The following is a 55,771-nucleotide window of genomic DNA, read 5'->3' as shown; positions in this document are numbered from 1 at the left end:
CGGCTGCGAAAACCTGTGCCTGACGCCGCGCCCAGATGTCGAAATCGCCCCCGGCGATCGAGTAGAGCATCAGGATGCCGACCGACGCCACCGCGACGATCAGCACCACAAGCTGCCAGTTGAGGTAAAGCACCTTCCGCAGCCCGGTCGGAACCTGTTTCAGCCGGTTGTCGTAAAAGGTCATGGCCGCCCCTTCATGCCTTTTCGGCCTTGGGTGCGGCGCCGGTGGTGGGGTCGCGCAACGACAGGTCTTTCAACATGCTTTCGATGCGGCCGCGCTGGCTGGCGGGATAGGCGTCCAGCGGAGGGATGCCGCCGGACAGCGCGTAAAGAATCACGTCGCGCCCGATGGGGGCCGCCGCCGCCGATCCGCCGCCGCCGTGTTCCACCACGACAGAGACCGCATAGCGCGGCGCCGCGGCCGGGGCAAAGCCCACGAACAGCGCATGGTCGCGCCGGTTCCACGGAAGCTGGTCGTTCGAGACCACGCCGCGCGCCCGCTCGGCCGCGGTGATGTTGCGCACCTGGCTGGTGCCGGTCTTGCCCGCCAGTGCCATCGACACATCCACGATGCGCGACGATTTCGCGGTGCCGCGTTCGCCGTTCACCACCTCGTCCATGCCCCTGCGGATTGCGGCCAGCGTCGATTCCGCGATGCCCAACGACGGGGCTTCGGGCACGGGAATCTCTTGCCCGTCGATCATCCGCACCAGCCGCGGCGCCACGGCGCGGCCGCTGGCGATGCGGGCGGTCATCACCGCCAGTTGCAGCGGCGAGGCCAGCACATAACCTTGCCCGATCGAGGCGTTGATCGTGTCGCCGATCCGCCATTCGGCCTTGTGGCGCTGCTGCTTCCAGGCCTTGTCGGGCATGTTGCCTTCGGTGATCGCGCTCATCGGCATGTCATGGCGGACGCCCAGACCCAGCCGGCGGCCCATTTCGGCGATCTTGTCGATGCCCACCTTCTGCGCGATGTCGTAATAGTAAACGTCGCAGCTTTCCGCGAAGGACCGGGTCAACGACACCGTGCCGTGCCCGCCCCTGCTCCAGCAGTGGAAGCGGCGGCCGCCGAACTCCAGATAGCCCGGGCAGCGCACGCGATAGTTCTCGTCAATCACGCCGGCTTCCAGCGCGGCCAGCGCGGTGACCATCTTGAAGGTCGATCCCGGCGGATAGGCGCCCGAGACGGTCTTGTTCGCCAGCGGCCGGTGGTCGTTTTCCATCAGCGCCTGATAATCGACATGGCTGATGCCGCGGACAAACAGGTTCGGGTCGAACGACGGCGACGAGACGCAGGCCACCACATCGCCATTCTGCACATCCATCACCACCACGGCGGCGCTTTCGATGCCCAGCCGGGCCTGGGTGAAGTTCTGCAGGTCGGCGTCGATGGTCAGGCGGATGTCGGCGCCCGGGTCGCCTTCATTGCGCTCAAGCTCGCGCATCACGCGGCCAACGGCGTTGACCTCGATCTTCTTGGTGCCGGCGGTGCCGCGCAGCGTGTCATCCATCCAGCGTTCCACGCCGATCTTGCCGATCTGGAACTTGGGCAGCCGCAACACCGGATCGGGATCTTCGCGTTCGGCCAGATCCCGTTCGGACACCGGGCCGACATAGCCCACCACATGGGCGAAATCCACGTCGCGGGGATAAAAGCGCGACTGGCCCACCTCGGGCAGAACGCCGGGCAGGGCGGGGGCATTGACCGCGATCTTGGAAAAATCGTCCCAGCTCAGCCGGTCGCGCACGATCACGGGCACATAGGCGGAATGGCGGACGACATCGTTCACCGTTTCTTCCAGCTCTTCCGGCGTCATGGGAATGATGCCGGCCAGCCGCCGCATCACCAGTTCCACATCGCCCGCCTGTTCGCGGGTGATCACCACGCGGTAATTCTGTTCGTTGCCGGCGATGATCTTGCCGTTCCGGTCCTGGATCAGGCCGCGGGTCGGCGGGATCAGGCGGATGCTGATGCGGTTCTCTTCGGCCAGCAGGCGGAATTCGTCGGCCTGATCGACCTGAAGATAGCGCATCCGCACGCCAAGTGCCGCCACCATGGCCGTCATCGCGCCGCCCAGCATCAGCGTGCGCCGCGTCAGGCTGCGGGCGATGTCTTCCTTGTCCTTGGGCGTGCGTCTCACAGCCGCCTCCCGTAATCGTCGATTTCGCCGGTGGCGGGCTTGCGCAGATCGAAGCTGAGCCGCGACAGCCCGACGACCAGCGGATAGGCCAGGATCGACCACAGGATCTGCACCAGCGCATGACCAAAGGGCGGTTGCGGCAGGAAAGACGCGGCAAAGGCAAAGCGATAGGCCAGCAGCATTGCCAGCATCAGCCCGGCCGCCAGCAACCATTCCACCACAAAGCTCAGCTCGCGCGTCAGCGCATTGCGCGAGCGGAGGAATTCGGTCGCCAGCACCATCAGCGCCGTCCACAGCCCCGGCGGGCGCATCAGGATCAGGTCTTCGGCCAGGGTGACGGCCACGATCATGCCCAGCGGCAGGTAATCCGGCCGGCGCATGACCCAGGCGAAGGTCAGGCACAGCATGAGGTCAGGCCCGGGCAAGGCGCCAGCGGTATTGCCCAGCGGCAAGAGCCGGATGAACAGCAACAGCAACGCCAGCGCCAGAAACAGCGCCCGATAGCCCCAGGGATCTGCCCGCAGAAGCCTATCCATTGGTTGCCGCTCCGGCCGGGGCGGCGGCATCGCCGCCTTCAGCATCGCCCGATCCGCCGGCATCCACATCGGCGCCGCTGCCAGCAGCGGGCGGGGCGGCCGCGGCCCCTTCGGCATCCACCTCGGGCAGCGGTGAAGACGGCAGCAGGGGCGGCGCCACCAGCCCGCCGGCATCGGTGATCGGTTCCAGATCGTGGCTGCGCAACACGCGCAGGAATTCCAGCCGCTGATAATCGGCGGCCAGCGAAACCCGTAGCCGCCGGTCTGTGCCCAGCACCACCTGCCCCACCAGAAGCCCGGCCGGGAACATGCCGCCATCGCCCGAGGTCACCACCCGGTCACCCGGTCGCACCTCATCGGCCTTTTCGATGAATTCCAGCGGGGGCAGCGGGCCGTTGTCGCCAGAGAGCAGCGCCTTCTGCCCCGAGGGCTGGATCGTGACCGGAATCCGGCTGTTGGTATCCGTCACCAGAATCACCCGCGCCGTGCGTGCGCCCACGCCCGAAATGCGGCCCACCAGACCGATGCCGTCCATGCAGGCCCAGCCGTCGCGGATGCCGTCGCGGGCGCCCACGTTCAGCAGCACCGATTGCCGGAACGGACTGCCGCTGTCGGCCAGCACCTGCCCGGTGACATGGGTCAGCTTCGGGTCAAGCCGCACCTGATTCAGGTCCAGAAGGCGGGCGTTCTGCTGTTCCAGTTGCAGCGCGGCCTCTTTCCAGGCCTTCATCTGCTGCAATTCGCGCTTCAGTTCCTGATTCTGCTCATAGATCCGGGTGTAGGATTCGAAATCCTCGATCATGCCGGTGGCCTTGGTCACCGGCAGCAGCGCCCATTCCAGATTGGGAACCACCGCATCGACCAGCGCCGTGCGGAACCGTTCCACCCGCGGGCTGTCGATCCGCCACAGCAGGAACAGGCCCAGCAGCACAACGACCAGGCCGCCCACCAGCAGACGGCGCAGCGGTCGATAATATTCTTCCGGAGATGTCCGGGTTCTGGCCAAACGCGCCTCGCCTTGCTGACCTGTCGCCCGGTTGCGATCAGGTGTCGTAGTCGATCACATGCCGAAGCTGCTTCTCATATTCCAGCGCCTTGCCGGTGCCGAGGGCAACACAATTCAGTGACTCGTTCGCCACGCTGATCGAAAGGCCGGTCTGTTCGCGCAAGGACAGGTCCAGATCGCCCAGAAGCGCCCCGCCGCCGGTCAGCATCACGCCGCGGTCCACGATGTCGGCGGCCAGGTCGGGCGGGGTGGCTTCCAGCGCCTGCATCACCGCATCGCAGATCTGCTGCACGGGTTCGGCCAGCGCCTCTGCCACCTGGGCCTGATTGATCTCGGTTTCCTTCGGCACGCCGTTCAGCAGGTCGCGGCCGCGGATCGTCATGCTGGCGCCGCGCCCGTCATCGGGCATCCGGGCCGTGCCGATGCTGGTCTTGATGCGTTCGGCCGTCGATTCCCCGATCAGCAGGTTCTGGTGACGGCGCAGGTAGCTGACGATCGCCTCATCCATGCGGTCACCGCCCACGCGGACGGACCGGGCATAGACGATGTCGCCCAGAGACAGAACCGCCACTTCGGTCGTGCCGCCGCCGATATCCACCACCATGTTGCCGGTGGGTTCGGTGATCGGCATCCCCGCCCCGATGGCTGCTGCAATCGGTTCGGCAATCAGACCGGCGCGTTTCGCCCCGGCCGACAGGACCGATTGCCGGATCGCGCGCTTTTCCACCGGCGTCGCGCCATGCGGCACGCAGACAATGATCTTGGGTTTGCTGAAGGTGGACCGCTTGTGAACCTTGCGGATGAAATGCTTGATCATTTCTTCCGCCGCCTCGAAGTCGGCGATCACGCCGTCGCGCATCGGGCGGATCGCCTCGATGGTGCCGGGGGTGCGGCCCAGCATCAGCTTGGCATCCTCGCCCACCGCCAGAACCTGCTTCTTGCCGTCCTTGACGTGATAGGCCACGACCGAAGGTTCGTTCAGCACGATCCCCTTGCCGCGGATGTAGACCAGCGTATTTGCGGTCCCGAGGTCGATCGCCATATCTGACGAGAATAGGCCGGGAAGAAGCGACATTCGGGTGTCCCCACGAGCAAGCAGAATTGTCCCGGCGACTCAGGGTCCGAGGCGGGCGCCTTCATATAAGGACCTGCGCCGATGAACGAAAGGCCTTGTAGCACGGGCACGGCGGCAGGCCGCACACTTTCGCGTAGGTGCAGGAATCGCATGTTGAATGGGGGTTGGCGCCTTACATTCTTGCCCGGAATTGACCTTCCGCGACATCTTGCCATTCTGGCCCGGCAGGATGCAGGGCGGGGGGCAGCATGGCGGGCGTGGCGGGACGGGTGGCTTTGGTCACGGGCGCAGGGGCGCCGGGGGGAATCGGCTTTGCCATCGGGCGGGCGCTGGCCGCGGCCGGGGCGCGTGTCTGTCTGACCGCAACCACGCCGCGCATCCATGACAGGGCCGCCGAAATCGGCGCGATGTCGCATATCGCGGACCTGACAGATCCGGCCCAGGTGGCCGCGCTGTTCGCCGCCGTCGAGGCCCGGCATGGCCCGGTCGAGGTGCTGGTGAACAATGCCGGCATGGTGCAATCGGGCCGGCGGGTGAAGCGGCAGGCGCTGGCCGGCTGGTCTGATGCCGACTGGGCGCATCACATGGCGCTGAACATCAACACCACCTTTCATTGCTGCCGTGCGGCCCTGCCGGGCATGGCGGCGCAAGGCTATGGCCGCATCGTCAACATCAGCAGCGTCACCGGGCCTGTCGTCGCCATAGACGGCAGTTCCGCCTATGCCACCGCCAAGGCCGCGATCACCGGCATGACCCGTTCGATCGCGCTGGAATATGGCCGGCAGGGCATCACCTGCAACGCGGTGCTGCCCGGCTGGATCGCCACCGACAGCTCCAGCCCCAAGGAAATCAGGGCCGGGCAGCGCACCCCGGCGGGCCGCCCCGGCACCCCTGTCGAAGTGGCCGCCTGCGCGCTGTTCCTGGCCAGCGAGGAGGCGTCCTATGTCACCGGCACCACGCTGGTGGTCGATGGCGGCAATACCCTGCAAGAGATGAAGGGCGCCTGATCCGCGCGCGCCTGCCGGGGATTGACCTGCCCGCGCGGCGGCTTCATCTGGGGGCCATCGCGCAGGCGTCCGGTTCCGGGCGGGCGCGCTTGCCCGGAAAGGCCGTTCATGCCCGCATCTTTCCCCTTCCTGCCCGGCGTTCCGGCCGAGGCCGTTCTTGCCGCCCTTGGCCGCGCGCCGGGGGGTGAACTGGCGTCTGGCAAGTTCGACAGCCCCGAGTCTTCGGCCGCGCTGGCCGCCAATGCCTTCGGCTGGTTTCTGGATCGGCCTGCCGCCCTGCCACCGCTGCCCGGCGTGCCGATGGGCCGGGTGGAAACGGTCGAGGTCGAGGCCGAGATGCCTTTCCCCTGGCGGGGCGGCCGCCATCCCTGGCTGGATGCGCTGCTTGTCACCCCCACAACGCTGGTTGGTGTCGAGGCCAAGCGTTATGAGCCGTTCCGCCCGCGCAAGGCGTCGGCCTTCTCCGAAGCGTTCGAGACCCGCGACTGGGGCGATGGCATGGCCCGCTTCACCGCCCTGCGCCACGCGCTGACCGAAGGGCGGCAGGTCTATCGTTGCCTGGATGCCGTCGAACTGGTGAAGAACGCCTATGGCCTGCGCACGCAGGGCACCAAGCGGGCGCGCGGGGCGGTGCTGGTCTATCTGCACGCCGCGCCGGCCACCTGGGCCAGCGGCAAGCCGGTGGACCCTGCCGCCATTGCCCGGCACGAGGCCGAAATCGCCGATTTTGCCCGCGCGGTGAAAGGGGATGCCGTCACCTTTGTTGCGCTGCGCTGGTCGGACCTGCTGAAGCACTGGGCGCGGACGCCCGATCTTGCCGCCCATGCCGCGGCGATTGCCGGGCGGTTCGGCAGCCTGTGACGGCGGCGCTGGCGCCGGTCAGTTGCCGGCGCCGTTCCTTTGCACGTCGTTCAGGATCTGGTCGGCCAGATCGTCTTCGGTCATGCCCGGCTTGTTGGGGTTCGAGCCGTCGAAATAGGGCACGTCCTCGGGCTGGACGAAATCATTGGGGTCATAGGGAACCGGCTCACCCGGCATTGCCCCCGGAACGCCCGTGACCGTGTTGCCGGGAATTTCCTTCGGCAGCGGCTTCGGCTCTGACCCTTCGCTGATGCGGGTCATCACCTCATGCCAGATTTCCGCCGGCAGCCCGCCGCCGGTGACACCGTTCAGCGGGGTGTTGTCGTCATACCCCAGCCAGACACCCACCACATAATCGGCGGTGAAGCCCACGAACCAGGCATCGCGGGCCGAGTTGGTGGTGCCGGTCTTGCCGGCGGCCTCATACCCGTTCAGCCGGGCGCGGGTGCCGGTGCCTTTCTCGATCACCTGTGTCATCATGTAGATCAACGCATGGGCCGCGGTTTCCGAGATCACCCGTTCCCCGATGCCGCCGCCCTGCCCGAACAGCGGCTCCTCCTCGCCCTGAAGTTTCAGTGCGCGCAGCCCGTAGGGCGTGACGGACGATCCGCCGTTCAGGATGCCGGCATAGGCGCCGGTCATCTCGATCAGGGTGGATTCGCTGGCGCCAAGGGCCAACGCCGGGCCATCGGCCAGATTCTGCGCCACGCCGAAATCGGTGGCGACCTTCTTCACCAGATCGCGCCCGACCAGTTCCTGAATCTTGACGGCGGGGATGTTGCGGCTTTCGGCCAGGGCCTGGGTCAGGGTGATCATGCCCTTGAACTTGCCGTCATAGTTCTTGGGGGAATAGACGCCCGAACCCGGCACATTGATCGACCACGGGCTGTCATCGACATAGTCGAGCGGGCTGTAGCCCAGATCCATGGCCACGGCATAGATGAAGGGCTTGAAGGCCGATCCGGTCTGCCGCAGGGCCTGGGTGGCCCGGTTGAAATCGCCTGCCTGTGGCAGATCGCGCCCGCCCACCATGGCGCGCACGGCGCCATCCGCGCTCATCACCACGATCGCGGCCTGCGCCTTCGACCCCGCCTTGACCTTGTTCTCGAAGACCCATTTCAGCGCCTCTTCGGCCTGAGACTGCATCTTCTGGTCCAGCGTGGTCTCCATGATCACGTCTTCGGTGGTGGTGCGGGCCAGATAGTCGGGGGTCGTCTCCATCACCCAGTCGGCAAAGAAGCCGCCGTTCTTCTGTGCCGCGGCCTTGGACAACTGGGCCGGATGGGCCAGCGCCTCGGCGGCCTCGGCCTTGGTCAGGTAGCTCTGTTCCTGCATCAGGCCGATCACCACGGCGGCCCGGTCACGCGCACGCTGCATGTTGCCGGTGGGCGCATAGGTCGAGGGCGCCTTGAGCAGCCCCGCCAGCATGGCCGCCTCGGCGGCGCTGACATCGGCGGCGGATTTGCCGAAATAGCGTTGGGCGGCGGCTTCAAACCCGCGGGCCCCCGCGCCCAGATAGGCGCGGTTGAAGTAGATCGTCAGGATGTCTTCCTTGGAATACTTCGCCTCCATCGCCATGGCGAAGGGCACTTCCTTGATCTTGCGCCACATGCCACCGGACCGGCAGTCCTTTTCGTATTCGGCTTCGGTCTTCCACTGCGCCGGGTCATAGGTCACGCCAAGGCAAAGCAGTTTCGCGACCTGCTGGGTGATGGTCGAGCCGCCGTTGCCTTCGAACGGGCCGCGGCCTTCCGACAGGTTGATGCGCACGGCGCTGGCGATGCCGCGCGGCGACACGCCGAAGTGCCAGTAGAACCGCTTGTCCTCGGTCGCGATCACCGCGTTGTGCAGATAGGGCGAGACGGTGCCGGCGGTGACCTGGCCGCCGAAGGTTTCGCCGCGCCAGGCAAAGACCTTGTTGTTGCGGTCCAGCAGCGTGACCGAGCCGCGGGCGCGCCCGTCAAGCAGGGCGTTCAGATCGGGCAGTTGCGAATAGAAATAGAAGACGATGCCGCCGTAGACCAGCACGCCCACGGCCGTCACCCGCCAGAGCACCGCCCAGATCATGCGCCACAGGAACAGCACCAGTCCCACGATCGGGCCATGGCGGCGGGGCTTGGGGGCGCGGGGCGCGCGTTTGGGCGCCGCGGATTTCTGCGCGGGCGCTGTCGTGCGCGAGGTATATCGTCTGTCCGCCACAAGGGGCCCTTTGCCCCTGCCACCCACTGCCATCGTGATACTGCCCGCCTTGATCGCGTGTTCGTTCTTGGGCGCCGAAGATAGCCGCCTTTTGCTGCGATGCGAAGAGATCGGCATGGCGATTCGCATCGCTTGAGCGATTAATTTCTGTGCATACGCCTGTTTTGCAGTCTTCAATTTGGGCGTTTGGCCCGGAAACGCGCGCCTGACCCCGGCCTTTCTCTGTTCCGGCCCGGCGAAAACCCGCCTCCTTTCGCAGGGGGCCCATTGCCCCGGGCCCGACGCAGGAAAGGGGAAGACCGTGAAACTCATCATGGCTGCAGTGAAGCCGTTCAAGCTGGACGAGGTGCGCGAGGCGCTGACCGCGATCGGCGTGCGCGGAATGATGGTGTCCGAGATCAAGGGGTTCGGCTCTCAGTCGGGCCACACGGAAATTTACCGCGGCGCGGAATACGCCGTGAACTTCGTGCCGAAGCTGCGGCTTGAGATCGTCGTTGCCGACGGGCTGGCCGATCAGGTGGTCGAGACGATCAGCAAGACCGCGCGCACCGGCAAGATCGGTGACGGCAAGATCTTCGTGATCGACGTGGAAAAGGCCGTGCGCGTGCGCACCGGCGAAACCGATGATGACGCGCTGTAAGCGTGCGGGGAAGAGGGAAGACGCTCACATGACCAATCTCAAGAGACTTGTCGGCCTTGCCGCCCTGCCAGCCGCGTTGCTGGCTGCGGCACCCGTCTGGGCGCAAGAGGCCACCACCGAAGTGACCGAGACCGTCACCGAAACCGTTGCGGAAGTGGTGCCCGTCATCGACAAGGGCGATGTCGCCTGGATGATGACCGCCACCGTCCTGGTGCTGTTCATGATCGTGCCGGGCCTGGCGCTGTTCTACGGCGGCCTTGTGCGCACCAAGAACATGCTCAGCGTGCTGATGCAGTGCACCCTGATCACCGCGGTGGTCATGGTGATCTGGGTTGTCTACGGCTATTCCTTTGCCTTTGGCGGCGGCACCTCGCCGTTCTGGGGGGGCACGGCCAAGCTGTTCCTGGCCGGGGTTTCGCCTGAAACCACTGCCACCACCTTCTCGGCCGGGTTCATCCTGCCGGAATATGTGTTCATTGCCTTCCAGATGACCTTTGCCGCCATCACCCCGGCGCTGATCGTCGGCGGCTTTGCCGAACGCATGAAGTTCAAGGCGGTTCTGCTGTTCATGATCCTCTGGGTCACCTTCTCGTACTTCCCGATCGCGCATATGGTCTGGGATGCCTCGGGCCTGGTGTACAACTGGAGCGCCATCGACTTTGCCGGCGGCACCGTGGTGCATATCAACGCCGGTGTGGCCGCTCTGGTCTGCGCGATCATGCTGGGCAAGCGGATCGGCTACGGCAAGGACAACATGGCACCGCATTCGATGACGCTGACCATGGTTGGCGCGGCCATGCTGTGGGTGGGCTGGTTCGGCTTCAACGCGGGTTCCAATCTGGAAGCCACGGCCGGGGCTACGCTGGCCCTGCTGAATACCTTTGTCGCCACCGCCGGCGCGATCTTGGGCTGGGTGCTGATCGAAGCGCTGACCCGTGGCAAGGCGTCCATGCTGGGGGCAGCCTCGGGCATGGTGGCCGGTCTTGTGGCCATCACCCCGGCCTGCGGCACCACCGGCCCGGTCGGCGCCATCGTGCTGGGCTTCGTCGCCTCGATCGTGTGCTACTTCTTCGTGACCACGGTCAAGCACAAGCTGGGCTATGACGACAGCCTGGACGTGTTCGGCGTGCATGGCGTGGGCGGCATCGTCGGCGCCATTGGCACCGGCATCCTCTGCGCTCCGTCGCTGGGCGGCACCGGCTTCCTGGTCGAAGCGGGCACCATGGGCGCCCAGGTCGCGGCCCAGGCCAAGGGCGTGGCCGTCACCATCGTCTGGTCGGCCGTCGTCTCGGTGATCGCGCTGCTGATCGTCAAGGTTCTGGTCGGCCTGCGCGTCAAGGAAGACGAAGAACGCGAAGGTCTGGACCTGACCTCGCATGGCGAACGCGCCTACAACTACTGAGGTCAACTGTCGGGCGGCTGGCCCCTCCTGCCGCCCGAAACGGAAAGGCCCGCGGGTTCCTTCCCCCGCGGGCCTTTTTCATTGGGTCGGTGGTGCAGGGATTACAGAACCTGCGCGATGGCGGCGGCCAGAACCGGCACGGTTTTCGCGTTCAGCCCGGCAATGTTGATGCGGCTGTCGCCGACCATGTAGATGCCATGCTGTTCGCGCAGCGTGGTGACCTGCGCTTCGGTCAGGCCCAGCCGGCTGAACATGCCGCGATGCCGGGCGACGAAATCGAAGCGGTCGCTGTTGGTGGCGCGGCGCAGCTCGTCGGCCAGTTGCTGGCGCAGGCCCAGCATGTTCTGGCGCACGTCTTCCAGTTCCGATTTCCACTCGGCCGTCAGGGCGGCATCTTCCAGGATCATCGTCACCAGACGGGCGCCGTGATCGGGCGGGAAGCTGTAGTTCTGCCGGTTCAGGTAGTTCAGGTTGCCCTGCACCACAGCCTTGCGGTCGGGGCTGGTCAGCGCGATCAGGATGCCGGTGCGTTCGCGATAGACGCCAAAGTTCTTGGAGCAGGAGGCGGCGATCAGCACTTCGGGGAAGGCGGCCGCCACCTTGCGCGTCGCCTCGGCATCGGCATCCAGCCCGTCGCCAAAGCCCTGATAGGCCAGGTCGACAAAGGGAATCGCGCCGCGCGCCTGCAGCACCGCGATCACCTGATCCCATTGCGCGGCATCCAGGTTCGCGCCGGTCGGGTTGTGGCAGCAGCCGTGCAGCAGCACCGCATCGCCAGCTGCAACGGTGCCCAGATCGGCCAGCAGACCGGCGAAATCGACCCCGCCGGTGGCGGCGTCGAAATAGCGGTATTCGGCAGACGGCATACCCAGGTATTTCACGATGGACGGATGGTTCGGCCAGGTCGGGTTGGACATCCAGACCTTGGCCTTGGGGTTCGCCATGCGGATCAGTTCCAGCGCCTGCCGGATGGCGCCGGTGCCGCCGGGCGTGGCGACCGAGGCGGCGCGGTCGGCATGGCCGTCGCCCAGGATCAGCCCGACCATGGCCGCGTTATAGGCCGGTTCGCCCGCCAGCGCGGTATAGGTCTTGGTCTTTTCGCTGTCCCACAGCTTTTTCTCGGCTGCCTTGACGGCGCGCATCACCGGGGTCAGGCCGGTGGGGTCTTTGTAGACGCCGACGCCAAGGTCGATCTTGGTGTCGCGCGGGTCTTCGCGGAACATCGCGATCAGTTGCAGGATCTTGTCCTGCGGTTGGGGATTCAGGGCTTCAAGCATCTTTCATCCTTTCCGGGCCGGCCCGGTTTCGACCGGCAGATCGTCATACATGCCCCATTCTGACCATGAGCCGTCATAGACGGCCCAGTCGCGGTGGCCCAGCCGTTCCAGCGCCAGCGCCAGAATCGAGGCGGTGACGCCCGAGCCGCAGGTGGTGATGGCGGGACGGCTCAGGTCAACGCCGGCGGCTTCGAACACGGCCTTCAGCGCGGCGCCCTGTTTCATGGTGCCATCGGGGTTGAGAACTTCGCCGAAGGGCACGTTCCTGGCGCCCGGAATATGGCCCGAACGCAGGCCGGGCCGGGGTTCAGGGACGCTGCCTTCAAACCGGGGGGCGCCCCGGGCGTCGATCACCTCGGCCAGGCCCAGCTTGGCGGCATGGGCAACCTGGGTCACGTCCTTCACCAGATGGTTCTGGCGGGCCACGGTGATGTGCCGGTCGCGCACCACGGGGGGCATGTCCTCGATCTCGCGCCCCTCGGCCCGCCATTTCGGCAGGCCGCCGTCCAGAACGGCGATGTCGGTCTTGCCCATCAGGCGGAAGGTCCACCAGACGCGGGCGGCGCTGAACAGGCCGGCCCCGTCATAGACCACGACCTGATGGCCATCGCCCACACCCATCGCGCGCATCCGGCTGATGAACTTTTCCGAAGGCGGCGCCATATGGGGCAGGCTGGACCGCTGGTCGGTGATTTCGTCGATGTCGAAGAAGCGCGCGCCGGGAATGTGGCCAGCGTCGTATTCGGCCTTGGGGTCGCGGCCCGCGTCGGGCATGTACCAGCTTGCATCCAGGATGCGCAGGTCCGGGTCGTTCAGATGTTGCGCCAGCCAGTCGGTCGAGACAAGCGTGCGGGGATCGTCCATCGGGGCGGGGATCAGCGGCATGGGGCGGCCTTGCGCGGGAAAGGGGTCTGCTGACCTATAGCCGCAGCACCGCCGGGTGCAAGCCTTCGCCGCGGGGTGCGGCAGTGCGGCGCCAGCAAAAGGCCCCGCGGCGGAACCGCGGGGCCTGTATCTTTCGGGCGCCGTCAAGCGCGCGGCGCGATCAGCCCTTGGCCATCGCCTTGCGGACAAAGCCGATGATCGCCATCAGCACGCCGCCGCCCACGCCGCCGCCGGCTACGCTTTGGACAATGGCGCCGATATCAAGGTTCGCCATATCGGCCGTCGCGCCACCAAGACCACCCGCACCCAGCATCTGCAGCAGGTAGCCACCGATGCCACCGCCCAGGATGCCGGCGAGCGAGTTGCCCAGCGTGCCGAGGCTGAGGTTCTTGAGTAGCGCACCAGCGGCGTTGCCGCCAAGTGCACCCGCGATGAGTTGAATGATGATTTCCATACTGCGCAACCTTTCCCTGTCCCGCCGGTTCTTCGGCAGGTTCCGCCCGGTACTCAAGCGCAAGGCGCCAGGTCCGGGCAGGGGGAATCCTGCCCTATCGTTCCCCGGACGGCAATAAACATGTGTGAAAAGTGCAAGAATTAGCGAAGCTGTGGCTTAGCCGCCCTGCTTGAGAAGGCGGGCCTTCTGCCGGTCCCAGTCACGCTTGGCGCTAGTTTCGCGCTTGTCGGCCAGCTTCTTGCCCTTGGCGATGCCCAGTTTCAGCTTCACCATGCCGCGTTCGTTGAAATACATTTTCAGCGGAACGATGGTCATGCCTTCGCGGGCCGTCGCATTCCACAGCCGCGACAGTTCCTTGCGGGACACCAGAAGTTTGCGGCGGCGGCGTTCTTCGTGGCCCCAGGTCTTGGCCTGCAGGTAGGGGGCGATGTAGCCGTTGATCAGCCACAGCTCGCCGCCTTCGACCGAGGCATAGCTTTCGCCGATGTTGGCGCCGCCCTGACGCAGGCTTTTCACCTCGGACCCTTGCAGGATTATGCCAGCCTCAAGGTCCGACTCGATATGATAATCGAAACGGGCGCGCCGGTTTTCGGCGATCAGCTTGGAATTGGGGTCTGATTTCTCGGCCATGGTCCGTTCCAGATAGGGGCGGCGGGCCGCGGAGTCCAGAAGGCAAGGTGCCGGAAGGTGCCCTGGCGGGCCGGTCAGGCGAAGCGGCGGCTGCGTTCGGCCAGGAACAGCGTCGCGGCGCGGGCGTGCAGTTCGGGAAAGGCCGTGTCGCCGCCGCGCAGGCCGGGGCACAGCAGCAGCAGGCCGGACTGCGCCCAGACCACCTCTTCCTCGGCGAAGATCGGGGTGACGACCTCAACCCGGCGCGGCGCGGTGGCGGTGCTGGCGCCGACGCAGGCGGTCAGCGCGGCGGCGGCAATGCGGGCATAGGGCGCGGCCATCAGGCCGACCGTATCCAGCAGAACGGATTGGCCGGGCATCAGCATGACATCGGAACAGGCGTCGAAATGACCGCCGGACAGGTGCACGACCGGCTCGCCGGGCAGCACCTCGCGCCGGTTCAGGGCAACGACGCGGCGCAGGCCACCGTCCAGCGTCTGAAGGCTGTCGCCGACCCGCAGCGATTGCACAGGCCGCCAGCCGGCGGCGGTTTCGATCAGTGTTCCGTCGATCAGGCCCTGGCCAAGCATGGCGGCTGCCGTGACCGGGGTGGCGGCAAAGCGGGTGACATCCTGCATGAACATGGGCGGTCTCCTTCAGGCTGATCCGGCTGTGAGGCCGGTGTTAAGGGTTTGGGCGGCCAGGGTGGCCATCTGCCCAAATCGCGCTTGGATCACGCCATTTTTGCGCCACAATATGGGCACTTTTCCGACATTGTTTGGCTTGGGGAAACGCCGGCCTGCGGACGGCCGGATCGTCCTGAAAGGCCGCTGCCGGTTACCGGCTGTTAGGCATGAAGCCCATAAAATTCAAAGTATTGTCAGGGCACGGCGCAGGTGAGTCCCGGCGGTCAGCGGCGGATGGTCAGCCCGATCAGGCCCGCGCCCACCACCAGCGCCGCCCCGATCAGGGTTTGCGCATCGGGACGTTCCCCGAACAGCAGCACCGCCAGGATCAGCGCGAAGACCAGCCGGGTATAGCGGAACGGGGTGACGGCCGCGACCTCGCCCGTGCGCATGGCGGCGGTCAGCGCATGATAACCGGCGATGCCGAAGGTGCAGGCGCCCAGCATCAGCGCAGCTTCGCGCCTGTCGGGCAGGCGGGCGCCGCCGGTCCAGCCCAGAATGACAAGGCCTGCGATGCCCAGCATGGCAAAGCCGATCACCCCAAGCTGCCGGTTCGATAGCCGCATCGGCGCGGCACGGGTTGCCAGATCGCGGCCGGCAAAGCCCAGCATCCCGGCCACGGCCAGCAGCGACAGCGCCGAGAACCCCGCCACGCCCGGCCGCAGGATGACAAGCACCCCGATCAGCCCCACCAGAACCGCCAGCCAGCGCAGCCAGCCGACCCGTTCGTGAAACAGGATCGCGGCGCCCGCGATCACCACCAGCGGCGTCGCCTGGAGGATGGCCGAAGTGGTGGACAGCGGCGTCAGCGCGATGGCCAGCGCATAGAACAGCCGCCCGCCGATTTCGAACCCCGAACGGATGAGCAGTGGCGGGGCCAGAAAGCCGCGCGGAAAGGCGGGTTCGCCCATGCGGCGGGCCATCAGGCCAAAGGTCAGGATGCCGGCGATGCCCATGACCACCATCACCTGCCCCACCGGCAGCGACCGGGCGGCGGCCTTGATGAACATGTCCTCGACGGCGAAACCCGCCATCGAAAGCGTCATCAGCATCGCGCCGCGAAGGTTGTCGGCGCGGGTCATGGGCGGATCACAGAACCCCGGCGTGGACCATGGCCGCACGGATGCGTGCCTTGGTGCCATCGGTCAGGCCCACCAGCGGCAGGCGCACGTCTTCGGTGCAGCGCCCCAGCAGGGACAGGCCGTATTTCGCGCCGGCAAGCCCCGGTTCCAGGAAGATCGCCTCATGCAGCGGCATCAGCAGATCCTGATACTTCAGCGCGGTGGCATAGTCGCCGCGCAGGGTGGCGGCCTGGAATTCGGCGCAGAGCCTGGGCGCCACATTCGCGGTCACGCTGATGCAGCCCACGCCGCCATGGGCGTTGAAGCCAAGCGCCGTGGCATCTTCGCCCGAAAGCTGCACGAAATCGGCCCCACAGGCGGCGCGCTGCTGGCTGACCCGCTCGATCTTGCCGGTGGCGTCCTTGACGCCCACGATCCGCGGCAGGGCAGCCAGCTTGCCCATGGTTTCGGGCGTCATGTCCACGACCGACCGGCCGGGAATGTTGTAGATCACGATCGGCAGGGTGCAGCAGTCATGCAGCGCGGTGAAATGCGCGATCAGCCCCGCCTGGGTGGGCTTGTTGTAATAGGGCGTCACCACCAGCGCCGCGTCGGCCCCCACCTTTTCGGCATGGCGGATCAGGCGGATGCCTTCCACCGTGTTGTTCGACCCGGCACCCGCGATCACCGGCACCCGGCCTGCGGCGAACGTCACCACGGCCTCGACCACGGCTTCATGTTCTTCATGCGTCAGGGTCGGGCTTTCGCCGGTGGTGCCCACCGGGACAAGGCCGGTCGAGCCCTGCTCGATCTGCCAGTCGACCAGTTTTTTCAGGGTGTCCATGTCCACTTCGCCGCCCTTGAAGGGCGTCACCAGGGCCGGGATCGACCCGCTCAACCTGTCGTGGCGCATCGCGCATCTCCTGAAAGCGGTCCGTCGCTGGCCGCGGTTGCAATCGGCCCTCCTTATCGCCGGACGAAAGGCTTGCCAAGCACCGCAGATGACGGGTTCGTGGGTTGTGGCGCGCTGCGCGCTCAGGCAATTTCCGGCCATGACGACATTCCTTCGCCTTGTGCTGCTTGCGGTCCTGCTGATCGCCCCGCCCGCCCGCGCCGATGAGGTGCAGGCGATGAAGACCGCGCTGTCGGTCGCCGCCACCGGAGACTGGGATGGCGCGCTGGCCGTTGCTCCGCAGGGGGTGGGGCGGGATGTGGTGGTCTGGCAATGGCTGCGCGCGGGCAAGGGACGGCTGGGCGATTATGAGTCGTTCCTGGAACGCCGTCCTGACTGGCCGGGGCTGCCGCTCTTGAAGGAAAAGGGCGAACAGGCGCTGGCATCCGAAACACCGGCGCGCGTGGTGGCCTATTTCGGGGCGGACAGCCCTGTCACCGGCGAAGGCGCGGTGGCGCTGGTGGAGGCACTGTGGGCGACCGGCGATATTGCCCGTGCCGAGACCGAGGCGATGCGCGCCTGGGCCGAACTGGACCTGACGCCGGAACATGAACAGATGCTGCTGGGTCTGGCGCCCGACGCCCTGGCGCGTTTGCATCAGGCGCGGCTGGACAACCTCCTCTGGTCCGGCAAAGGGCCGCAGGCCGAGCGGATGCTGCCGCTGGTATCCGAAGGCTGGCAGAAGCTGGCCCGCGCCCGGCTGGCGCTGCGGGCCGGCAAGCCGGGGGTGGATGCGCTGGTTGCCGCCGTGCCCGAGGATCTGAAGCAGAACCCCGGCCTGACCTATGAGCGGTTCCTGTGGCGGATGCGGCGCGACCAGTATGACGATGCGGCGGCGCTAATCATCGCCACCCCGCCCGAGGCGCTGGGTCGGCCTGCCATGTGGGCCGAACGCCGGGCGCTGCTGGCGCGCTGGCTGTTGCGGCAGGACCGCCCGGCCGAGGCCTACAAGGTGGCGGCGCAGCACGGGCTGACCGGAGGCGCGGCCTATGCCGATCTGGAGTTCCTTGCCGGGTTTGTCGCCCTGCGGCGGCTGGGCGATGGCGAAACCGCGTTGCGCCACTTTGGCCATCTCGGGGCCGAAGTCACCACGCCCATCAGCCTGGCCCGCGCCGCCTATTGGCAGGGCCGTGCGCTGGAGGTGCTGGGCAGGGATGAAGACGCTGAAACCGCGATGCAGGCGGCGGCCCGGCACCAGACGGCCTATTACGGCCTTCTGGCATCCGAAAAGCTGGGCCTGCCGCTGGACAAGCGGCTGATCGAAGATGCACCCGGCCCCCCCGGAAGCTGGCGGCAATCTGCCTTTGCCGGGTCTTCGGTGCTGGCGGCGGGGCGCCTGTTGCTGTCGGCGGGCGACCGCACGCTGGGCAAGCGGTTCCTGCTGCATCTGGGCGAAAGCCTGGACGATGCCGAACTGGCGCAACTGGCCGACATGGCGCTTGAGATGAACGAACCGCATGTCGCGTTGGTGATCGCCAAGGCGGCGGCCGAACGCGGGGTGATCCTGCCGCGCGCCTATTTCCCCGTGCCGGAGTTCGTGCCGGACGGGCTGAAGGTGTCGCGTGCGCTGGCGCTGGCGATTTCGCGGCGCGAAAGCGAATTCGATCCGGCGGCGCGATCCCATGCCGATGCGCGCGGGCTGATGCAGATCCTGCCAGGCACGGCAAAGCTGATGGCCAGGGAGCTGGGGGTCGAGTTCACGCCGGGCAAGCTGCTGACGGACCCGGCCTATAACGTGACGCTGGGTTCGGCCTATCTGGCGCATCTGATCGAGGAATTCGGCCCCTCGATCGCGCTGGTCGCCAGCGGCTACAACGCCGGGCCGGGGCGGCCCCGGCGCTGGGTCGATGATCTGGGCGATCCGCGACAGAAGTCCGTGGATGTGGTCGACTGGGTCGAGACCATCCCCTTTGCCGAAACCCGCACCTATGTGATGCGGGTGGTGGAAGGCGTGGTGATCTATCGCGCCAAGCTGAAGGGCAAGGCCGGGCCGGTGCGGCTGACGCCTGAACTGCGCGGCTAGGCCGGGCCGATCAGCCCGGCGCTGCGGGCGCCGGTCAGCAGGTCGGGGGCAAGGTGATGCGCCCAGCGGCCCTGGGACGGCAGGATGTCGGGCACCTGCACCACGGTGCAGCCGGCCCGCCAGGCGGCTTCGGCCCCGATCTCGCTGTCTTCGAACACCAGACAGCGGGCAGGGTCGCAGCCGAACAGGTTGGCGGCCAGCAGATAGGGGGCAGGGGCGGGCTTGGGTTCGGTGACATCATCGAACGTCACCACATGGTCGAAGAACCCGGTCAGCCCCGCCACCGCCAGCTTGTGATGCGCGCCCGCCCGCGCGGTTGAGGTGACAAGGGCGCGGCGGCGGCCCTCGGTTGCCTGCAGAAGCGGCATCACGCCGGGCTTCAGCGGCAGGCCGGCATTGACACCGGCATCAAACCCGGCGCCCCAGTCGTGGCGGATGGCGTCAAGATCGGCCTGCGGAAACCGGCTGCGGATGATCTGCGCCACGCTGGCCTGATCAAGGCCGATCAGCCCGTGCATGAAATCGGCATCGACCGTTACCCCGGCGGCCGCAAAGGCGGCGATGCCGGTCGAAAGCGCGATGCTTTCGGTGTCGATCAGGGTGCCGTCAAGATCGAAGAACAGCGCGTCGAACATTGGATTCCGCCGGATAGGCCGGCAGGGCGCGGGCCGGCCCGGGCGACATAGCGCATCACAGGTGCAGACGGAAGCGCCGGAACCCCTGCTCGGTCAGCCCCAGCAGTTCGGGGCGCAGATGCGCCACGTCGGACAGATGCGCCGCCGCGCCGGTTCCGCTGTCGAACAGCACGCTGGCCCCGGCCAGCGGCGCCAGCGACCAGCCGGCGCCCCTTGCCGGTTCAAGGGCCGGCCCGGCGGCAACAAAGGCGGCCAGCGCCTCGGTGCACAGGGTGCGGGGCAGGCGGATCTCGGTCCCCGGCCCGCCGTGCCCGCCCATGCGATAGCTGTTGGTCACCAGCACCAGCGGCATGGCGCGGGGGACCGGCTCGCCCGCAAGGCAAAGGTCGCGGATGCGGCTGCCGGGGCTGCGCGACAGGTCGATGCGGAAGGACAGCGCGGGCGCCAGTTCAAACTCGAACGGCGGGAAGGCGGGGTCGATCAGGGGCTGGTCGGCGCGGCCGGCCCGCAGGGTGCGGAACAGCCGGGCCGAGTGTTCGAGCCGGGCCAGAAGGTCGGCCCCGGTTGTCAGCACCGCGCGCAGGCTGTTGGGAAAGGGGTAAAGGTCGTGCACATGGCGCACCGACAGCGGGCCGGGCCGGATGTCGGTATAGTTCAGCGGCCCGCCCCGCCCGCCGCAGCGGAAAGGGGTAACGGTCGCCACCAGCGGCAGGGCGGCTTCGGGCCGGCCTGACAGCAGGCGCCGCACGGTGGCCTCTTTCGCCGCCGCGACCAGCCGCATCGCGGCGGTATCGGCCACATGGGCGAAATGGGTGGTCAGCGGCACCGTCGTCTGGCCCAGCCGCCGCCGCGTCCAGGCCAGCGCGGCGCGGTGATCGTCGCCGATGGCCGCCCGCAGCGGCGCCGCATGGCGCCGGATGGCCGGGGCCGACAGTCCGGCCACCACCTCGGACGCGCTGATCGCCCGGCCGATGCCGCCGGTTACCCGCCAGCCACGCGGACCATGGGTCAGCTCAAGGTCGATCATGCCCAGATGTGACCCGGAATGACCGGGCTGCACCGTTGGCGTGCCGCAGACCTGCCCGGCCTGGGCGTCGATCCGCGGATCGGCGATCCGCAGCGCGGCGGCTGGGCCGGGAGGGAAGACCTGATGGGTGTGCCCGGCGATCACGGCATCAACGCCGTCCAGCGCGGCAATCTCGGCCGCGACCTCGCCCGTCCTGGTGCCTTGCCCTGGCAGGGCCAGGCCGGAATGGACCAGGCAGATCACCACATCGGCGCCCTCTGCCCGCATCTTGGGCACCCAGTCCCGCGCGGCGGCCAGCATGGGCCGCACCCAGACCCGGCCCGACAGCCAGTCGCCGGCCCAGTCCAGCGTTTCCGGGGGCGTCAGGCCAAGCACGCCAATGCCGATGTCGTGCCCGGTGCCGCAGCGGTCGCGCAGGTGGCGGGTCAGCAGCACCCAGGGTGGCACCAATGTGCGGTCGGCGGGCGTGCCGGCCCCCGGCCGCAGCACAACGGTGGCCGAAACGGCCGGAAACCGGGCATCGGCCAGCGCCTGCGTCAGCCGTTCCAGCCCGTAATCGAATTCATGGTTGCCCAGCCCCACCGCATCATATCCCAGGGCATTGAAGGCAGTGATCGCGGGATGCGGCCGGTTGCGGTGCCGCCCCCGCGGGTGCGAGGCCATCTCGGTCAGGGCGGTGCCCTGCAGGAAATCGCCGTTGTCGAGCAGGATAGAGTTTGCCGCCCCCGCCCGCGCTTCGGCAATCAGCGCGGCGGTCTGCGCCAGCCCGGTGCCGAACAGGGGGCGGTTGGCGAAATAGTCGTAGGACATCAACTGCCCGTGCAGATCTGATGTCGCCAGCACCCGCAGGTCAATCTGGCAAGCCGGGGCCATCTGCAAGGGGCCGGAGGGTGGTTCGGGCTGCGGCCCGCCACCGCCATCGCTGGCGGCGCAAACAATTCTGGGGCCTTCGCAACGGAGTGCCTTTTTCATCTTCCGATTGCCAGCCTGGCAAGCGGATCTGACGGGAATTCGGTGCCCACGGGCGCACAAGTCCTTTCAGACGGCTATGTTGCGGCAACTGAGGCGCTGATTAAAACTCGTCTTATAGTTGTTTTATGGTCCGGCCAAGGGCAAGGGGCTCCGATGAATGCCGCCATGCCGGGCAGAGAGTGTTGCGCAGGTGCCGCGCCACCGTGGCGCGAAAGGCGCAATCTGGGGGCTTTAACGCCTGCGCGTGCCATGCGATCCAAGGCGCGGCAGCACGAAGGGGGCGCAGGCGATGCAGGATCAGGTCGGAATGGCCTTTGCCGGATCGGGGCTGGATCGCGCCCATGCGCTGCGGGGCGACGCTGCCGCCCTGGCCGATCTGGCGCGCGGCGGACGGGTGCTGCCGGTCTGGCGCGGCCGGCCGCTGTTCGGGCCTGGTGGCGCGGGCTGGCTGCCTGCGGGGCATCCGGTGCTGGCGGATGCGGCCGAAACGGTGTTCCTGGGTCTGCAGGACGGGCAGGGGCTGTTCGCCGCCGATGTTTCCGCGCGGGCGTTGGCCGACACCGCCGAGGGATCGGTTTTCGATGCGGGCGACCGGACCGACCCCGAAGCCCCGCCGCAGCATGTGTTCGGCGACCTGCGTCAGCGCATGGCCACGCTGGACGCGCGCGATGGCGAACTGGCCGCCACGGCACGGGCCTTGCTGGAATGGCACCGCGGCCACGGCTTCTGCGCCCGCTGCGGCAGTCGCAGCGTTGCGGCCCGGGGCGGCTGGCAGCGTCAATGCCCGGCCTGTGGCGTGGAACATTTCCCGCGCACCGATCCGGTGGTGATCATGCTGGTCACCCTTGGCAACCTTACGCTTCTGGGCCGCAGCCCCGGCTGGCCCGAGGGCATGTTCTCGTGCCTGGCGGGGTTCGTCGAACCCGGAGAGACCGTCGAGGCGGCGGTGCGCCGCGAGGTGGCCGAGGAAACCGGCGTGCGCTGTGGCGCCGTGCGCTATGTCGCCAGCCAGCCCTGGCCGTTTCCGGCGTCGCTGATGCTGGGCACCCGGGCCGAGGCGGAAAGCAGCGACCTGACGCTGGACCCGGCTGAAATCGAAGAGGCGCTCTGGATCAGCCGGGAAGAACTGCTGACGGTCTTCGCGGGCCATCATCCCCGCATCCGGGCGCCGCGTCGCGGCTCGATTGCGCATTATCTGCTTGCCAACTGGGTTGCAGACCGGCTGGATTAGTCTATCTCCGAATTGGCCCGGTCCTTGTGCCCGGGGCGAGGCGACGGGACGGAACATGCACTTTATCACGAAGCAGGATATCGAGGCCCCGCTGGACTTTGTCTATCGGACCCTCAACGAGTTTGATCAGTTTGAACGCATGGCCGCGCGCCGCGGTGCCGAGGTGGAGCGTATAGACCGGCTGCGTGTGCCCGGTCCCGGTGCGGCCTGGCGGCTGCGCTTTGCCTTCCGGGGCAAGCCCCGCCTGCTGACGATCCGGGTGGACGACCTGCAGGAAGACAGCCTGATGGTCTTCGGGCTGGAAAGCAACACACTGGACGGCAGCAGCCGGATCGACCTTGCGGCGCTGGCGCCGCGGCGGACGCGAATCACGATCCTGACGGAAATCCGGCCGCGCACCCTGGGCGCGCGGGTGATGCTGCAATCGGTGCGGCTGGCGCGGGGGCGGGTTCAGAAAAAGGTCGATGGGGCCAGCAGCAAGCTGGCCGCCATGATCGAGGAGCGCTGGCGTGCCGTCCAGCGCCGCGGATACTAATCGCGGGCGCGGTCGGCCGGATAGACGCCGATGATGCTGACTTCCTTCGAGAAGTAGCGCAGCTCCTCCAGCGCGCGGGCGGCAGGGGCATCGTCGGGATGACCTTCGATGTCGGCATAGAACTCGGTCGCGGTGAAGCTGCCACCGACCATGTAGCTTTCCAGCTTGGTCATGTTCACCCCATTGGTGGCGAAGCCGCCCAATGCCTTGTACAGCGCGGCCGGAATGTTGCGGACGCGGAAGGTGAAGGTGGTCATCATCCGCTCGGCCCGGCGGCTGTGGTCGGCGGTGCGGCTCATCACCAGGAAACGGGTGGTGTTGTTCTTCTGGTCCTCGATATGGCGGGCCAGCACGTCCAGCCCGTAGATCGAGGCGGCCAGTTCGCTGGCCAGCGCGGCGCGGGTCTTGTCGCCGGCTTCGGCCACTTCGCGGGCGGCGCGCGCGTTGTCAGAGCTGACCTTGCCCCGGATGCCATGCGCCTTCAGGAAGCCCGCGCATTGCGGCAGGATCACCACATGGCCATGCGCCTCGGTGATGTCCTCAACGCGGGCGCCGGGCACGCCCAGCAGGTTGACATGCACGCGGACAAAGGCTTCGTCCACGATATGCAGCCGCGCGCGGGGCAGCAGGCTGTGCACGTCCGCCACCCGGCCATAGGTCGAATTTTCAACCGCCAGCATCCCCAGATCGACCTCACCCGAGCGGGTCATGTCGACGACATCCTCGAAGGTGGTGCAGGGCACCGCTTCCATGTCGGGGCGGGCCTGCTGGCAGGCCTGATGCGAATAGGCGCCAAGTTCGCCCTGAAAGGCGATCCGGCCGGTGGTCTGGGCAGTCATCTCGGCTGGCTCCGCTGTCTTGCCTGTCTTGTGCCCGTCACTGGCCCCAACGGCCGGCGCCGTCAAGGTTTCGTGACGAAAGCACGGTGTCTGCGCGCACTACGGCTTGCATGAAGCGGGGGTTAGCGGATAGATACGCCGCGAATATCGGTTCTGGGAACGAGGCGACATGTTCGACACGATGACAATCACCAAGGCAGTCGGCGGAACTTGCGGTGCGCTTCTTGCCTTCCTGCTTCTGGGTTGGGCTTCTGACGGGCTTTACGCCATGAACACCGGCCACCATGGCGAAGGCGAGGCCAAGCAGGCCTATACCATCGACACCGGGTCCGCCCCTGCCGCCGAGACCGAGACCGCCGCCGCGGGCGCCGATTTCGCCACCCTTTTCGCATCGGCCGATCCGGCCGCGGGCGAAAAGGTGTTCGGCAAGTGCAAGGCCTGCCACAAGATCGACGGCAACAACGCGACCGGCCCGCATCTGGACGGCGTGGTTGACCGGCCCAAGGCCAGCGTCGCCGGCTTCACCTATTCCGCCGGCCTGCAGGCCATGTCGGGTGAAAGCTGGACGCCCGAGAACCTTGACCACTTCCTGACCGATCCCAAGGCATATGTCGCGGGCACCAAGATGGCCTTTGCCGGCCTGCCCAAGCCGCAGGATCGCGCCAATATCATCGCCTATCTGGCGACGCTGAAGTAATCCGGCGCCTTGCGCCGTGCAGGGGCCGTGCCGAAAGGCGCGGCCCTTGTCGTTTCCATCATTGTCTCTGTCACGGACGCATCACGAATTCGCGCCTTTTCCATCGACAAGGGCCGCTCTAGCATCTTGAATGACGACGGATTTCTGCGAGGGGTGGCACGGATGGCAGCAGCAGCAGTGGCAAGGACGGCTCAACCCGTTTGGGGTGCCTCAGGGTGGCTGTTTGCCGGGGCTCTGGCATTGACCATGGGCCTGACAGCCGGACATGCCCGCGGCGAGACGGTGATCACCTCGCACGGAATTTCCACCTTCGGCGATCTGGCCTTGCCGGCCGATTTCACCCATCTGCCCTACGTCAACCCCGATGCCCCCAAGGGCGGCGAGCTGAGCCAGTGGACCTTTGGCAGCTTTGACACGATGAACCCGTTTTCGGTGAAGGGCCGGGCCGCCATCGGGTCCAGCGTGATGCTGGAAACCATCCTGACCGGCACGGCGGATGAGATCGGCGCCAGCTACTGCCTGCTGTGCAGCACGATGGAATACCCCGAAGACCGGAGCTGGGTGATCTTCAACCTGCGCGACGATATCCGCTTTTCCGATGGAACGCCGCTGACGGCCGAGGATGTGGTGTTTTCCTATGAGCAGTTCCTGACCAAAGGCCTGCAGGATTTCCGCACCGTGTTCGCCGAACAGGTGCTGTCGGCCGAGGCGCTGGACCCGCATCGGGTGAAGTTCACCTTCCGGCCCGGAGTGCCCACGCGCGACCTGCCCGAATCCGTGGGCGGGCTGCCGGTGATGTCGAAGGCGCATTACCTTGCCAACAAGCTGGATCTGGAAGAGGCGTCGATGACGCCGTTCCTGGGGTCCGGCCCCTATGTGCCGGGCAAGATCGACATCGGCCGGTCGATCACCTATGTCCGCAACCCCGATTACTGGGGGCAGGATCTGCCCATCAACAAGGGCCAGAACAATTTCGACGTGCTGCGCTATGAATACTTCTCGGACCCGAATTCGGCCTTCGAGGGGTTCAAGGCAGGGGCCTATGCCTTCCGGCAGGAAAACTCGTCCAAGCAATGGGCCGAGCAATACAATTTCCCCCGCATCGCCGACGGCACGGTGATCAAGGCCGAATTGCCCTCGGGGGCCAAGGCGCAGGGGCAGGCCTTCATGTTCAACCTGCGCCGCGAGAAATGGCAGGATCCGCGGGTGCGTCAGGCGATCAGCCTGATGTTCAACTTCGAATGGTCGAACCAGACGCTGTTCTACGGCCTTTATGACCGGGTGAATTCGGTCTGGGAAAACACCTGGATGGAGGCGGAAGGCACGCCTTCGCCGGAAGAGGCGGCGGTGTTGCAGCCGCTGGTGGATCAGGGGCTTCTGCCCGCCACCATCCTGACCGAGCCGGCGGTCATGGCGCCGGTGTCGAACCCCGACCGCCAGCTTGACCGCCGCAACCTGCGCGCCGCCTCGGCCCTGCTGGACGAGGCGGGCTGGATCGCCGGAGATGACGGCAAGCGCCGAAACGCCAAGGGCGAATTGCTGACGATCGAGTTCCTGAACGACAACCCCACCTTCGACCGGGTGATCCAGCCCTTTGTCGAGAACCTGATCGCGTTGGGTGTGGACGCCAGCCTGAACACCATCGACCAGGCACAATTCGAAAACCGGACCCGCAACCCTTCGTATGACTTTGACATCATCACGGGAAATGCACGTTCGCAGTACTTTTCAGGGGCGGAACTGAAACAGTTCTACGGCTCGGCCACGGCGGATGTTTCGGTCTTCAACATCATGGGGCTGAAGTCGCCAGCGGTGGACAAGCTGATCGAGGTGGTCATGGCGTCAAAGACCAAGGATGAACTGACCATCGCCACCAAGGCGCTGGACCGCGTGCTGCGCGCCGAAGGGTTCTGGGTGCCGCAATGGTTTAACGCAAAGGACTGGGTGGCCTATTACGACATGTATGAACACCCCGATCCTCTGCCCCCCTATGCGCTGGGCGTCACCAGTTTCTGGTGGTACAACGCCGAAAAGGGCGAGGCGCTGAAAGCCAGGCGCGTCTTCCAATAAAACAACAGACCAACGGGCAGGGACTTGGGCGCCTATATCCTCCGACGCTTGCTGCTGGTGATCCCGACGCTGTTCGGGATCATGCTTATCAACTTCGCGCTGACCAATGTCGTTCCCGGCGGCCCGCTTGACCAGATCGAGGCGCGGCTGGAAGGCGACGGCGATTCCATCAAGGCGCTGAGCGGCGGCGGAGATGCGCAGAAGGACGCCGGCGGCGGCGGGCAGGGGCAGGGGGCCGAGGGCGGCTATATCGGTGCCCGCGGCCTGTCACCCGAGTTTCGCGCCAAACTTGAGGTGCAGTTCGGCTTTGCCCGCATCGTCTGTGACCCGGGCTATACCGGCACCCCCACCGTCAAGGCGCCCGAATGCCACAAGGAAATGATCCCGTTCTGGGAACGCTTCGGCATCATGATGTGGCGCTATCTGCAGTTCGACTTTGGCGAAAGCTACTTCCGCAACATCAGCGTGGTTGATCTGGTGGTGGAAAAGATGCCGGTTTCAATCACGCTGGGCCTGTGGTCCACGCTGATCGCCTATCTGATCTCCATCCCGCTTGGCATCCGCAAGGCGGTGCGCGACGGGTCGCGGTTCGATACCTGGTCGTCGGGCATCATCATCGCGGCCTATGCCATTCCGGGCTTTCTGTTCGCCATCCTGCTGATGGTGCTGTTTGCGGGCGGGTCTTACTGGCAGATCTTCCCGCTGCGCGGCCTGACTTCGGACGGCTGGCAGACGTTCAGCCTGTGGCACAAGATCACCGACTACCTTTGGCACATCGCCCTGCCGGTGACGGCGCAACTGATTTCCAGCTTTGCCACGCTGACGCTGCTGACCAAGAACAGCTTTCTGGACGAGATCAAGAAACACTATGTGATGACCGCCCGCGCCAAGGGCCTGTCGGAAAGCCGCGTGCTGTATGGCCATGTCTTCCGCAATGCGATGCTGATCGTGATCGCCGGGTTCCCCAGCCTGTTCCTGGGCGTGTTCTTCGGGTCGTCCCTGATCATCGAGATGATCTTCTCGCTGGACGGTCTGGGCCAGCTTGGCTTCAAGTCGGCGGTCGAGCGGGACTATGCGGTGATGTTCGGCACGCTCTTCGCCTTTGGCCTGATCGGGCTGGTGGTCGGCATCCTGTCCGACCTGATGTATGTCTTCGTCGATCCGCGGATCGACTTTGAAAAACGGGCGGGGTGAGCCATGGCCCTGTCGCCCCTGAACCAGCGCCGCTGGCGCAACTTCAAGGCCAACCGCCGGGCGTTGTGGTCGCTGATCCTGTTCCTGATCCTGTACGGCCTGTCGCTGTGCGCCGAGCTGCTGGCCAATGACCGACCGTTGCTGGTGAAGTATCAGGACGGTTATTACACACCTTTCCTGAAGTTCTATTCCGAACAGACCTTCGGCGGCGACCTGCGGACCGAGGCCAACTATACCACGCCCGAGGTGCGCTGTCTGATCGTTACCGGCGGGTCGCTGGATTGCTGGGATGACCCGGAAGGCATTGCGCTTGAGGCCGAGACGAAGGGCACCGCGTTGGGCCAGCCGGTGCAGAAGGGCTGGGTGCTGTGGCCGCCCATTCCCTACAGCTACAACACCATCGTCAACACCGGCGGCACCGCCCCCGGCGCGCCCAGCGAACAGAACTGGCTGGGAACCGACGATACCAGCCGCGATGTGCTGGCGCGGGTGATCTACGGCTTCCGCCTGTCGGTCACCTTTGCGCTGATCGTGACGGCGCTGAACGCCGTTCTGGGTATCGCCGCGGGCGCGGTGCAGGGCTATTTCGGCGGCCGCACCGACCTGATCTTCCAGCGCATCATCGAACTTTGGGGATCGGTCCCCTCGATCTATGTCATCATCATCCTGACGGCGGTCTGGGCCAAATCCTTCTGGCTGATGGTCGGGCTGATGGTGCTGTTCGGCTGGACGGCGCTGGTCGGTGTGGTGCGGGCCGAATTCCTGCGCGCGCGCAACTTTGAATATGTCCGCGCCGCCAAGGCCCTGGGCGTGCCCGACTGGCAGATCATGTTCCGCCACATGTTGCCCAACGCCATGGTGGCGACGCTGACCATGATGCCCTTCCTTGTGACGGGCGCCATCGGATCGCTGGCCATGCTGGATTATCTGGGCTTCGGCCTGCCGTCCTCGGCCCCCTCGCTGGGGCAGTTGTCGCGGCAGGCGCAACAGAACCTGCAGGCGCCGCATCTGGCCTGGGTGTCGTTCTTCACCTTTGCCACCATGCTGACGCTGCTGATCTTCATCTTTGAAGGCGTGCGCGATGCCTTCGATCCGCGGAAGACCTTTCGATGACCCTGCTGGATGTCCGTGACCTGAAGGTCAGCTTTTCGCAGGATGGCCGCATCATCCCGGCGGTCAAGGGGGTCAGCTTCAGCGTTGCCAAGGGCGAAACCGTGGCGCTGGTCGGCGAAAGCGGATCGGGGAAATCCGTCACCGCCCTGTCAACGGTGCGGCTTCTGTCCGACAATGCCACCGTATCGGGGCAGGTGCTGTGGCAGGGCCGTGACATGCTGGGCCTGCCCGAAGCCGAGTTGCGGCATGTTCGCGGCAACGACATCAGCTTCATCTTCCAGGAGCCGATGACCAGCCTGAACCCGCTGCACACGATCGAACGGCAGATCGGGGAAAGTCTTGCCCTGCATCAGGGCCTGACCGGCGACAGGGCGCGGGCGCGGATTCTGGACCTGTTGCAGAAGGTGGGTATCCGCGATGCCGAAAGCCGGCTGTCGGCCTATCCGCATCAGTTGTCGGGGGGGCAGCGGCAGCGGGTGATGATCGCCATGGCGCTGGCCAACGGCCCGGAACTTCTGGTGGCCGACGAACCCACAACCGCGCTGGACGTGACCATTCAGGCGCAGATCCTTGACCTGCTGGCCGACCTGAAGCGCAGCGAGGGGTTGAGCCTGCTGTTCATCACTCATGACCTGACCATCGTGCGCCGCATCGCCGACCGGGTCTGCGTGATGCAGGGCGGCGAGATCGTCGAACAGGGGCCAGCGGCAACGGTCTTTGCCGACCCCCAGCACCCCTATACCCGCAAGCTGCTGGCGGCCGAGGCGAAGGGCGTGCCCGATCCGGTGCCCGCCGGCGCGCCCGAGGTGGTGCGGACCGAACATCTGCGGGTCTGGTTCCCGATCCAGAAGGGTTTTCTGCGCAAGACGGTTGGCCATGTGAAGGCGGTGAACGACGCCAGCCTGTCTGTTCGGGCCGGCGAAACGCTTGGCATCGTGGGCGAAAGCGGCTCGGGCAAGACGACGCTGGCGCTGGCGATCCTGCGGCTGATCGGTTCGCAGGGGAAAGTGCTTTTTCTGGGCCGTGACATCGGTCGCCTGGACGAGACCTGGGACGAGGCCGAGGCCCGCCGCGCCCGCGACCCGGACAGCGACCTGATCAGCGAAGCGAGTGATGCCGCTCTGGCGGCCTTCTTCGGCTCAAAAGGGCGCGCGGCGGTACGGGCCATGCGGCGGCACATGCAGGTGGTGTTCCAGGACCCGTTCGGCAGCCTTTCGCCCCGGATGACCGTGGAACAGATCATCGCCGAAGGCCTGGGCGTCCATGGTGTTGATCCCCGCCGCAACCGGACCGAGATGGTGGCCGAGATCATGACCGAAGTCGGTCTCGACCCGGCGTCGATGGGGCGCTATCCGCATGAATTTTCCGGCGGCCAGCGCCAGCGCATCGCCATTGCCCGCGCCATGATCCTGCGGCCGAAGCTGGTGGTGCTGGACGAACCGACCTCGGCGCTGGACATGACGGTGCAGGTGCAGATCGTGGATCTTCTGCGTGCCTTGCAGCGCAAATGGGGGCTGGCCTATATCTTCATCAGCCACGACCTGAGGGTGGTGCGGGCGATGTCGCACAAGGTGATGGTGATGAAGGCCGGCGATGTGGTCGAACTGGGCGAGGCGCAGGCGCTGTTCGCCGCGCCGCAGACCGAGTACACCCGCGCGCTGCTGGCGGCGGCCTTTGCGCGGCCGGGTGGCGCGCAGCCATGAAGATCCTGTTCGTTCATCAGAATTACCCGGCGCAATTCCTTCACCTTGCGCCGGCGCTGGCCGCACGCGGGCATGATTGCCGGGTGCTGACCGATGCCTCCAATACCCGCGCGGCTGCCATTCCCGTCTGGCGCTATGCCTATTCTGCGCCCGAGGTCGATGCCGCCGCCTGCCGGCTGGGCCGCAACTACACCACCATGTCCGACCGGGGTGTCGCCGTTGCCCGGGCGGCCCGCATCCTGCGAGAACGGGATGGCTATGTTCCCGACGTGATCGTCGGTCATTCCGGCTGGGGCGAGACGCTGTTCCTCAAGGATGTGTGGCCCGAGGCAAAGCTGCTGGTCTATGCCGAGTTCTACTATCGCGGCCGCGGGGCCGATGTCGGGTTCGACCGTGAATTCGGCCCGCCCAGCCTGGACAAGGTGATGATCGCGCAGGGCCGGGCCGCGCATCTGGCGCAGGCGCTGCTACATGCCGACCGGGGGCTGTCGCCAACCTTCTGGCAGGCCTCGACCCACCCGCCGGCGCTGCGGTCGATGATCGACGTGGTCTTCGACGGGGTGAACACCGAAACGGTGGTGCCCAATGCGGCGGCCCGGCTGACGCTGCCCGATGGCCGGGTGCTGCGGGCGGGCGATGAGGTGCTGACCTTCGTCAACCGCAATCTTGAACCCTATCGCGGCTATCACACCTTCCTGCGCGCCCTGCCCGGCGTTCTTGCCGCGCGGCCGGCGGCGCAGGTGCTGATCGTGGGCGGCAACGCGGTCAGCTACGGCCCGGCCCCCAAGGACGGCAGGGCCTGGAAGGACATTTTCCTGGATGAGGTGAAGGACCAGATGGACCTGAGCCGGGTGCATTTCCTGGGGCGGGTGCCCTACGCCGACTTCCTGTCGATCCTGCAGGTGTCGCGCGTGCACGCCTATCTGACCTATCCCTTCGTGCTGAGCTGGTCGATGCTGGAGGCGATGTCGGCGGGCTGTCACCTGATCGCCTCGCGCGTGGCGCCGGTGCAGGAGGTGGTGCGGGATGGCTACAACGGCCAGTTGGTCGATTTCTTCGACGTGCCGGGCTGGACCCGCGCGCTGACCGAAGGGCTGGCCGAACCCGCCCGCTTTGCCCCCCTGCGCGCCAATGCCCGCAAGACGGTGCGCGATCGCTATGACCTGAACGCGGTCTGCCTGCCGAAGCTGGTGGCGCTGGTCGAAGGGCTGGGCCTCAAGTCAGGCTGACTGGACTGCCCCTTGCAGAAAAAAGAAGGCAGCAAGGGACTTGCTGCCTTCCTTGTGTTCGGGGGCCGGTCAGACGGCGGCCGAGTGCTGCGCCTTGGACTGGTCGTAGGCGTCGAAGGCGCGGGCGACCATGCGCGTCAGCGGCTTGGCGCGGTCAGGGATGATCAGCGCGCCATTCTCGATCTTCAGCATGTCTTCAAAGCCCGAGGCGGCGGTGCGGAACAGGCTGTCCACATAGGCCGGGGTCACGCCATAGTCGCGCACCAGTTCGGCCCGGTCGACGCGGAAGTCACACATCAGGGCCTCGATGATGCGGGCGCGCATCAGGTCTTCGCCCGCGAAGGCGTGGCCGCGGTGGGTCGAGAAACGGCCGTCGCGGATGGCCTTGGTGTGGTCAGACGTGCCCGAGGCGTTTTGCGCATAGCCCTGCGGGAAGCGGCTGATCGACGAGGCGCCCAGCCCGATCAGGGCGGGGGCGGTGTCGTCGGTATAGCCCTGGAAGTTGCGCCGCAGCTTGCCGGCCTTGAGCGCCACCGCCAGCCCGTCATCGGGGCGGGCGAAGTGGTCGATGCCGATTTCTTCATACCCGTCCCAGAGGAACAGCTTCGAGGCCGTCTCGAACAGCTTGAGCCGCTCTTCCGGCGAAGGCATTGCTTCCGAGGGAATCATTTGCTGGCGACGGCTCATCCATGGCACATGGGCATAGCCGTAAAGCGCCACCCGGTCGGGCGACAGGGTCAGCAGTTTCTGGACCGAATCGGCGATGCGGATGCCGGTCTGGTGCGGCAGGCCGTAAAGCAGGTCGCAGTTCAGGCTGGTCACGCCGCGATCCCGGATCTTTTCCGCAACTTCGCGGGTGATCTCATAGGTCTGGTCGCGGCCGATGGCCTTCTGGATTTCAAGGTCGAAGTCCTGAACCCCGATCGAGGCGCGGTTCATCCCCGAGGCAACCAGCGCGTCAAGGCGGGCATCGTCCACCTCGTTCGGGTCGATCTCGACCGAGAATTCGCCGCCCTCGGCCATGGGGGCCACGGCAAAGACCGCCTCGGCCAGCGCCCGCATCTCATCGGGGGGCAGCATGGTGGGGGTTCCGCCCCCCCAATGCAGCCGCGAAAGCGTGACGCCGCGCGGCAGATGCCGCGCCAGCAGCGCGATTTCGGCCTTCAAGGTCTGGGCATAGGCGATGACGGGGTCATCGGACGATGTGCCCTGGGTGCGGCAGGCGCAGAACCAGCACAGGCGCCGGCAGAACGGCACATGCAGGTAAAGCGAGATTCGGGCACCTTCCGGGATCGCTTCGATCCAGGAGGTGAAATCGCCGGGGCCAATAGACGTGCCGAATTGCGGTGCCGTAGGGTACGACGTGTACCGGGGCACCCGCGCGTCAAAAAGACCGAGGCGCGTGAGTTGCGCATCTGTTGTCATAAGGTTACTCTTAGTTGCGTCGGGGGGTGGCAGCCTTGATACAGATCAATCGTTGAAAGGCCCGGCATGTCACTGCATGATCTTCCGGCGGTGCATCAGGAATGTGGTGATTGCCCGATCCGCCATCGTGCCGTCTGCGCGCGTTGCGAATCCGATGAACTCGCCCGGCTGGAGCAGATAAAGTATTATCGCAGCTATCAATCCGGCCAGACAATCATCTGGTCAGGCGACCGCATGGACTTTGTCGCCTCGGTCGTGACCGGGATCGCGACGCTGACCCAGACCATGGAAGATGGCCGCCGGCAGATGGTTGGCCTGCTGCTTCCGTCTGATTTTGTCGGCCGGCCGGGACGAAATAGCGCAGCCTATGATGTGACCGCCACCACCGATGTGGTGATGTGCTGCTTCCGCAAGCGCCCCTTCGAAGAGATGATGTCGCAGACGCCGCATATCGCGCATCGCCTGCTTGAGATGACGCTGGACGAACTGGATGCCGCGCGCGAATGGATGCTGCTGCTGGGCCGCAAGACCGCGCGCGAGAAGATCGCCTCTCTGGTGGCGATCATCGCCCGCCGCGACGCCTCGCTGTCGCTGCGGCGCTCGAAGGGCGAGATGGTCGTCGATCTGCCGCTGACGCGCGAAGAAATGGCCGATTACCTGGGCCTGACGCTGGAAACCGTCAGCCGCCAGATCAGCGCGCTGAAGCGCGACGGGGTCATCAGCCTGGAAGGCAAGCGCCACGTCACCATTCCCGATTTCGACCGCCTGCTGGAAGAGGCGGGCGACGATACCGATGGCGGCCTGCTCATCTGACGGCCGCCGCGCCGGCGCGATACAACCCCGTTGACGCATTCCATTGTCCTGCTAACGTCTGCGTTGAGCTGAAGTCGGCAGGCAGTCAGCCTAATCGGTGTGTGCCATGAGCAACCTTGTCCCGGGGGGAAGGCAGCCATGGAACACACACAGCCCGACAGAACCGGCAAGCGCAGCCGCGTGACGCGCGCCAGCCATCCCGCCACCGCCTTCCGTCAGGAACCTCCGGGATTTGCCCGAGCGGTCTTCGGTTTCCTCTCGGATGCCGAGGTCGAGGGGCTGAAGGCCCGGGTCGAGAACATCCTGGCCGATTACGGCGTGGCGATCCTGCATCCCCAGGCGCATGAAAGGCTGCTTGCCGCCGGCGCGCAGCCGGGGCGCGATGCCAACCGCATCCGCCTGCCACGCGGCCTGATCCGAGAGGCGATGGCGGCAACGCCCAAGGCTGTTCGTCTGGGCGGGCGCGAGGCGCGGTTCGACATCGACCTGCCGCGCGCCGACAAGGGCTTCATCCTGCGGACGGGCACCGGCGCGCATGGCTATGTGAACCCGCGCGACGCCAGCTATCGCAACATGGATATTGCGGCGGTGAACGAAATCGCCGCCGTGGCCAATACGCTGGAGGAGGTGGGGTTCATTGCCCACCCCTTCGTGCATGGCGTGCCGGAAAAGACCGCCGACATTCACAGTTTCGGACGGCTGGTCAGCCGCACCGCCAAGCATGTCTGGATGCAGCCCTACCAGTGGGAGAACGTCGATTACCTGATGAAGATCGCGGCCATTGCCGCCGGGGGTGAGGCGGCCCTGCGCGCCAATCCGATCACCAGTTGCATCACCTGTTCCTTCACGCCGCTGGAATTCAAGTTCATGGACACGCAGGTGATCCTGAAGGCGGGCGAATATGGCGTGCCGCTTCATGCCTGCAGCCTGCCCTCTGCGGGCGGCACGGCGCCGCTTTCCGTGGCCAGCATGGCGATCATGGCCGCGGCCGAGATCGTAGGCATGACCGTCATGGCGCATATCCTGGCGCCCGGAACCCCGGTGATCGCCACGCCGCTGATGTTCACGCTGGACATGCGGACGGGATCGGCCTTGCAGTCCTGCGTCGAAAGCCTGCAGGCGGCCAGTTTCTCGGTCCAGCTTCTCAAGCGCGGCTGGGGTCTGGTGGCGCATACCTACGGATCAGGCTCTGACACGCCGGATGTCGATGTGCAGGGCATGGCCGAACGCGCGCTGCTGGCGCAGGTGGTGGCGCTGGCGGGGGCCGATATTCTGGGCGGCATCGGGCAACTGGAATGTGCCACGGTGTTCAGCCCGGTTCAGGCGGTTCTGGATAATGAAATCGGCGCGATGATGCGCCGTTTCATCCGCAAGCCTTCCCTGGAAGCCGAGGCGCTGAACTGGGACGAGATGATGCAGATCCGCACCGGCGGGCACTTTCTTGACTCTGCGCATACCATCGCGACCTGCCGCGACCAATTGTCGCCTCGGGTGTTCCGGCGGCAAGGCCGGGACGATTACGAAAGGTCCGGTCGCCGCACCGCTTTTGACGAGGCGCGCGAGGCGGCGTTGACCGCCATTGCCACGGCGCCCGAGGCGGGCGTGCTGTCGGAAGAGCAGAACCGAGAGATCGCCGCCCTGGCCGCCCATGCCGATGTGCATATCGTGGCCGCCTATGCCGGCGCGGTGTCGGTGATCTGAGGGCTTTGCCTGCCTTTGTCCGCCGCCCGGTTGCTGCGCAGGGCGGCGGATCGCGTCATTCTGCCAAGCCGTTCCCGGCCATCAGTGGGCCATGAAGACCGGCACTTCGGTCTGTTCCAGCATGTTCCGCGTCGCGCCGCCCAGAATGGCCTCGCGGAAGCGGGAATGGCCGTAGGCGCCCATCACCAGCAGATCGGCGTTGATGTCGCGGCAATGCCGCGCCAGCACGTCCGAAATGCGGGGCAGGGTGCGGGCCAGAACCTGCACCTCGGCCTTGACGCCGTGGCGCGTCAGCAACTGGCACAGCAGACCGCCCGGATCAGATCGTTCCGGCCCGTGCGCCGGCGGGTCAATCACCGTGATCGTCACCATTTCGGCCCGTTTCAGCAACGGCAACGCCCGGCGGGCGGCAACCATCGCCTCGCGGCTCTGGTTCCAGGCCAGCGCGATCCGCTTGGGTTCGGCAGAGGTCAGGCCCTTTTCCGGCACCACCAGCACTGGCGCCATGCCTTCGAACATGGCTGCCTCGATCACGGCCTCGGCTTCCGGTCCCTGCGTCTTGCCATAGGGTTTGGGCAGCACCACCAGATCGGCATAGCGGGCGCGGGTGGCGACCAGATCGGTCAGTGCGCCCATCTGCGACACGGCCGATTCCACGGACCAGCGCAGTTCGGGCCCCTGCGCCGCCATGCCCGATTTGAGCGTCGTCTCGATCTGGCGCGCCTCTTCCTCGGCCCGTTCCATCGCGACCTGAAGGATCACGGCGCCCGAGCCGACATAGGAATAGCCGACCTGCGTGCGGTCGACCCCAAGACCGAGGGCATCGAGATGCGCATCCATCTTGCGGGCGATCAGGCCGGCAGCCTCGACAGCGCGCGCGGCGGTGTCGGGGGAAGCGGCGATGGTCAGTATTGATTTGTAGGCCATGGTTGCCTCCTGCGGTTGATCTGTGCAGTATTTATTTCGGTATCGGACGCTCTACGTTGACCGAGGTCAAGCCTGTCAATCGGGTTTGTTGATGCAGATCAAGGCGGGTCTTGTGCCGGGCCAGCACAAGCGGAACAGTCTATAAGACCGCCGTGGAATGAGTCGAAACTTGTCTCACGGATGAAAAAAAGAGACGAAGGGACGCAAAATGTGGGATTACGTCAAGCTGATCGCGCTTGGCGCTATCGCGGTTCTTGCCGCGATTGCAGCAAACTACGCGCGCGATCTGGCCTATATGGTCAACGCGATCGAAGTCATGCTCGTCTCTGCCATCGCCTTTGTGGTGGTGCTGCGGGGAACCGGGGATGCCAAGGTGGCGAACTCGGGCGAATACATGGACGGCCTGATCCGGGCCGGCGTGGCGCTGACCGCCTTCTGGGGAGTCGTGGGCTTCCTGGTGGGCGTGGTCATTGCCAGCCAACTGGCCTGGCCCTGGCTCAACTTTGAAGTTCTTCAGGGGATCGGCAACTTCGGCCGTCTGCGGCCCCTGCACACCAGCGCGGTGATCTTCGCCTTCGGCGGAACCGCCCTGATCACCACCTCGTTCTATGTGGTGCAGCGGACCAGCGCCGCGCGCCTTTTCGGGGGTGGGCTTGCCACATTCGTGTTCTGGGGCTGGCAGACGGTGATCCTTCTGGCGGCCACCAGCTATGTGCTGGGCGGGTCGCAAGGCAAGGAATACGCCGAACCGGCTTGGCACATCGACCTTCTGATCACGGTGGTCTGGGTTGCCTATCTGGTGGTCTTCGCCGGCACGATCATGAAGCGCAAGGAACCCCACATCTATGTGGCCAACTGGTTCTACCTGTCCTTCATCATCACCATCGCGATGCTTCACCTGGTGAACAACATGGCGATCCCGGTCTCGATCTTCGGCAGCCAGTCGGTGCAGGTCACCAGCGGCGTGCAGGATGCGATGATCCAGTGGTGGTATGGCCACAACGCGGTGGGCTTCTTCCTGACCGCCGGCTTCCTGGGCATGATGTACTACTTCGTGCCCAAGCAGGCCGAACGCCCCGTCTTCAGCTACAAGCTGTCGATCATCCACTTCTGGGCCCTGATCTTCCTCTACATCTGGGCCGGTCCGCACCACCTGCACTACACCGCGCTGCCTGACTGGGCCGGTACGCTGGGCATGGTGTTCTCGATCATCCTGTGGATGCCGTCCTGGGGTGGCATGATCAACGGCCTGATGACGCTGTCGGGCGCCTGGGACAAGCTGCGCACCGACCCGATCATCCGCATGATGGTGGTGTCGATCGGCTTCTACGGCATGTCCACCTTCGAAGGCCCGATGATGTCGATCAAGGCTGTGAACAGCCTGTCGCACTATACCGACTGGACCATCGGTCACGTCCACTCCGGCGCGCTTGGCTGGAACGGCATGATCACCTTCGGTGCGCTCTACTTCCTGACTCCGCGCCTGTGGAACCGGGAAAGCCTCTACTCCCTGAAACTGGTTAGCTGGCACTTCTGGCTCGCGACCATCGGGATCGTCCTCTATGCCTCGGCCATGTGGGTCACCGGCATCATGGAAGGCCTGATGTGGCGTGAAGTGGATGCGAACGGGTTCCTTGTGAACGCCTTCGCCGACACCGTGGCTGCGAAGTATCCGATGTATGTGGTGCGCGCCCTGGGCGGCGTCATGTACCTGACCGGGGCCATCATCATGGCCTATAACCTGTGGATGACCGTCAAGGCACAACCGGCGAAGGCCCCGGTGAATGCCAACAACGCCATCCCGGCCGAATAAGGGAGGGGAGTGACATGGCTTTCCTTGACAAACACAAGGCGATTGAAACGCACGCCACGCTGCTGATGGTTCTGGCCTTTCTGGTCGTGACCATCGGGGGGGCGGTGCAGATCCTGCCGCTGTTCTATCTTGAGAACACGATCGAGAAGGTGGACGGGATGCGTCCCTACACCCCGCTCGAACTGGCCGGGCGTGACATCTACATCCGCGAAGGCTGCTACGTCTGCCACAGCCAGATGATCCGCCCGATGCGCGACGAAGGCGTCCGCTACGGCCACTACTCGCTGGCGGCGGAATCGATGTATGACCATCCGTTCCAGTGGGGCTCCAAGCGCACCGGGCCGGATCTGGCCCGCGTCGGTGGCCGCTACTCGGACGAATGGCATCAGGATCACTTCACCTATGCCAAGGCCGTGGTGCCGGAATCGGTGATGCCTCCCTACGGTTTCCTGTTCAACAAGGTGATCGACGGCAAGTACATCGCCGACGTGATGGCCACGCACCGCATGGTGGGCGTGCCCTATACCGATGCGATGATGGAAAATGCGCTGGCCGACTTCCTGGCGCAGGCCGATCCGAACGCCGACAGCTCGGGTCTGCAGGAACGCTACGGCTCTGCCGCGATCAAGGGCGGCAAGGACGTGAACGTGCGCAACTTCGACGGCCAGCCGCAACTGACCGAAGCCGATGCGCTGATCGCCTATATCCAGGTTCTGGGCACGATGGTCGACTTCTCGACCTTCACCCCGGACCCGGCTCGCTGATGGGGAGGGACGGATGGAAACCTATTCGTTCCTGAGGGAACTTGCCGATAGCTGGGGTCTCCTGGCGATGACGGCAATGTTCCTTGGCATCGTTGTCTGGGTCTTCCGGCCCGGCGCCCGCAAGGTGCAGGACGATGCCGCCAACTCGATCTTCCGCAACGACAAGCGTCCTGCGGAAGCCGACAAACCCCACCAGGCCAAGGAGGCGTGACATGTGCGCCAAGAAAGTGACAAAGGCCGCCCCCGGGCAGGTGGAAACCACCGGCCATTCTTGGGACGGCATCGAAGAGTACAACAACCCGCTGCCGCGCTGGTGGGTCTGGATCCTGTATGCCTGCATCGTGTGGGGCATCGGCTATACTATCGCCTATCCGGCATGGCCGCTGATCAACGGCGCGACCCAGGGCCTGCTCGGCCAGGACTCGCGGATCGACAGCCAGAAGGAATATGCCGAGTGGGATGCCAAGAACGGCCCGATCAAGGCAAAGCTGATCGCGACCGATCTGAACGCCATCAAGGATGACCCGGATCTGTCGGCCTATGCCGAACGCGCCGGGGCGGCCGTCTTCCGCACCAACTGCGCGCAATGCCACGGCGCAGGCGCGGCCGGTGTGCAGTCGCTGGGGTATCCCAACCTGCTGGACGATGACTGGCTTTGGGGCGGCACGATGGAAGACATCCATACGACCGTGACCCACGGCATCCGCAACACCACCGACCCCGAAGCCCGCTATTCCGAAATGCCGAAATGGGGTGCGGACGGACTGCTGGACACGACCCAGATCGACGACGTGGTGGAATATGTGCTCCAGATCTCGGGGCAGGAGCATGATGCGGCCAAGGCCGAAGCCGGCAAGACCGTCTTCGTCGAAAACTGCGCTAGCTGCCATACCGAGGCCGGCACAGGCGACCGCACGCAAGGCGCGCCGAACCTGACCGATGCGGTCTGGCTGTACGGCGGGTCGCGCGAAGCGGTGCATCAGTCGGTGTTCTACGCCCGCTTCGGCGTGATGCCGAACTGGAACGCCCGTCTGTCGGAAGACGACATTCGCGCGGTGTCCTACTATGTGCACAGCCGCGGTGGCGGCGAGTGACACAAACCACTTCCCCGGCGGTGCCAGCCACCGCCGGGGGCTGGCACCGGCGGCCCTTCCTGTTCGCGCGTTCATGGGGTGCCGGTGTCTTATCCATCTGGCTGGGCCGCGTCACAGCCGCGGCCTTTTCTTCATCGGGCGGTATGACCGCCATCGCCTGCGGCAAATGCGCCCGCCTCTGCCCGCCCGCTGGATAATCCGCATCTTTGATGGGATTTTGATGCAGGTCAAAGTGGCCTTTTCTCAGCCGACCCATACCACGGTGAGAAACATATTCATGAATCCGGAGATGTTCCGTGTCCACCCCAGATACCAATCCGCCCAGCCTCTACGCCGCGCGTGAGCCAATCTTCCCACGGCGGGTCTATGGCAAGTTCCGCACCCTGAAGTGGTGGCTCCTGGCGGTGATGCTGGGCATCTACTATGTGCTCCCGTGGATTCGCTGGGACCGTGGCCCCAGCCTGCCCGATCAGGCGGTGCTGCTGGATCTGGGCAACCGCCGCTTCTTCTTCTTCATGATCGAGATCTGGCCGCACGAGTTCTATTTCGTCGCCGGCCTGCTGATCATGGCCGGCCTTGGCCTGTTCCTGTTCACCTCGGCCGCGGGCCGCATCTGGTGCGGCTATGCCTGCCCGCAAACCGTTTGGACTGACCTTTACATCCTGGTCGAACGCTGGATCGAAGGCGATCGCAACGCGCGTATCCGCCTGCACCGCCAGGCCTGGAACGGCGAAAAGATCCGCAAGCGGGCGATCAAATGGACCGTCTGGTTCCTGATCGGCCTCGCCACCGGCGGTGCCTGGGTGTTCTACTTCACCGATGCGCCCACGCTGATGCACAATCTTCTGACAGGGCAGGCCCATCCCATCGCCTATACGACGATGCTGATCCTGGCGGCGACAACCTTTGCCTTCGCCGGTTTCGCACGCGAACAGATGTGCATCTACGCCTGCCCCTGGCCGCGCATCCAGGCCGCGATGATGGATGAGGACACCATCACCATCGCCTATCGCGACTGGCGGGGCGAGCCGCGCGGCAAGCAGGATGTGGCCGGCAACGGCGATTGCATCGACTGCATGGCCTGCGTGAACGTCTGCCCGATGGGGATCGACATCCGCAACGGTCAGCAACTGGCCTGCATCACCTGCGGCCTGTGCATCGACGCCTGCAACGACATGATGGACAAGATCGGCAAGCCGCGCGGCCTGATCGGCTATCTCGCGCTGACCGACGAAAAGGCCGAGCGCGAAGGCAAGACGCCGAAAAGCGTCTGGAGCCATGTGTTCCGCCCGCGCACCATCCTTTACACCCTGCTTTGGGGCGGGGTCGGCGTGGGGCTGGTGGTCGCGCTGTTCCTGCGCAGCGAAATTGACGTGAACATCACCCCGGTCCGCAACCCGACCTATGTGATGCTGTCCGATGGCGCGATCCGCAACGCCTATGACATCCGGCTGCGCAACAAGCATGGCGAAGAGCGCTGGTATGACATTTCGGTGACCTCTGCCGAACCGCTGGACGTTGCCGTCGAGGGAACGCAGGATCTGCGCATCAAGGTGCCGGCCAACGAAACCTATGAGGCGCGGTTCTATCTGACCGCTCCCGCAGGCAGCACGGCCGCCAAGACGGGCCGCAGCGAAGTGACGGTCTGGATCGCAGACGAGGGAACCGCGGCCCAACCCGGAAAAGAACGGGTCGCAAAAGAGACCGTGTTCAACGGCAAGGAGGACTGAGCCATGGCAGAACTGACCGGACGCCATGTGCTGGCGATCACCGTGGGGGCTTTCGGCATCATCATCGCCGTGAATCTGGTGATGGCCTGGAAGGCCATCTCCACCTTCCCGGGGCTGGATGTGCAGAACTCTTACGTCGCTAGCCAGGAGTTCAACGCCAAACGGGATGCCCAGGTGGCCCTGGGCTGGACCATGACCCCGGTCTATGACCGTGGCCGCATGACGATTGCCTTCACCGACGCCGCCGGAAACCCGGTCGAGGTCAAGGCGCTGGACGTGCTGGTCGGCCGCACCACCGAAGCCAAGGATGACGTGACCCCCGCCTTTACCTATGTCGCGGGGCTGTACGAGGCCGAAGTCGCGCTGAACCGTGGCGTCTGGCTGGTGCGGGTCAATGCCACCGCCAAGGATGGCACGGCCTTTGAACAAAGGGTGCAACTTCAGGTGAAGGGCTAAGCCATGGCCGTGGCCGAGGGGCGGATCGAGGCTGACACCGGAAGCACGGCCGAAGTTTCGGGCGGGCTGTCGGCCTGCCCGGCCTGCGTGGCCGCCCCGTCAGCCGAACGCATCGCGGCCTCGGCCGCGGCGGCAGGCCACGCGCGGCTGATGCTGTCGGTGCCGGCCGCCCATTGCGCGGCCTGCATTTCCACGGTCGAACATGCCGCCGAAGCGGTGCCCGGTGTCCGGTCTGCGCGGCTGAACCTGTCGCTCCGGCGGCTGTCCGTGGATGCCGACCCGCAGGTGACCGTGCCGCAGATGATCGAGGTGATGCGGTCCGTGGGCTATGAGGCGCACGAACTGGACCCCGGCCTTCTGTCGACCACCGAAACCGACAGGCAGGCCCGCGACCTGCTGATGCGGCTGGGGGTGGCCTTTTTCAGCATGATGAACGTCATGCTGCTGTCTGTCGCCGTCTGGTCGGGCGCCGAAGGCGTGACCCGCGACCTGTTCCACTGGATTTCCGCGGCCATCGCGTTGCCCACGGTGGTGTTCTCGGGGCAACCCTTCTTCAAGTCGGCCTGGGCCTCGTTGCGGGTCGGGCGCTTGGGCATGGATGTTCCGATCAGCCTGGCCCTGATCCTGGCCTCGTCCATCTCGTTGTTCGAGACCATCTATTCCGGCCATCACGCCTATTTCGATGCGGCGGTGATGCTGTGCTTCTTCCTGCTTCTGGGCCGCTATCTTGACCACCGCACCCGCGCCATCGCGCGGTCGGCGGCGCAGGAACTGGCCGCGCTGGAAGTGCCGCGCGCCATCGTTCTGATCGACGGGGCCGAGGTGCCGAAGCCGATTGCCGAGGTTGCCGCCGGCGATCTGGTGCTGGTGCGCCCCGGCGGCCGGATGCCGGTGGACGGGATCGTGGTCGAGGGCACCTCTGAGGTGGACCGCAGTGTTCTGACCGGGGAAAGCCTGCCGGTCTGGGCGGGCGAGGGCAGCGCAGTCAGCGCGGGCGAGGTCAACCTGACCGGCCCGCTGACCTTGCGCGTTACCGCCGCGGGCAAGGATTCCAGCCTGCACCGCATGGCCGATCTGGTGGCCGTCGCCGAAAGCGCCAAGACCCGCTACACCAGCCTCGCCGAAAGGGCTTCGGCGCTGTATTCGCCGCTGGTGCATCTCTTGTCCTTTTCCGCCTTCGGCTTCTGGATGTGGAAGACGGGTGGCGACCTGCGCTATTCCATCAACATCTCGGCCGCGGTTCTGATCATCACCTGCCCCTGCGCGCTGGGGCTGGCGGTTCCGGCCGTGGTCACGGCGGCCAGCGGCCGGCTGTTCCGCAAGGGTCTGCTGATCAAGCAGGGCAATGCACTGGAACGTCTGGCCGAGGTGGACACGGTCTGCTTCGACAAGACCGGCACCCTGACCCTTGGCACGCCCGAGGCCACCAATCTGGCCGATCATCCCGATACCGCGACCGAAGTCGCGCTGGCACTGGCCGGGGCCTCGTCCCACCCGCTGGCGCTGGCCCTGGCCGAAGCGGCGCGGGCGCGCGGCCTGAAACCCGCTCGTGTTGACCAGATCCGCGAAGTGCCCGGCTATGGCATCGAAGGGGAATGGAAGGGCCGCAAGGTGCGCCTTGGCCGCGCTGAATGGTGCAATGGCGAAGGCCTGCCGGTGACCGCCACCTATCTTTGCACCGGCGAAGGCGAAAAGCCCCGCGCCTATACCTTTGCCGACCGCCTGCGCCCCGGTGCGGCCGAGGTGATGGCCGCGCTCAAGGCGCAGGGGCGCAGGGTCATCCTGCTGTCCGGCGATACCGAGGCGGCGGTGGCCGCGCTGGCCGGCCGTCTGGGCATTGCCGAATGGCAATCCGCCATGCTGCCCGCCGAAAAGGCCGCCCGGATTGCCGCGCTGTCGGCCGATGGGGCCAAGGTTCTGATGGTGGGTGACGGGCTGAACGATACCGCGGCTCTGGCCGCCGCCCATGTCTCGATCAGCCCGGCCACCGCGCTGGATGCGGCCCGCGTGGCATCAGACATCGTGCTGCTGGGGCAGGACATGGCACCCATCGCCGATGCGCTGCGCATCAGCCGTCAGGCGGTGCGCCGGATGGTCGAGAATTTCATGATCTCGGGCGGCTACAACGTGGTGGCGGTACCGCTGGCCCTGATCGGCAGCGCCACGCCGCTGGCCGCGGCTCTGGCGATGTCGCTCTCCTCGATCACGGTCTCGCTCAACGCCTTGAGGCTGAAGTAATGGAAATTCTGGGCATCCTTATCCCTGTGTCGCTGTTTCTGGGCGGCATCGGCCTTGTGGCCTTTGTCTGGGCCATGCGGCACCGCCAGTTCGACGATATGGAAGGCGATGCCAACCGCATCCTGACCAAGGACTGGGACGACAAGCCCCGGCCCTGAGCCGGTCAGCCGATGGTGACAATCGCCGGCGCCAGCCCGTCGATCTCGACACTGAAACTGTCGCCGCGCTGCATCGCGCCCACGCCGGCGGGCGTGCCGGTAAAGATCAGGTCGCCGGGCGCCAGCGTCACCAGCCGCGACAGATGCGCGATCACCCCCGCCACCGGCCAGATCATGTCGGACAGCTTCGCCTCTTGCCGAACCGTGCCGTTCAGCAGGCCGCGGATGCGCCCCTCGGGCACCGGCCCGCGCCGAAGAGGCCCGACAATGGCCGAAGCGTCGAAACCCTTGGACATGTCCCAGGGCCGCCGCATCGCCTTGGCTTCGGCCTGCAGGTCGCGGCGGGTCAGGTCATTGCCGGCGGCACAGCCCCAGACCAGCGCCAGCGCCGCCGCTTCCGGCACATCGCTGCCGCCAGCGCCAAGCGCGACAACCAGCTCGGCCTCGTAATGAAGATCGGCGGTCGCGGGCGGGTAGGGCAGGGTCGATCCGCTGTCCACCACCGCATCGGCCGGCTTCAGAAAGAAGAACGGCGGGTCGCGGTCGGGATCATTGCCGAACTCGCGGGCGTGTTCGGCATAGTTGCGGCCCACGCAATAGATGCGCCGCACGGCGAAACGGTCGTCCGACCCTGCGATGGCCACCGACGGCGGGGCCGGCGGCGGCAGCACGAACCCCATCAGCCCGGACCCATCGCTTCACATTCCATGCCCCGGGCGCGCAGCCGGCGGCAGGCCAGATCGGCCTGATCCTCGGTCAGCCCCAGGAACGAGGCCCGCCAGGCGCCGCCCTTCTGGGTGGTCTTCTTGAGCCCGCCGTTCAGCGTGGCGCTTTCGGCCAGGGCGGTTTTCATCAGCGCCCGCTCTGCCTCGGCGCGCGAGGTGAAGGCGCCGACGTTCACACCCCAATGCGCCCCGCCCGAGGTGGATTTGGCAATCACCACCAGATCGGCATCGGCTTCCGCCTCGGTCTGGGCCGGTTCGGCGGCCGCCACCTGCACCGGATCGAAGATCGGCGCCTTGCGGGTGACCGGCGCTTCGGTCGTTTCGGGCAGGTCGCTGGCGCGGGCGGAAACCGTTTCGACGGCGGTCACCTTGGGGGCGGGCGCCGCGGGTTCAGGGGCCGCAACCGCCAGCTCAACCGGCGCCGGCGCGGCCTCGGCCATGGGCACGACCTGTTCCAGAACGGTTTCGGCCTCGGCCACGACAACCTCTGCCTCGGGCTGGCCTGCGGGGGCTGCCGCCAGCTTTTCGGGGCGGGCCTGCGGCCGGACGGTCGGCAGGGCCGGTTCGGCAACGGCAGCCGGGGCCGCAGCCAGCGCCGCCGCCTGAGCCTCAAGCGTGCCTTCGGCTGGGGCGGGTGTTTCGGCAGGCGCCGCGCCGGCAGCCAAGGCTGCGGCCTGCGCCTCGAGCGTGCCCGCAGCCGGGGCAGGGGCGGCGGGGGCCGGGGGCACTTCAGCCAGTGCAACCGCAGTGTCTTCGGCGGCAAGATCCGGGGCTGCACCGTCTTCGGCTGCAACAGCCAGGGCTTGCGCCTGTGCGTCCAGCGTTCCTTCGGGGGCCGAGGTCGCCTCGGCCAGCGCGCTTGCCACGCTTGCGGCAATGGCGGCCGAAACCGAATCGGGCACTTCGGGTGCCGGGGGTTCGGGCGCCGGTTCGGCGGCGGCCATGGCCACGGCCGCATCGGTATTGCCCGCGCCTGGCCGCGCCTTCGGACGGACCGACCGGATCACTTCGCCCGAAACACGAATGGTCTTGGCAGCACCGCCTTCGACATCGGGTTCGTCAATCGCCGGATTGGCCGTAGCCACCAGCGCATCCGCCGGCACGGGGGCCGCTTCCGGCGCCTTCTCGCGCACATTGCCCTTGGCCATGCCAAAGCCCATGTTCATCAGCTCAACCATCTTGGCATTGCGCTGCGCGGTCGAAGTGCCGCCGAAGATGGTGGCAATGATGCGCTTGTTGCCGCGCTTGGCGCTGGCGGTCAGGTTGAAGCCGGCGGCGCCGGTATAGCCGGTCTTGATGCCGTCGGCGCCTTCGTAGCCGTCCAGAAAACGGCTGTTCGTGTTGGTCACCGTGGCAAGGCCCGCATCGGCGGTGCGGCGCGAGAAGATGCCGTAATACTGCGGGAAATCATAGAACAGATGCCGGCCAAGCACATTCATGTCGCGGGCCGTGGACAGGTGGCCGTCGGCAGTCAGGCCGTTGGGGTTCTTGAAGGTGGTATTCTTCATCCCCAGCGCACGCGCCGTCTTGGTCATCCGCTTGGCAAAGGCCGCCTGCGACCCGCCGATGTGTTCGCCGATCGCCATTGCGGCATCATTGGCCGACTTGATGGCCGCGGCGCGGATCAGGTAGCGCATGGCGATCTTCTGTCCGGCCTTCAGCCCCAGCCGCGACGGCGGCTGTGCCGCCGCGTTCTTGGAAACGGTAACCATGGTGTCCAGCGACAGCCGGCCCGCCTCGATTTCCTGGAACGCGATATACAGCGTCATCATCTTGGTCAGCGAGGCCGGGTGCAGCCTCGTGTCGGCGTTTTTTGCGTAAAGCGTTTCCCCGGTGCGCGCATCCATCACGATGGCGGCATAGGGGGCCGCGCTGACCGGCATTGCCAAGGGCATCGCCAGAAGCGCCACGAAAATAGAAAGGATGCGGAGTCCCCGCCCGATCAGCGATACCACGTCGCCTATCCCTTTGCCTGTATCGGGCCCCTGTTGGCGGGGCCTCATTTCTGCCGACACTCACGCTAGCACAGGGATGCTGTGTGGAAAACCCGTATTTTCCAAGGGGTTTGCGCGAGTAGCTCATCTTGTGGCGGGGAAGCAGCACTTTGCTGACCGGCCGGGAAAATATAGCGGAAAGCCGCCTGTAAACCGCTATCCCTAGAGCACGTTTTCGGGGCGCCTTTTCCGGCAGCGACTGTGATCTCCCTTGCAACCTGCGCGAAAGGCAGGCATCCGCCGCGCACGGCAACCGGGCCGCCCACCGCCGGACACCTCAACTTGCTTGCCTGACGGGGGCCAAGGGTGTAAGGGCCCGCGGTGGCCCGAAAGGGCTGCGAGAATCAACAAGAAATGCCGAGTTGGCTCCATCCGTCGCAGGCGGGGCCCTTCCGGCCAAGGAGATGCGACATGAAACTGAATGAACTTCGTGACAACGAAGGTGCTGCCCGCAAGAAGAAGCGCGTCGCGCGCGGCCCGGGTTCGGGCAAGGGCAAGACCGCCGGCCGCGGGATCAAGGGTCAGAAGTCCCGTTCGGGCGTGGCTTTGGGTGGCTACGAAGGCGGCCAGATGCCGCTGTACCGCCGCCTGCCGAAGCGCGGCTTCACCAAGCCGAACCGTCTGGACTTTGCCGTCGTGAACCTTGGCCTGATCGAGAAGTTCATCGCCGCCGGCAAGCTGAACGCCAAGGAAGAGATCACTGAAGACGCACTGGTTGCGGCCGGCCTCACCTCGGACAAGCGCGATGGCATCCGTATTCTCGCCAAGGGCGAGATCAAGACCAAGATCACCCTCAAGGTCACGGGCGCCTCGGCCTCTGCCATCGAAGCGGTCAAGGCCGCGGGCGGCAGCATCACGGTTGCGGCTTCCGCTGAATAAGAGGTTGTGAGCGGCGCTTGCGTCGCTTACATCATCCCCAGTTTTCCAGCGCGCCGCCGGACCGGAAAACGGTTCCGGCGGCGTTGTCCATGCAAAAGGGCACCTTATGGCATCCGCCGCAGAACAGATGGCAGCGAACCTCTCCTGGGGCACGCTTGGCAAGGCAACCGATCTTCGCAGCCGGATCTTCTTCACGATCGGACTTCTGATCGTCTATCGGCTTGGCACCTATATCCCGGTTCCGGGCATCGACGGCGATGCGCTGCGCGAGTTCATGCAGAAGGCCGGTCAGGGCATCGGCGGCATGTTGAACATGTTCACCGGCGGCGCGATCAGCCGGATGGGCATCTTCGCGCTGGGGATCATGCCCTATATCAGCGCCTCGATCATCGTGCAGCTTCTGGGCACCATGTACGGCCCGTGGCAGCAACTGAAGAAAGAGGGTGAGCAGGGGCGCAAGAAGCTGAACCAGTACACCCGTTATGGCACGGTGGCGCTGGCAATCTTCCAGTCCTACGGCATTGCGATGTCGATCCAGGCCGGCGATCTGGCCCATACGCCGGGGCTGTTCTTCACGCTGTCATGCGTGATCACCCTGGTCGGCGGCACGATGTTCCTGATGTGGCTGGGCGAACAGATCACCAGCCGCGGTATCGGCAACGGCATCTCGCTGATCATCTTCGTCGGCATCGTAGCGGAAATTCCGCGCGCCATCGCGCAGTTCCTGGCGCAGGGCCGGTCGGGCGCCTTGTCCACGCCGGTGATCCTTGGGATCATCCTGATGGTCATCGCCGTGATCACCTTCGTCGTGTTCATGGAACGCGCGCTGCGCAAGATCCATATCCAGTATCCCCGCCGTCAGGTGGGCATGAAGGTGTATGATGGCGGCTCGTCGCATCTGCCGATCAAGGTTAACCCGGCGGGCGTCATCCCGGCGATCTTTGCCTCGTCCATCCTTCTGCTGCCGACCACGCTCAGCACCTTCTCGGGGCAGGGCACCAATCCGGTCCTGTCGTTCATCAGCGCCTATCTGGGCTATGGCCAACCGCTTCACCTGGTTTTCCTGGCCGCGCTGATCGTGTTCTTCAGCTACTTCTACACCACGAACGTCAGCTTCAAGACCGATGAGGTGGCCGAGAACCTGAAGACGCAAGGCGGCTTCATTCCCGGTATCCGTCCCGGCAAGAAGACCGAGGAATACCTGGAATATGTGGTCGACCGTATCCTTGTACTGGGTTCGGCCTATCTGGCGGCCGTCTGTCTTCTGCCCGAGATCCTGATTTCCAAGGTTGGTGTGCCGTTCTACTTTGGCGGGACTTCGGTGCTGATCGTAGTGTCGGTGACGATGGACACGATCAACCAGGTGCAGTCGCATCTGCTGGCCCACCAGTATGAAGCCCTGATCGAGAAATCGCAGCTTCGCGGCAAACGCCGTGGGGCCGCCAAAGCCCCCGCCCGTCGCTGACACCATGGCCAAGAACATCATCCTTCTTGGCCCGCCGGGCGCGGGCAAGGGCACGCAGGCCAAGCGTCTGGAAGAGACGCGGCAGATGGTGCAGCTTTCGACGGGCGACATGCTGCGCGACGCCATGGCCAGCGGCACCGAAATGGGCAAGCGCGTTGCCGCGATCATGGACCGCGGCGAGCTGGTCACCGACGAGGTGGTGATCGGCCTGATCCAGGAAAAGCTGGAGAAGGGAGCCGGGGGCGGCTTCATCTTCGACGGCTTTCCCCGCACGCTGAAGCAGGCCGATGCGCTGGAGGCCTTGCTGGCGCAGATCGGCCAGAAGCTGGATGCCGTGATCGAGATGCAGGTCGATGATACCGCGCTGGTCCGCCGGATCACCGGGCGTTACACCTGCGGCACCTGCGGCGCCGTCTATCATGACGATACCCGGCCGACCAAGGTGCCCGGCACCTGTGACGTGTGTGGCGGGCATCAGATGAAGCGCCGCGCCGACGACACCGAAGAGGCGCTGAAAACCCGCCTGATGGAATACTACAAGAAAACCTCGCCGCTGATTGGCTACTATTACGCCAAGGGGCAGCTTTGCCCGGTCGATGGCCTGGCAGAAATGGACGCTGTTGCAGCGGCCATTGCGAAAGTTCTTGACAAGGCTTGAAAATGCCGCCTGTCGCCCTTGACGGGCGTGGCAAAAGCCCATATTGCACGGCGTCCCGATGCGGAATCGCCCGTGTCGTGGTTTCCCGTTCGCGGGAAGATCGTTGTCCGGGGCGGTTGCGCCCGGGGCGGTTGTGAAAAAAGGTTCTGGCAGGACGGAACCGCAACGAAAGGAAAGACGGCGTGGCACGTATCGCTGGCGTCAATATCCCCACCCAGAAGCGGGTTCCGATCGCGCTTCAGTACATCACCGGCATCGGTGCCCATAGCGCCGAGGCGATCTGCGCCGCGCTGAACATCGACCGCGCCCGCCGCGTGAACCAGCTGACCGACGCCGAAGTGCTGTCGATCCGCGAATACATCGACGCGAACCTCACCGTCGAAGGCGACCTGCGCCGTGAAGTCAGCATGAACATCAAGCGGCTGATGGACCTGGGCTGCTACCGTGGTCTGCGCCACCGCAAGGGCCTGCCGGTCCGCGGTCAGCGCACCCATACGAACGCCCGCACCCGCAAGGGCCCGGCGAAACCCATCGCTGGCAAGAAGAAATAAGAGGAGCGCGAGACAATGGCACGTGATCCCAAGGCCGCCGCCGCGCGCACCAAGCGCAAGGAACGCAAGAACATCGCCACGGGTGTGGCGCATGTGAACAGCTCGTTCAACAACACCAAGATCCTGATCTCTGACGTGCAGGGCAACGCCATCTCGTGGTCGTCCGCCGGCACGATGGGCTTCAAGGGCAGCCGCAAGTCGACGCCCTATGCCGCCCAGATGGCCGCCGAAGACGCCGGCCGCAAGGCGCAGGAACATGGTGTGAAGACGCTGGAAGTTGAAGTGCAGGGCCCCGGTTCGGGCCGTGAATCTGCGCTGCGTGCGCTGGCTGCCGTCGGCTTCCAGATCACCTCGATTCGCGATGTGACGCCGCTGGCGCACAACGGTTGCCGTCCGCCGAAGCGCCGTCGCGTCTGACGTATTGGAAATACTGCCGGGCCATGCGTTTCGCGTGGCCCGGTTCACGTTTTGAAAGACCCTCGGGCGCCCCACCCCATCGGACCATGGGGGTGCAGGCAGGAATGGAGGCTAGTCCATGATCCACAAGAATTGGCAGGAACTGATCAAGCCGACGCAGCTTGTCGTCAAGGCGGGGGCAGACCCGGCACGGGTCGCCACCGTGATCGCCGAACCGCTGGAACGCGGCTTCGGTCTGACGCTGGGCAATGCGCTGCGTCGTGTGCTGCTCAGCTCGCTGCAGGGCGCGGCCATCACCAGCGTGCAGATCGACAACGTGCTGCACGAATTCTCGTCGGTGGCGGGCGTCCGTGAGGATGTGACCGACATCGTCCTGAACCTGAAGGGCGTGGCGCTGAAGATGGATGTCGAGGGGCCGAAGCGCCTGTCGATCTCGGCCAAGGGGCCGGGCGTCGTGACCGCCGCCGCGATTTCGGAATCGAACGGGATCGAGGTTCTGAACAAGGACCATGTGATCTGTCACCTTGATGAAGGTGCGGATGTGTTCATGGAACTGACGGTTTCGACCGGCAAGGGCTATGTCTCGGCCGACAAGAACCGCCCGGAAGATGCGCCGATCGGCCTGATCCCGATCGACGCGATCTATTCGCCGGTGAAGAAGGTCAGCTACGAAGTGCAGCCCACCCGCGAGGGCCAGGTGCTGGACTATGACAAGCTGACGATGAAGGTGGAAACCGACGGCAGCCTGACGCCCGAAGATGCCGTGGCCTATGCCGCGCGTATCCTGCAGGACCAGCTCTCGATCTTCGTCAACTTCGAAGAACCCGAGTCGGCCAAGGCCGGCGAAGTGGATGCGGGTCTGGAATTCAACCCGCTGCTGCTGAAGAAGGTGGACGAGCTGGAGCTTTCGGTCCGTTCGGCCAACTGCCTGAAGAACGACAACATCGTCTATATCGGCGACCTGATCCAGAAGACCGAAGCCGAGATGCTGCGCACCCCGAACTTCGGCCGCAAGTCGCTGAACGAGATCAAGGAAGTGCTCTCGGGCATGGGTCTGCACCTTGGCATGGATGTCGAGGACTGGCCGCCGGAGAACATCGAGGATCTGGCGAAGCGTTTCGAAGACCAGTTCTGAACTTTCGGGGTGCGCGTCAGCGCACCCCATTCGACAAATGCCCGGATCTGCCGGGGAAAACATGGCGAAAGCCCAAGGTGAGCGGGTCAATCGTAGGCCCTGCCGGACAAAGCAAAACGCGCGAATAGGAGATTTCCATGCGTCACTCTAGCGGCTACCGCAAACTGAACCGCACCCACGAACACCGCAAGGCGATGTTCGCCAACATGGCCGGTTCGCTGATCGAGCACGAGCAGATCAAGACCACCCTGCCGAAGGCCAAGGAACTGCGTCCGATCATCGAAAAGCTGGTCACGCTGGCCAAGCGCGGCGACCTGCACGCCCGCCGTCAGGCCGCGGCGCAACTGAAGCAGGACCAGTATGTTGAGCGTCTGTTCGCCATTCTCGGCCCGCGCTACAAGGACCGTCAGGGCGGCTATGTGCGCGTGCTGAAAGCCGGCTTCCGCTATGGCGACATGGCCCCGATGGCGATCATCGAATTCGTTGATCGTGACACCAGCGCCAAGGGCGCGGCGGATCTGGCCCGCCTTGAGGCGCAAGACGCCGAATAAGGCATTTCGCCCGAAAGATGCAAAAGCCCGCTTTCCCGGCGGGCTTTTTTCTGTTTGTAACGCAGGGCAAGCGTGGCGTCGGCCGGCAGGTCGGGCAAATTTTCTTGATATCGTAACTCCCGCGGTGACAATCAATCACAGGTAGAATCGCGGGATTCTGGAAGTGGTGCAGAATGTCCGAGCGGAAGGTCGTAAGCGTTTTGTTGGATGAGCTCGAACAGCTTGCTCCCATGGGGTATTCGGTCGGATTGCATATCCGGTTTGCCACGCCGATGGTCTACAAAAGCTCATATCCGGCGCGTTGGGTCGAACACTACAACCTTCATTCCTATTACTTGCGCGACCCGCTTGTGTTCTGGGGCATCGGTGTCGAGGGAACGACGCGATGGAGCTCGATCCCCTTGCCGGACCCGTTTGGTGTGTTGAAAAAGGCCGCGGCTCATGGGCTTAGCTACGGCGCGGTCTCTTCTTATGGTCCGATCACCTCGCGGTCCATTGTGGGTGTCGCCCGCGCCGATCGCGAGTTCACCGATGACGAGCTTGAAACCCTGCGAGAGCTGACCATTCAGCTCCATGTTGCCGCCAAGCCGCCATCGGACCTGTCGAAGGCCCAGATCGAGGCGCTGAAATGCGTCGCGAACGGGGATCGGCACTCGGCAGCGGCGGAAAAGCTCGGGATCACGGAAAGCGCCTTCAAGGCGCGCCTCCAGTCGGCGCGAACGCGGCTTGAGGCGCGCACCACGTCGGAGGCCATCCGTAAGGCACGGGAGTACAGACTGCTCTGACCGGGGCCGTTCCCCTTCAAAGGTTTACCCACCCACCTGAGAAGGAGAAAGGCAATGGAAGTTACGACCCTCTCATATGAGAACCTTCACAATCACGGGCAGCTTTTCGCCAATATGTTCCGGGCCCGCCACCGGACGTTCATCCAGCATAACAAGTGGGACTTGCCGCAGGCGGACGGCATGGAGTTTGACCAGTACGACACGCCGGCCAGCCGCTGGGTTGCGGTGCACCGGCATGGCGAGGTGATGGCGGGGGTGCGACTGACGCCCACGATCCATCGCTGCGGTGTTTACAGTTACATGATCCGCGATGCCCAACTGGGCCTGCTGGAAACCATCCCGCGGGATCTGTTGAACTTCGAGGCGCCCGTCGATCCCTACATCTGGGAATCGAGCCGGGTGTTCGTGTCCGATGCTGTTCCGGCGGCCGAAAGGCTGCGGGTGCAGATGCAGCTTATCCACGAGATGGTGGTTTCTGCCCGCAGTCTGGGCGCCACCACGCTTCTTGGCATCATCCCCGAGCACAGCCCCCGGCTGGCGCGGCGGGTGGGGCTTGATTGCGTGCCTGTCGGTCCGGTGATGGATACCGGGGGCATGAACTCGGTCTGCGTCTCGATCTCGATGGCGACCAAGCTGCATTGACCAGGGGTGGTCAGGTGGGGTTCGAACGGGGCCTTCCCGGTGGGAAGGCCCCATCTTTGCCCAAGCACGCGAATGTGTCGGTTGGGCTGTTGCCTGATCGCCCGTCGCGCGTGAAAACTGTGCGCCGCAACGCCAGATCATTCGGGAACCGTCCAATGAAGCGTCTTCTTCTGCCGGCCCTGGCGCTGGCCACCGTTCTGCCCCTGTCGGCCCTGGCCGAAACGGCGGTGCCGTCCAGCGCGGGCGAAATTGCCCTGTCCTTTGCGCCGGTGGTGAAAGGGACTGCGCCATCCGTCGTGAACATCTATGCCCGGCAGGTTGTGCAGGACCGCGTCAGCCCTTTTGCCGGTGACCCGTTCTTTGACCAGTTTTTTCAGGAATTCGGTGCAACGAAACCGCGGGTGCAGAATTCGCTGGGCTCGGGCGTGATCGTGTCCGAGGACGGGATCGTCGTCTCGAATTATCATGTCGTGGCCGATGCCACCGACATCCGGGTCGTTCTGGCCGACCGCCGCGAATATGCCGCAACCGTGCTGCTGGGCGATCCGCAGATCGACCTTGCGGTGCTGAAACTGACCACGGATGAGCCGCTGCCCGCCCTGACGCTGGGCGACAGCGAGGCGCTGCAGGTGGGCGACCTTGTGCTGGCGATCGGCAACCCGTTCGGCGTGGGGCAGACCGTCAGTTCGGGCATCGTCTCCGGCCTCGCCCGCTCGGCGCTGCAGGTGGGCGACGGGACAGGCTATTTCGTGCAGACCGATGCGCCCATCAACCCCGGCAATTCGGGCGGG

The 55,771-nt window shown here is 65.6% G+C and carries 53 protein-coding genes (2 of these 53 cut by a window edge); 33 read left to right on the top strand and 20 right to left on the bottom strand.

Annotated features, from left to right (window positions below; translation table 11 throughout):
• The 5 genes in view from rodA to B6K69_RS08405 are tightly spaced (at most 37 nt apart) and all read right to left on the bottom strand, a layout consistent with a single transcriptional unit that may run on beyond the window.
• Positions 1 to 184, bottom strand: partial view of a rod shape-determining protein RodA gene (gene rodA, locus B6K69_RS08425; RefSeq protein WP_108643462.1) — the 5' portion only. The gene continues 956 nt to the left of window position 1, outside the view; the window shows 184 of its 1,140 coding nt (coding positions 1–184); it begins with the start codon at positions 182 to 184; its stop codon lies off the left edge, out of view.
• Between the two features lie 10 nt (positions 185 to 194).
• Entirely contained in the window at positions 195 to 2,141 is a 1,947-nt protein-coding gene (gene mrdA / locus B6K69_RS08420) for a penicillin-binding protein 2 (protein ID WP_107673961.1), read from the bottom strand.
• Positions 2,138 to 2,677, bottom strand: coding sequence for a rod shape-determining protein MreD (locus tag B6K69_RS08415; protein WP_107673960.1), 540 nt, complete (start codon positions 2,675 to 2,677; stop codon positions 2,138 to 2,140). Before B6K69_RS08415 ends, mrdA begins: the two co-directional genes overlap by 4 nt.
• Positions 2,670 to 3,683 (bottom strand): rod shape-determining protein MreC, encoded by a 1,014-nt coding sequence (gene mreC, locus B6K69_RS08410; RefSeq protein WP_107673959.1) that lies wholly within the window; start codon positions 3,681 to 3,683, stop codon positions 2,670 to 2,672. The genes B6K69_RS08415 and mreC overlap by 8 nt, the downstream gene beginning before the upstream one ends.
• Before the next feature lie 37 nt (positions 3,684 to 3,720).
• Positions 3,721 to 4,758: a rod shape-determining protein gene (locus B6K69_RS08405; protein WP_107673958.1), complete on the bottom strand. Its 1,038-nt coding sequence runs from the start codon at positions 4,756 to 4,758 to the stop codon at positions 3,721 to 3,723.
• Positions 4,759 to 5,006: 248 nt separating this feature from the next.
• Between B6K69_RS08405 and B6K69_RS08400 the strand changes: the two genes are divergently transcribed.
• Positions 5,007 to 5,765, top strand: coding sequence for an SDR family NAD(P)-dependent oxidoreductase (locus B6K69_RS08400; RefSeq protein ID WP_108643461.1), 759 nt, complete (start codon positions 5,007 to 5,009; stop codon positions 5,763 to 5,765).
• Between the two features lie 108 nt (positions 5,766 to 5,873).
• Positions 5,874 to 6,626, top strand: coding sequence for a PGN_0703 family putative restriction endonuclease (locus tag B6K69_RS08395; protein ID WP_108643460.1), 753 nt, complete (start codon positions 5,874 to 5,876; stop codon positions 6,624 to 6,626).
• Between the two features lie 18 nt (positions 6,627 to 6,644).
• On the opposite strand, the gene B6K69_RS08390 is transcribed toward B6K69_RS08395, so the two are convergent.
• Positions 6,645 to 8,858: a transglycosylase domain-containing protein gene (locus B6K69_RS08390; RefSeq protein ID WP_108644847.1), complete on the bottom strand. Its 2,214-nt coding sequence runs from the start codon at positions 8,856 to 8,858 to the stop codon at positions 6,645 to 6,647.
• 268 nt (positions 8,859 to 9,126) lie between these two features.
• Here B6K69_RS08390 and B6K69_RS08385 point away from each other — a divergent pair, with 268 nt between their 5' ends.
• Positions 9,127 to 9,465, top strand: a complete 339-nt coding sequence (locus tag B6K69_RS08385) for a P-II family nitrogen regulator (protein WP_108644846.1) — start codon at positions 9,127 to 9,129, stop codon at positions 9,463 to 9,465.
• Between the two features lie 28 nt (positions 9,466 to 9,493).
• Complete coding sequence (locus B6K69_RS08380; RefSeq protein WP_108643459.1) at positions 9,494 to 10,867, top strand: ammonium transporter; 1,374 nt, start codon at positions 9,494 to 9,496, stop codon at positions 10,865 to 10,867.
• Positions 10,868 to 10,968: 101 nt separating this feature from the next.
• Here B6K69_RS08380 and B6K69_RS08375 read toward each other — a convergent pair whose 3' ends face one another.
• The 7 genes from B6K69_RS08375 to dapA all read right to left on the bottom strand — a co-directional run bounded on the left by B6K69_RS08375 (position 10,969) and on the right by dapA (position 16,752).
• Positions 10,969 to 12,144 (bottom strand): amino acid aminotransferase, encoded by a 1,176-nt coding sequence (locus B6K69_RS08375; protein ID WP_108643458.1) that lies wholly within the window; start codon positions 12,142 to 12,144, stop codon positions 10,969 to 10,971.
• A gap of 3 nt (positions 12,145 to 12,147) precedes the next feature.
• Entirely contained in the window at positions 12,148 to 13,008 is an 861-nt protein-coding gene (gene sseA, locus B6K69_RS08370; RefSeq protein ID WP_108644845.1) for a 3-mercaptopyruvate sulfurtransferase, read from the bottom strand.
• Between the two features lie 181 nt (positions 13,009 to 13,189).
• Entirely contained in the window at positions 13,190 to 13,483 is a 294-nt protein-coding gene (locus B6K69_RS08365) for a hypothetical protein (RefSeq protein WP_107673952.1), read from the bottom strand.
• Between the two features lie 156 nt (positions 13,484 to 13,639).
• Positions 13,640 to 14,113, bottom strand: a complete 474-nt coding sequence (smpB, locus tag B6K69_RS08360; protein WP_107673951.1) for an SsrA-binding protein SmpB — start codon at positions 14,111 to 14,113, stop codon at positions 13,640 to 13,642.
• A gap of 74 nt (positions 14,114 to 14,187) precedes the next feature.
• Entirely contained in the window at positions 14,188 to 14,736 is a 549-nt protein-coding gene (locus tag B6K69_RS08355; RefSeq protein ID WP_108643457.1) for a Hint domain-containing protein, read from the bottom strand.
• A gap of 266 nt (positions 14,737 to 15,002) precedes the next feature.
• Complete coding sequence (locus B6K69_RS08350; protein WP_108643456.1) at positions 15,003 to 15,860, bottom strand: DMT family transporter; 858 nt, start codon at positions 15,858 to 15,860, stop codon at positions 15,003 to 15,005.
• Positions 15,861 to 15,867: 7 nt separating this feature from the next.
• Positions 15,868 to 16,752, bottom strand: coding sequence for a 4-hydroxy-tetrahydrodipicolinate synthase (gene dapA / locus B6K69_RS08345; RefSeq protein ID WP_108643455.1), 885 nt, complete (start codon positions 16,750 to 16,752; stop codon positions 15,868 to 15,870).
• Positions 16,753 to 16,891: 139 nt separating this feature from the next.
• Here dapA and B6K69_RS08340 point away from each other — a divergent pair, with 139 nt between their 5' ends.
• Complete coding sequence (locus B6K69_RS08340; RefSeq protein WP_108643454.1) at positions 16,892 to 18,814, top strand: lytic transglycosylase domain-containing protein; 1,923 nt, start codon at positions 16,892 to 16,894, stop codon at positions 18,812 to 18,814.
• On the opposite strand, the gene B6K69_RS08335 is transcribed toward B6K69_RS08340, so the two are convergent.
• Both B6K69_RS08335 and B6K69_RS08330 read right to left on the bottom strand, forming a co-directional pair.
• On the bottom strand, positions 18,811 to 19,449 hold the full coding sequence (locus B6K69_RS08335; protein ID WP_108643453.1) for an HAD family hydrolase: 639 nt from the start codon (positions 19,447 to 19,449) through the stop codon (positions 18,811 to 18,813). The two genes, B6K69_RS08340 and B6K69_RS08335, sit on opposite strands and share 4 nt — an antisense overlap.
• Before the next feature lie 55 nt (positions 19,450 to 19,504).
• On the bottom strand, positions 19,505 to 21,349 hold the full coding sequence (locus tag B6K69_RS08330) for a 5'-nucleotidase C-terminal domain-containing protein (RefSeq protein ID WP_164681915.1): 1,845 nt from the start codon (positions 21,347 to 21,349) through the stop codon (positions 19,505 to 19,507).
• A gap of 388 nt (positions 21,350 to 21,737) precedes the next feature.
• On the opposite strand from B6K69_RS08330, the gene nudC reads away from it, so the two are divergent.
• Both nudC and B6K69_RS08320 read left to right on the top strand, forming a co-directional pair.
• Positions 21,738 to 22,679 (top strand): NAD(+) diphosphatase, encoded by a 942-nt coding sequence (gene nudC, locus B6K69_RS08325; RefSeq protein WP_108643451.1) that lies wholly within the window; start codon positions 21,738 to 21,740, stop codon positions 22,677 to 22,679.
• A gap of 55 nt (positions 22,680 to 22,734) precedes the next feature.
• The gene (locus B6K69_RS08320) at positions 22,735 to 23,214 is read left to right on the top strand and encodes an SRPBCC family protein (RefSeq protein ID WP_108643450.1); all 480 of its coding nucleotides are present in this window, start codon (positions 22,735 to 22,737) and stop codon (positions 23,212 to 23,214) included.
• On the opposite strand, the gene B6K69_RS08315 is transcribed toward B6K69_RS08320, so the two are convergent.
• A complete protein-coding gene (locus tag B6K69_RS08315; protein WP_107673942.1) occupies positions 23,211 to 24,053 on the bottom strand; it encodes a prephenate dehydratase in 843 nt (280 codons plus the stop codon). The genes B6K69_RS08320 and B6K69_RS08315 overlap by 4 nt on opposite strands.
• Positions 24,054 to 24,222: 169 nt before the next feature.
• On the opposite strand from B6K69_RS08315, the gene B6K69_RS08310 reads away from it, so the two are divergent.
• The 6 genes from B6K69_RS08310 (at position 24,223) to B6K69_RS08285 (ending at position 32,059) form a co-directional block, all read left to right on the top strand.
• The gene (locus B6K69_RS08310; protein ID WP_107673941.1) at positions 24,223 to 24,750 is read left to right on the top strand and encodes a c-type cytochrome; all 528 of its coding nucleotides are present in this window, start codon (positions 24,223 to 24,225) and stop codon (positions 24,748 to 24,750) included.
• A 162-nt stretch (positions 24,751 to 24,912) separates the two neighbouring features.
• Positions 24,913 to 26,820 carry an extracellular solute-binding protein gene (locus B6K69_RS08305; RefSeq protein WP_108643449.1) on the top strand — a complete coding sequence of 636 codons (1,908 nt, stop codon included), beginning with the start codon at positions 24,913 to 24,915 and terminating at the stop codon, positions 26,818 to 26,820.
• Positions 26,821 to 26,844: 24 nt separating this feature from the next.
• A complete protein-coding gene (locus B6K69_RS08300; RefSeq protein ID WP_107673939.1) occupies positions 26,845 to 28,014 on the top strand; it encodes a microcin C ABC transporter permease YejB in 1,170 nt (389 codons plus the stop codon).
• A gap of 3 nt (positions 28,015 to 28,017) precedes the next feature.
• The gene (locus B6K69_RS08295; RefSeq protein ID WP_108643448.1) at positions 28,018 to 29,127 is read left to right on the top strand and encodes an ABC transporter permease; all 1,110 of its coding nucleotides are present in this window, start codon (positions 28,018 to 28,020) and stop codon (positions 29,125 to 29,127) included.
• Positions 29,124 to 30,830: an ABC transporter ATP-binding protein gene (locus B6K69_RS08290; protein WP_108643447.1), complete on the top strand. Its 1,707-nt coding sequence runs from the start codon at positions 29,124 to 29,126 to the stop codon at positions 30,828 to 30,830. Before B6K69_RS08295 ends, B6K69_RS08290 begins: the two co-directional genes overlap by 4 nt.
• Positions 30,827 to 32,059 (top strand): glycosyltransferase, encoded by a 1,233-nt coding sequence (locus tag B6K69_RS08285; protein WP_108643446.1) that lies wholly within the window; start codon positions 30,827 to 30,829, stop codon positions 32,057 to 32,059. Before B6K69_RS08290 ends, B6K69_RS08285 begins: the two co-directional genes overlap by 4 nt.
• A 69-nt stretch (positions 32,060 to 32,128) precedes the next feature.
• On the opposite strand, the gene hemN is transcribed toward B6K69_RS08285, so the two are convergent.
• Positions 32,129 to 33,484: an oxygen-independent coproporphyrinogen III oxidase gene (gene hemN / locus B6K69_RS08280; protein ID WP_108643445.1), complete on the bottom strand. Its 1,356-nt coding sequence runs from the start codon at positions 33,482 to 33,484 to the stop codon at positions 32,129 to 32,131.
• Positions 33,485 to 33,550: 66 nt separating this feature from the next.
• On the opposite strand from hemN, the gene fnrL reads away from it, so the two are divergent.
• Both fnrL and B6K69_RS08270 read left to right on the top strand, forming a co-directional pair.
• Entirely contained in the window at positions 33,551 to 34,297 is a 747-nt protein-coding gene (gene fnrL / locus B6K69_RS08275) for a transcriptional regulator FnrL (RefSeq protein ID WP_107673934.1), read from the top strand.
• 138 nt (positions 34,298 to 34,435) lie between these two features.
• Positions 34,436 to 35,998, top strand: coding sequence for a trimethylamine methyltransferase family protein (locus tag B6K69_RS08270; RefSeq protein ID WP_108643444.1), 1,563 nt, complete (start codon positions 34,436 to 34,438; stop codon positions 35,996 to 35,998).
• An 81-nt stretch (positions 35,999 to 36,079) separates the two neighbouring features.
• Here B6K69_RS08270 and B6K69_RS08265 read toward each other — a convergent pair whose 3' ends face one another.
• Positions 36,080 to 36,925, bottom strand: a complete 846-nt coding sequence (locus tag B6K69_RS08265; RefSeq protein ID WP_108643443.1) for a universal stress protein — start codon at positions 36,923 to 36,925, stop codon at positions 36,080 to 36,082.
• A 208-nt stretch (positions 36,926 to 37,133) separates the two neighbouring features.
• On the opposite strand from B6K69_RS08265, the gene ccoN reads away from it, so the two are divergent.
• From ccoN to ccoS, 8 genes are all read left to right on the top strand, one after another.
• Complete coding sequence (gene ccoN, locus B6K69_RS08260; RefSeq protein WP_107673931.1) at positions 37,134 to 38,738, top strand: cytochrome-c oxidase, cbb3-type subunit I; 1,605 nt, start codon at positions 37,134 to 37,136, stop codon at positions 38,736 to 38,738.
• 14 nt (positions 38,739 to 38,752) lie between these two features.
• A complete protein-coding gene (gene ccoO / locus B6K69_RS08255) occupies positions 38,753 to 39,502 on the top strand; it encodes a cytochrome-c oxidase, cbb3-type subunit II (RefSeq protein ID WP_107673930.1) in 750 nt (249 codons plus the stop codon).
• Positions 39,503 to 39,515: 13 nt separating this feature from the next.
• A complete protein-coding gene (locus B6K69_RS08250) occupies positions 39,516 to 39,713 on the top strand; it encodes a cbb3-type cytochrome c oxidase subunit 3 (protein WP_107673929.1) in 198 nt (65 codons plus the stop codon).
• 1 nt (position 39,714) lies between these two features.
• Entirely contained in the window at positions 39,715 to 40,596 is an 882-nt protein-coding gene (gene ccoP, locus B6K69_RS08245; RefSeq protein ID WP_108643442.1) for a cytochrome-c oxidase, cbb3-type subunit III, read from the top strand.
• A 296-nt stretch (positions 40,597 to 40,892) separates the two neighbouring features.
• Positions 40,893 to 42,326 carry a cytochrome c oxidase accessory protein CcoG gene (gene ccoG, locus B6K69_RS08240; protein WP_108643441.1) on the top strand — a complete coding sequence of 478 codons (1,434 nt, stop codon included), beginning with the start codon at positions 40,893 to 40,895 and terminating at the stop codon, positions 42,324 to 42,326.
• A gap of 3 nt (positions 42,327 to 42,329) precedes the next feature.
• Positions 42,330 to 42,782 carry a FixH family protein gene (locus B6K69_RS08235; protein ID WP_107673926.1) on the top strand — a complete coding sequence of 151 codons (453 nt, stop codon included), beginning with the start codon at positions 42,330 to 42,332 and terminating at the stop codon, positions 42,780 to 42,782.
• A 3-nt stretch (positions 42,783 to 42,785) separates the two neighbouring features.
• Positions 42,786 to 45,020, top strand: a complete 2,235-nt coding sequence (locus B6K69_RS08230; protein WP_108643440.1) for a heavy metal translocating P-type ATPase — start codon at positions 42,786 to 42,788, stop codon at positions 45,018 to 45,020.
• A complete protein-coding gene (ccoS, locus tag B6K69_RS08225; protein ID WP_107673924.1) occupies positions 45,020 to 45,178 on the top strand; it encodes a cbb3-type cytochrome oxidase assembly protein CcoS in 159 nt (52 codons plus the stop codon). The genes B6K69_RS08230 and ccoS overlap by 1 nt, the downstream gene beginning before the upstream one ends.
• A 5-nt stretch (positions 45,179 to 45,183) precedes the next feature.
• Here the strand turns inward: ccoS and B6K69_RS08220 are convergent, their stop codons facing one another.
• Together B6K69_RS08220 and B6K69_RS08215 are read right to left on the bottom strand one after the other, a co-directional pair.
• Positions 45,184 to 45,858: a fumarylacetoacetate hydrolase family protein gene (locus B6K69_RS08220; protein ID WP_108643439.1), complete on the bottom strand. Its 675-nt coding sequence runs from the start codon at positions 45,856 to 45,858 to the stop codon at positions 45,184 to 45,186.
• Complete coding sequence (locus tag B6K69_RS08215) at positions 45,858 to 47,798, bottom strand: D-alanyl-D-alanine carboxypeptidase family protein (RefSeq protein ID WP_228156853.1); 1,941 nt, start codon at positions 47,796 to 47,798, stop codon at positions 45,858 to 45,860. The genes B6K69_RS08220 and B6K69_RS08215 overlap by 1 nt, the downstream gene beginning before the upstream one ends.
• 510 nt (positions 47,799 to 48,308) lie before the next feature.
• Between B6K69_RS08215 and rplO the strand changes: the two genes are divergently transcribed.
• The 10 genes from rplO to B6K69_RS08165 form a co-directional block, all read left to right on the top strand.
• Complete coding sequence (gene rplO, locus B6K69_RS08210) at positions 48,309 to 48,776, top strand: 50S ribosomal protein L15 (protein WP_107673921.1); 468 nt, start codon at positions 48,309 to 48,311, stop codon at positions 48,774 to 48,776.
• A 106-nt stretch (positions 48,777 to 48,882) separates the two neighbouring features.
• Positions 48,883 to 50,241 (top strand): preprotein translocase subunit SecY, encoded by a 1,359-nt coding sequence (secY, locus tag B6K69_RS08205; RefSeq protein WP_107673920.1) that lies wholly within the window; start codon positions 48,883 to 48,885, stop codon positions 50,239 to 50,241.
• A gap of 4 nt (positions 50,242 to 50,245) precedes the next feature.
• Positions 50,246 to 50,899, top strand: a complete 654-nt coding sequence (locus B6K69_RS08200) for an adenylate kinase (RefSeq protein WP_107673919.1) — start codon at positions 50,246 to 50,248, stop codon at positions 50,897 to 50,899.
• 182 nt (positions 50,900 to 51,081) lie between these two features.
• Positions 51,082 to 51,450, top strand: a complete 369-nt coding sequence (rpsM, locus tag B6K69_RS08195) for a 30S ribosomal protein S13 (protein ID WP_107673918.1) — start codon at positions 51,082 to 51,084, stop codon at positions 51,448 to 51,450.
• A 15-nt stretch (positions 51,451 to 51,465) separates the two neighbouring features.
• Positions 51,466 to 51,867: a 30S ribosomal protein S11 gene (gene rpsK / locus B6K69_RS08190; RefSeq protein WP_107673917.1), complete on the top strand. Its 402-nt coding sequence runs from the start codon at positions 51,466 to 51,468 to the stop codon at positions 51,865 to 51,867.
• 118 nt (positions 51,868 to 51,985) lie between these two features.
• Positions 51,986 to 53,002, top strand: coding sequence for a DNA-directed RNA polymerase subunit alpha (locus tag B6K69_RS08185; RefSeq protein ID WP_107673916.1), 1,017 nt, complete (start codon positions 51,986 to 51,988; stop codon positions 53,000 to 53,002).
• A gap of 137 nt (positions 53,003 to 53,139) precedes the next feature.
• A complete protein-coding gene (gene rplQ, locus B6K69_RS08180) occupies positions 53,140 to 53,553 on the top strand; it encodes a 50S ribosomal protein L17 (RefSeq protein ID WP_108643437.1) in 414 nt (137 codons plus the stop codon).
• 173 nt (positions 53,554 to 53,726) lie between these two features.
• Entirely contained in the window at positions 53,727 to 54,338 is a 612-nt protein-coding gene (locus tag B6K69_RS08175; protein ID WP_108643436.1) for an autoinducer binding domain-containing protein, read from the top strand.
• A 54-nt stretch (positions 54,339 to 54,392) separates the two neighbouring features.
• On the top strand, positions 54,393 to 54,980 hold the full coding sequence (locus B6K69_RS08170) for an acyl-homoserine-lactone synthase (protein WP_107673913.1): 588 nt from the start codon (positions 54,393 to 54,395) through the stop codon (positions 54,978 to 54,980).
• Between the two features lie 155 nt (positions 54,981 to 55,135).
• A protein-coding gene (locus tag B6K69_RS08165; RefSeq protein WP_108643435.1) for a trypsin-like peptidase domain-containing protein crosses the window boundary here: on the top strand, positions 55,136 to 55,771 show its 5' portion. It continues 750 nt past the right edge of the window; the window shows 636 of its 1,386 coding nt (coding positions 1–636); its start codon is at positions 55,136 to 55,138; its stop codon lies off the right edge, out of view.

The sequence above is a fragment of the Pseudogemmobacter blasticus genome (assembly GCF_003071405.1).
GTDB classification, from domain to species: domain Bacteria; phylum Pseudomonadota; class Alphaproteobacteria; order Rhodobacterales; family Rhodobacteraceae; genus Pseudogemmobacter; species Pseudogemmobacter blasticus.
The sequence above is the reverse complement of the archived record's forward strand: the minus strand, read 5'-3'. Positions and strand labels throughout refer to the sequence as shown.

What these genes read in the sequence shown, in the direction of transcription:
- sseA (WP_108644845.1), bottom strand. Translation starts at nt 13,008, where the DNA reads ATGGACGATCCCCGCACGCTTGTCTCGACCGACTGGCTGGCGCAACAT.
- B6K69_RS08380 (WP_108643459.1), top strand. Translation starts at nt 9,494, where the DNA reads ATGACCAATCTCAAGAGACTTGTCGGCCTTGCCGCCCTGCCAGCCGCG.
- ccoO (WP_107673930.1), top strand. Translation starts at nt 38,753, where the DNA reads ATGGCTTTCCTTGACAAACACAAGGCGATTGAAACGCACGCCACGCTG.
- B6K69_RS08415 (WP_107673960.1), bottom strand. Translation starts at nt 2,677, where the DNA reads ATGGATAGGCTTCTGCGGGCAGATCCCTGGGGCTATCGGGCGCTGTTT.
- B6K69_RS08285 (WP_108643446.1), top strand. Translation starts at nt 30,827, where the DNA reads ATGAAGATCCTGTTCGTTCATCAGAATTACCCGGCGCAATTCCTTCAC.
- B6K69_RS08200 (WP_107673919.1), top strand. Translation starts at nt 50,246, where the DNA reads ATGGCCAAGAACATCATCCTTCTTGGCCCGCCGGGCGCGGGCAAGGGC.
- rpsK (WP_107673917.1), top strand. Translation starts at nt 51,466, where the DNA reads ATGGCACGTGATCCCAAGGCCGCCGCCGCGCGCACCAAGCGCAAGGAA.
- B6K69_RS08230 (WP_108643440.1), top strand. Translation starts at nt 42,786, where the DNA reads ATGGCCGTGGCCGAGGGGCGGATCGAGGCTGACACCGGAAGCACGGCC.
- B6K69_RS08250 (WP_107673929.1), top strand. Translation starts at nt 39,516, where the DNA reads ATGGAAACCTATTCGTTCCTGAGGGAACTTGCCGATAGCTGGGGTCTC.
- B6K69_RS08350 (WP_108643456.1), bottom strand. Translation starts at nt 15,860, where the DNA reads ATGACCCGCGCCGACAACCTTCGCGGCGCGATGCTGATGACGCTTTCG.
- B6K69_RS08315 (WP_107673942.1), bottom strand. Translation starts at nt 24,053, where the DNA reads ATGACTGCCCAGACCACCGGCCGGATCGCCTTTCAGGGCGAACTTGGC.
- B6K69_RS08405 (WP_107673958.1), bottom strand. Translation starts at nt 4,758, where the DNA reads ATGTCGCTTCTTCCCGGCCTATTCTCGTCAGATATGGCGATCGACCTC.
- B6K69_RS08185 (WP_107673916.1), top strand. Translation starts at nt 51,986, where the DNA reads ATGATCCACAAGAATTGGCAGGAACTGATCAAGCCGACGCAGCTTGTC.
- B6K69_RS08305 (WP_108643449.1), top strand. Translation starts at nt 24,913, where the DNA reads ATGGCAGCAGCAGCAGTGGCAAGGACGGCTCAACCCGTTTGGGGTGCC.
- nudC (WP_108643451.1), top strand. Translation starts at nt 21,738, where the DNA reads ATGCAGGATCAGGTCGGAATGGCCTTTGCCGGATCGGGGCTGGATCGC.
- B6K69_RS08320 (WP_108643450.1), top strand. Translation starts at nt 22,735, where the DNA reads ATGCACTTTATCACGAAGCAGGATATCGAGGCCCCGCTGGACTTTGTC.
- B6K69_RS08340 (WP_108643454.1), top strand. Translation starts at nt 16,892, where the DNA reads ATGACGACATTCCTTCGCCTTGTGCTGCTTGCGGTCCTGCTGATCGCC.
- ccoN (WP_107673931.1), top strand. Translation starts at nt 37,134, where the DNA reads ATGTGGGATTACGTCAAGCTGATCGCGCTTGGCGCTATCGCGGTTCTT.
- B6K69_RS08175 (WP_108643436.1), top strand. Translation starts at nt 53,727, where the DNA reads ATGTCCGAGCGGAAGGTCGTAAGCGTTTTGTTGGATGAGCTCGAACAG.
- B6K69_RS08295 (WP_108643448.1), top strand. Translation starts at nt 28,018, where the DNA reads ATGGCCCTGTCGCCCCTGAACCAGCGCCGCTGGCGCAACTTCAAGGCC.
- ccoS (WP_107673924.1), top strand. Translation starts at nt 45,020, where the DNA reads ATGGAAATTCTGGGCATCCTTATCCCTGTGTCGCTGTTTCTGGGCGGC.
- B6K69_RS08215 (WP_228156853.1), bottom strand. Translation starts at nt 47,798, where the DNA reads ATGCCCTTGGCAATGCCGGTCAGCGCGGCCCCCTATGCCGCCATCGTG.
- B6K69_RS08235 (WP_107673926.1), top strand. Translation starts at nt 42,330, where the DNA reads ATGGCAGAACTGACCGGACGCCATGTGCTGGCGATCACCGTGGGGGCT.
- ccoP (WP_108643442.1), top strand. Translation starts at nt 39,715, where the DNA reads ATGTGCGCCAAGAAAGTGACAAAGGCCGCCCCCGGGCAGGTGGAAACC.
- B6K69_RS08355 (WP_108643457.1), bottom strand. Translation starts at nt 14,736, where the DNA reads ATGTTCATGCAGGATGTCACCCGCTTTGCCGCCACCCCGGTCACGGCA.
- secY (WP_107673920.1), top strand. Translation starts at nt 48,883, where the DNA reads ATGGCATCCGCCGCAGAACAGATGGCAGCGAACCTCTCCTGGGGCACG.
- B6K69_RS08365 (WP_107673952.1), bottom strand. Translation starts at nt 13,483, where the DNA reads ATGGAAATCATCATTCAACTCATCGCGGGTGCACTTGGCGGCAACGCC.
- hemN (WP_108643445.1), bottom strand. Translation starts at nt 33,484, where the DNA reads ATGACAACAGATGCGCAACTCACGCGCCTCGGTCTTTTTGACGCGCGG.
- B6K69_RS08310 (WP_107673941.1), top strand. Translation starts at nt 24,223, where the DNA reads ATGTTCGACACGATGACAATCACCAAGGCAGTCGGCGGAACTTGCGGT.
- B6K69_RS08395 (WP_108643460.1), top strand. Translation starts at nt 5,874, where the DNA reads ATGCCCGCATCTTTCCCCTTCCTGCCCGGCGTTCCGGCCGAGGCCGTT.
- dapA (WP_108643455.1), bottom strand. Translation starts at nt 16,752, where the DNA reads ATGCGCCACGACAGGTTGAGCGGGTCGATCCCGGCCCTGGTGACGCCC.
- B6K69_RS08375 (WP_108643458.1), bottom strand. Translation starts at nt 12,144, where the DNA reads ATGCTTGAAGCCCTGAATCCCCAACCGCAGGACAAGATCCTGCAACTG.
- B6K69_RS08170 (WP_107673913.1), top strand. Translation starts at nt 54,393, where the DNA reads ATGGAAGTTACGACCCTCTCATATGAGAACCTTCACAATCACGGGCAG.
- B6K69_RS08265 (WP_108643443.1), bottom strand. Translation starts at nt 36,925, where the DNA reads ATGGCCTACAAATCAATACTGACCATCGCCGCTTCCCCCGACACCGCC.
- B6K69_RS08270 (WP_108643444.1), top strand. Translation starts at nt 34,436, where the DNA reads ATGGAACACACACAGCCCGACAGAACCGGCAAGCGCAGCCGCGTGACG.
- B6K69_RS08335 (WP_108643453.1), bottom strand. Translation starts at nt 19,449, where the DNA reads ATGTTCGACGCGCTGTTCTTCGATCTTGACGGCACCCTGATCGACACC.
- B6K69_RS08330 (WP_164681915.1), bottom strand. Translation starts at nt 21,349, where the DNA reads ATGGCCCCGGCTTGCCAGATTGACCTGCGGGTGCTGGCGACATCAGAT.
- rplO (WP_107673921.1), top strand. Translation starts at nt 48,309, where the DNA reads ATGAAACTGAATGAACTTCGTGACAACGAAGGTGCTGCCCGCAAGAAG.
- rplQ (WP_108643437.1), top strand. Translation starts at nt 53,140, where the DNA reads ATGCGTCACTCTAGCGGCTACCGCAAACTGAACCGCACCCACGAACAC.
- fnrL (WP_107673934.1), top strand. Translation starts at nt 33,551, where the DNA reads ATGTCACTGCATGATCTTCCGGCGGTGCATCAGGAATGTGGTGATTGC.
- B6K69_RS08390 (WP_108644847.1), bottom strand. Translation starts at nt 8,858, where the DNA reads ATGGCAGTGGGTGGCAGGGGCAAAGGGCCCCTTGTGGCGGACAGACGA.
- B6K69_RS08400 (WP_108643461.1), top strand. Translation starts at nt 5,007, where the DNA reads ATGGCGGGCGTGGCGGGACGGGTGGCTTTGGTCACGGGCGCAGGGGCG.
- smpB (WP_107673951.1), bottom strand. Translation starts at nt 14,113, where the DNA reads ATGGCCGAGAAATCAGACCCCAATTCCAAGCTGATCGCCGAAAACCGG.
- B6K69_RS08220 (WP_108643439.1), bottom strand. Translation starts at nt 45,858, where the DNA reads ATGGGGTTCGTGCTGCCGCCGCCGGCCCCGCCGTCGGTGGCCATCGCA.
- B6K69_RS08290 (WP_108643447.1), top strand. Translation starts at nt 29,124, where the DNA reads ATGACCCTGCTGGATGTCCGTGACCTGAAGGTCAGCTTTTCGCAGGAT.